General features: G+C 64.5%; 54 protein-coding genes (2 of these 54 cut by a window edge). 38 read left to right on the plus strand and 16 right to left on the minus strand.

The genetic code is table 11. The annotated features are described in order from the left end of the window. Positions 1-236, minus strand: the beginning of a protein-coding gene (locus tag AC1DCF_RS12455) for a hypothetical protein (RefSeq protein WP_477211281.1). It extends 556 nt beyond the left edge of the window; the window shows 236 of its 792 coding nt (coding positions 1-236); its start codon is at positions 234-236; the stop codon falls past the left edge of the window. 147 nt (positions 237-383) lie between these two features. Beyond that, positions 384-1,322, minus strand: a complete 939-nt coding sequence (locus tag AC1DCF_RS12460) for a LysR family transcriptional regulator (RefSeq protein WP_477211282.1) — start codon at positions 1,320-1,322, stop codon at positions 384-386. Between the two features lie 63 nt (positions 1,323-1,385). Here AC1DCF_RS12460 and AC1DCF_RS12465 point away from each other — a divergent pair, with 63 nt between their 5' ends. Then, entirely contained in the window at positions 1,386-2,345 is a 960-nt protein-coding gene (locus AC1DCF_RS12465; protein ID WP_477211283.1) for a DMT family transporter, read from the plus strand. A gap of 84 nt (positions 2,346-2,429) precedes the next feature. Here AC1DCF_RS12465 and AC1DCF_RS12470 read toward each other — a convergent pair whose 3' ends face one another. The 4 genes from AC1DCF_RS12470 to AC1DCF_RS12485 form a co-directional block, all read right to left on the minus strand. Further along, entirely contained in the window at positions 2,430-3,266 is an 837-nt protein-coding gene (locus tag AC1DCF_RS12470; protein ID WP_477211284.1) for a carbohydrate ABC transporter permease, read from the minus strand. Next, positions 3,263-4,240, minus strand: coding sequence for a carbohydrate ABC transporter permease (locus AC1DCF_RS12475; RefSeq protein ID WP_441791248.1), 978 nt, complete (start codon positions 4,238-4,240; stop codon positions 3,263-3,265). The genes AC1DCF_RS12470 and AC1DCF_RS12475 overlap by 4 nt, the downstream gene beginning before the upstream one ends. 12 nt (positions 4,241-4,252) lie before the next feature. Beyond that, the gene (locus AC1DCF_RS12480; protein WP_441791247.1) at positions 4,253-5,551 is read right to left on the minus strand and encodes an ABC transporter substrate-binding protein; all 1,299 of its coding nucleotides are present in this window, start codon (positions 5,549-5,551) and stop codon (positions 4,253-4,255) included. Between the two features lie 75 nt (positions 5,552-5,626). Next, positions 5,627-6,853 (minus strand): aminotransferase class V-fold PLP-dependent enzyme, encoded by a 1,227-nt coding sequence (locus AC1DCF_RS12485; RefSeq protein WP_477211285.1) that lies wholly within the window; start codon positions 6,851-6,853, stop codon positions 5,627-5,629. Positions 6,854-7,134: 281 nt separating this feature from the next. Between AC1DCF_RS12485 and AC1DCF_RS12490 the strand changes: the two genes are divergently transcribed. The 4 genes from AC1DCF_RS12490 to AC1DCF_RS12505 all read left to right on the plus strand — a co-directional run bounded on the left by AC1DCF_RS12490 (position 7,135) and on the right by AC1DCF_RS12505 (position 9,968). Continuing rightward, positions 7,135-7,845, plus strand: a complete 711-nt coding sequence (locus tag AC1DCF_RS12490; protein WP_477211286.1) for a FadR/GntR family transcriptional regulator — start codon at positions 7,135-7,137, stop codon at positions 7,843-7,845. A 109-nt stretch (positions 7,846-7,954) separates the two neighbouring features. Continuing rightward, positions 7,955-8,371: a YciI family protein gene (locus tag AC1DCF_RS12495; protein WP_477211287.1), complete on the plus strand. Its 417-nt coding sequence runs from the start codon at positions 7,955-7,957 to the stop codon at positions 8,369-8,371. Positions 8,372-8,406: 35 nt separating this feature from the next. Next, positions 8,407-9,648, plus strand: a complete 1,242-nt coding sequence (locus tag AC1DCF_RS12500) for an RNA polymerase sigma factor (protein ID WP_477211332.1) — start codon at positions 8,407-8,409, stop codon at positions 9,646-9,648. A gap of 11 nt (positions 9,649-9,659) precedes the next feature. Beyond that, the gene (locus tag AC1DCF_RS12505; protein WP_477211288.1) at positions 9,660-9,968 is read left to right on the plus strand and encodes a CHY zinc finger protein; all 309 of its coding nucleotides are present in this window, start codon (positions 9,660-9,662) and stop codon (positions 9,966-9,968) included. A gap of 34 nt (positions 9,969-10,002) precedes the next feature. Here AC1DCF_RS12505 and AC1DCF_RS12510 read toward each other — a convergent pair whose 3' ends face one another. Together AC1DCF_RS12510 and AC1DCF_RS12515 are read right to left on the minus strand one after the other, a co-directional pair. Next, positions 10,003-10,278 (minus strand): hypothetical protein, encoded by a 276-nt coding sequence (locus AC1DCF_RS12510; protein ID WP_441791241.1) that lies wholly within the window; start codon positions 10,276-10,278, stop codon positions 10,003-10,005. 195 nt (positions 10,279-10,473) lie between these two features. Next, a complete protein-coding gene (locus tag AC1DCF_RS12515; protein ID WP_477211289.1) occupies positions 10,474-11,364 on the minus strand; it encodes an SDR family NAD(P)-dependent oxidoreductase in 891 nt (296 codons plus the stop codon). A gap of 294 nt (positions 11,365-11,658) precedes the next feature. On the opposite strand from AC1DCF_RS12515, the gene lysA reads away from it, so the two are divergent. From lysA to prfA, 6 genes are all read left to right on the plus strand, one after another. After that, positions 11,659-13,197, plus strand: a complete 1,539-nt coding sequence (lysA, locus tag AC1DCF_RS12520; protein WP_477211290.1) for a diaminopimelate decarboxylase — start codon at positions 11,659-11,661, stop codon at positions 13,195-13,197. Then, the gene (locus AC1DCF_RS12525; RefSeq protein ID WP_477211291.1) at positions 13,194-14,531 is read left to right on the plus strand and encodes a homoserine dehydrogenase; all 1,338 of its coding nucleotides are present in this window, start codon (positions 13,194-13,196) and stop codon (positions 14,529-14,531) included. The genes lysA and AC1DCF_RS12525 overlap by 4 nt, the downstream gene beginning before the upstream one ends. Further along, a complete protein-coding gene (gene thrC, locus AC1DCF_RS12530) occupies positions 14,531-15,637 on the plus strand; it encodes a threonine synthase (RefSeq protein ID WP_441791237.1) in 1,107 nt (368 codons plus the stop codon). The genes AC1DCF_RS12525 and thrC overlap by 1 nt, the downstream gene beginning before the upstream one ends. After that, complete coding sequence (thrB, locus tag AC1DCF_RS12535) at positions 15,634-16,581, plus strand: homoserine kinase (protein WP_477211292.1); 948 nt, start codon at positions 15,634-15,636, stop codon at positions 16,579-16,581. Before thrC ends, thrB begins: the two co-directional genes overlap by 4 nt. A 481-nt stretch (positions 16,582-17,062) precedes the next feature. After that, positions 17,063-19,540: a transcription termination factor Rho gene (gene rho, locus AC1DCF_RS12540; RefSeq protein WP_477211293.1), complete on the plus strand. Its 2,478-nt coding sequence runs from the start codon at positions 17,063-17,065 to the stop codon at positions 19,538-19,540. Beyond that, a complete protein-coding gene (prfA, locus tag AC1DCF_RS12545; protein ID WP_441791234.1) occupies positions 19,540-20,622 on the plus strand; it encodes a peptide chain release factor 1 in 1,083 nt (360 codons plus the stop codon). Before rho ends, prfA begins: the two co-directional genes overlap by 1 nt. A gap of 391 nt (positions 20,623-21,013) precedes the next feature. Here the strand turns inward: prfA and epsC are convergent, their stop codons facing one another. Both epsC and cysK read right to left on the minus strand, forming a co-directional pair. Beyond that, positions 21,014-21,589, minus strand: coding sequence for a serine O-acetyltransferase EpsC (epsC, locus tag AC1DCF_RS12550; RefSeq protein WP_441791233.1), 576 nt, complete (start codon positions 21,587-21,589; stop codon positions 21,014-21,016). Between the two features lie 77 nt (positions 21,590-21,666). Then, a complete protein-coding gene (gene cysK, locus AC1DCF_RS12555) occupies positions 21,667-22,605 on the minus strand; it encodes a cysteine synthase A (RefSeq protein WP_477211294.1) in 939 nt (312 codons plus the stop codon). A 97-nt stretch (positions 22,606-22,702) separates the two neighbouring features. Between cysK and prmC the strand changes: the two genes are divergently transcribed. From prmC to AC1DCF_RS12625, 14 genes are all read left to right on the plus strand, one after another. Further along, a complete protein-coding gene (prmC, locus tag AC1DCF_RS12560; protein WP_477211295.1) occupies positions 22,703-23,617 on the plus strand; it encodes a peptide chain release factor N(5)-glutamine methyltransferase in 915 nt (304 codons plus the stop codon). Positions 23,618-23,817: 200 nt separating this feature from the next. Continuing rightward, entirely contained in the window at positions 23,818-24,123 is a 306-nt protein-coding gene (locus tag AC1DCF_RS12565; protein ID WP_477211296.1) for a GIY-YIG nuclease family protein, read from the plus strand. Between the two features lie 350 nt (positions 24,124-24,473). Continuing rightward, complete coding sequence (locus tag AC1DCF_RS12570) at positions 24,474-25,349, plus strand: L-threonylcarbamoyladenylate synthase (protein WP_477211297.1); 876 nt, start codon at positions 24,474-24,476, stop codon at positions 25,347-25,349. A gap of 2 nt (positions 25,350-25,351) precedes the next feature. Next, entirely contained in the window at positions 25,352-26,575 is a 1,224-nt protein-coding gene (locus AC1DCF_RS12575) for an MraY family glycosyltransferase (protein ID WP_477211298.1), read from the plus strand. Continuing rightward, positions 26,572-27,048: a hypothetical protein gene (locus AC1DCF_RS12580; RefSeq protein WP_477211299.1), complete on the plus strand. Its 477-nt coding sequence runs from the start codon at positions 26,572-26,574 to the stop codon at positions 27,046-27,048. Before AC1DCF_RS12575 ends, AC1DCF_RS12580 begins: the two co-directional genes overlap by 4 nt. Before the next feature lie 118 nt (positions 27,049-27,166). Continuing rightward, positions 27,167-28,009, plus strand: coding sequence for a F0F1 ATP synthase subunit A (gene atpB, locus AC1DCF_RS12585; protein ID WP_441791227.1), 843 nt, complete (start codon positions 27,167-27,169; stop codon positions 28,007-28,009). A 51-nt stretch (positions 28,010-28,060) separates the two neighbouring features. Continuing rightward, a complete protein-coding gene (gene atpE, locus AC1DCF_RS12590) occupies positions 28,061-28,303 on the plus strand; it encodes an ATP synthase F0 subunit C (protein WP_345069561.1) in 243 nt (80 codons plus the stop codon). Positions 28,304-28,332: 29 nt separating this feature from the next. Continuing rightward, positions 28,333-28,899 carry a F0F1 ATP synthase subunit B gene (locus AC1DCF_RS12595; protein ID WP_441791226.1) on the plus strand — a complete coding sequence of 189 codons (567 nt, stop codon included), beginning with the start codon at positions 28,333-28,335 and terminating at the stop codon, positions 28,897-28,899. Between the two features lie 4 nt (positions 28,900-28,903). After that, positions 28,904-29,701 carry a F0F1 ATP synthase subunit delta gene (locus tag AC1DCF_RS12600; RefSeq protein ID WP_441791225.1) on the plus strand — a complete coding sequence of 266 codons (798 nt, stop codon included), beginning with the start codon at positions 28,904-28,906 and terminating at the stop codon, positions 29,699-29,701. An 86-nt stretch (positions 29,702-29,787) separates the two neighbouring features. After that, on the plus strand, positions 29,788-31,425 hold the full coding sequence (atpA, locus tag AC1DCF_RS12605) for a F0F1 ATP synthase subunit alpha (protein WP_441791455.1): 1,638 nt from the start codon (positions 29,788-29,790) through the stop codon (positions 31,423-31,425). Positions 31,426-31,532: 107 nt separating this feature from the next. Beyond that, entirely contained in the window at positions 31,533-32,435 is a 903-nt protein-coding gene (locus tag AC1DCF_RS12610) for a F0F1 ATP synthase subunit gamma (protein ID WP_441791224.1), read from the plus strand. A 20-nt stretch (positions 32,436-32,455) separates the two neighbouring features. Further along, positions 32,456-33,919: a F0F1 ATP synthase subunit beta gene (gene atpD / locus AC1DCF_RS12615; RefSeq protein WP_441791223.1), complete on the plus strand. Its 1,464-nt coding sequence runs from the start codon at positions 32,456-32,458 to the stop codon at positions 33,917-33,919. Between the two features lie 2 nt (positions 33,920-33,921). Next, positions 33,922-34,188, plus strand: coding sequence for a F0F1 ATP synthase subunit epsilon (locus tag AC1DCF_RS12620; RefSeq protein ID WP_477211300.1), 267 nt, complete (start codon positions 33,922-33,924; stop codon positions 34,186-34,188). Between the two features lie 3 nt (positions 34,189-34,191). Beyond that, positions 34,192-34,962 (plus strand): YaaA family protein, encoded by a 771-nt coding sequence (locus AC1DCF_RS12625; protein ID WP_477211301.1) that lies wholly within the window; start codon positions 34,192-34,194, stop codon positions 34,960-34,962. A 76-nt stretch (positions 34,963-35,038) separates the two neighbouring features. On the opposite strand, the gene AC1DCF_RS12630 is transcribed toward AC1DCF_RS12625, so the two are convergent. Continuing rightward, positions 35,039-35,590, minus strand: coding sequence for a methylated-DNA--[protein]-cysteine S-methyltransferase (locus AC1DCF_RS12630; protein ID WP_477211302.1), 552 nt, complete (start codon positions 35,588-35,590; stop codon positions 35,039-35,041). A gap of 132 nt (positions 35,591-35,722) precedes the next feature. On the opposite strand from AC1DCF_RS12630, the gene AC1DCF_RS12635 reads away from it, so the two are divergent. From AC1DCF_RS12635 to AC1DCF_RS12655, 5 genes are all read left to right on the plus strand, one after another. Next, the gene (locus AC1DCF_RS12635; protein WP_477211303.1) at positions 35,723-36,691 is read left to right on the plus strand and encodes an aldo/keto reductase; all 969 of its coding nucleotides are present in this window, start codon (positions 35,723-35,725) and stop codon (positions 36,689-36,691) included. A gap of 57 nt (positions 36,692-36,748) precedes the next feature. Beyond that, positions 36,749-37,369: a TetR/AcrR family transcriptional regulator gene (locus AC1DCF_RS12640; protein WP_441791214.1), complete on the plus strand. Its 621-nt coding sequence runs from the start codon at positions 36,749-36,751 to the stop codon at positions 37,367-37,369. A 9-nt stretch (positions 37,370-37,378) separates the two neighbouring features. Then, complete coding sequence (locus AC1DCF_RS12645) at positions 37,379-39,112, plus strand: ABC transporter ATP-binding protein (RefSeq protein ID WP_477211304.1); 1,734 nt, start codon at positions 37,379-37,381, stop codon at positions 39,110-39,112. Then, the gene (locus tag AC1DCF_RS12650) at positions 39,109-41,088 is read left to right on the plus strand and encodes an ABC transporter ATP-binding protein (protein WP_477211305.1); all 1,980 of its coding nucleotides are present in this window, start codon (positions 39,109-39,111) and stop codon (positions 41,086-41,088) included. The genes AC1DCF_RS12645 and AC1DCF_RS12650 overlap by 4 nt, the downstream gene beginning before the upstream one ends. Positions 41,089-41,184: 96 nt before the next feature. After that, entirely contained in the window at positions 41,185-42,462 is a 1,278-nt protein-coding gene (locus tag AC1DCF_RS12655) for a DUF4192 family protein (protein WP_477211306.1), read from the plus strand. 119 nt (positions 42,463-42,581) lie between these two features. Here the strand turns inward: AC1DCF_RS12655 and AC1DCF_RS12660 are convergent, their stop codons facing one another. After that, complete coding sequence (locus tag AC1DCF_RS12660; RefSeq protein ID WP_441791210.1) at positions 42,582-44,000, minus strand: aspartate aminotransferase family protein; 1,419 nt, start codon at positions 43,998-44,000, stop codon at positions 42,582-42,584. Between the two features lie 2 nt (positions 44,001-44,002). After that, positions 44,003-44,485 carry an Lrp/AsnC family transcriptional regulator gene (locus tag AC1DCF_RS12665; RefSeq protein ID WP_441791209.1) on the minus strand — a complete coding sequence of 161 codons (483 nt, stop codon included), beginning with the start codon at positions 44,483-44,485 and terminating at the stop codon, positions 44,003-44,005. A gap of 297 nt (positions 44,486-44,782) precedes the next feature. On the opposite strand from AC1DCF_RS12665, the gene AC1DCF_RS12670 reads away from it, so the two are divergent. The 4 genes from AC1DCF_RS12670 to AC1DCF_RS12685 all read left to right on the plus strand — a co-directional run bounded on the left by AC1DCF_RS12670 (position 44,783) and on the right by AC1DCF_RS12685 (position 50,420). Next, complete coding sequence (locus AC1DCF_RS12670; RefSeq protein WP_477211307.1) at positions 44,783-45,688, plus strand: FHA domain-containing protein; 906 nt, start codon at positions 44,783-44,785, stop codon at positions 45,686-45,688. A 40-nt stretch (positions 45,689-45,728) separates the two neighbouring features. Further along, positions 45,729-46,532 (plus strand): PP2C family protein-serine/threonine phosphatase, encoded by an 804-nt coding sequence (locus AC1DCF_RS12675; protein ID WP_477211308.1) that lies wholly within the window; start codon positions 45,729-45,731, stop codon positions 46,530-46,532. 91 nt (positions 46,533-46,623) lie between these two features. Further along, positions 46,624-47,319 carry an FHA domain-containing protein gene (locus AC1DCF_RS12680; protein WP_477211309.1) on the plus strand — a complete coding sequence of 232 codons (696 nt, stop codon included), beginning with the start codon at positions 46,624-46,626 and terminating at the stop codon, positions 47,317-47,319. 110 nt (positions 47,320-47,429) lie between these two features. After that, positions 47,430-50,420 carry an FtsK/SpoIIIE domain-containing protein gene (locus tag AC1DCF_RS12685; protein ID WP_477211310.1) on the plus strand — a complete coding sequence of 997 codons (2,991 nt, stop codon included), beginning with the start codon at positions 47,430-47,432 and terminating at the stop codon, positions 50,418-50,420. 33 nt (positions 50,421-50,453) lie between these two features. On the opposite strand, the gene ald is transcribed toward AC1DCF_RS12685, so the two are convergent. After that, positions 50,454-51,569, minus strand: a complete 1,116-nt coding sequence (ald, locus tag AC1DCF_RS12690; protein ID WP_477211311.1) for an alanine dehydrogenase — start codon at positions 51,567-51,569, stop codon at positions 50,454-50,456. A 249-nt stretch (positions 51,570-51,818) separates the two neighbouring features. On the opposite strand from ald, the gene AC1DCF_RS12695 reads away from it, so the two are divergent. The 4 genes from AC1DCF_RS12695 to AC1DCF_RS12710 are packed head-to-tail and all read left to right on the plus strand — an operon-like array spanning position 51,819 to position 55,956. Then, positions 51,819-53,033, plus strand: a complete 1,215-nt coding sequence (locus AC1DCF_RS12695; protein ID WP_477211312.1) for an ABC transporter substrate-binding protein — start codon at positions 51,819-51,821, stop codon at positions 53,031-53,033. 3 nt (positions 53,034-53,036) lie between these two features. Beyond that, positions 53,037-54,236: an ABC transporter ATP-binding protein gene (locus AC1DCF_RS12700; protein ID WP_477211313.1), complete on the plus strand. Its 1,200-nt coding sequence runs from the start codon at positions 53,037-53,039 to the stop codon at positions 54,234-54,236. 2 nt (positions 54,237-54,238) lie between these two features. Then, positions 54,239-55,153 carry an ABC transporter permease gene (locus AC1DCF_RS12705; protein WP_441791201.1) on the plus strand — a complete coding sequence of 305 codons (915 nt, stop codon included), beginning with the start codon at positions 54,239-54,241 and terminating at the stop codon, positions 55,151-55,153. Next, positions 55,150-55,956 carry an ABC transporter permease gene (locus tag AC1DCF_RS12710; RefSeq protein WP_477211314.1) on the plus strand — a complete coding sequence of 269 codons (807 nt, stop codon included), beginning with the start codon at positions 55,150-55,152 and terminating at the stop codon, positions 55,954-55,956. The genes AC1DCF_RS12705 and AC1DCF_RS12710 overlap by 4 nt, the downstream gene beginning before the upstream one ends. Positions 55,957-55,984: 28 nt before the next feature. Here the strand turns inward: AC1DCF_RS12710 and AC1DCF_RS12715 are convergent, their stop codons facing one another. Beyond that, positions 55,985-57,325: a hypothetical protein gene (locus AC1DCF_RS12715; protein ID WP_477211315.1), complete on the minus strand. Its 1,341-nt coding sequence runs from the start codon at positions 57,323-57,325 to the stop codon at positions 55,985-55,987. A 1-nt stretch (position 57,326) separates the two neighbouring features. Continuing rightward, positions 57,327-57,671: the final stretch of a CDP-glycerol glycerophosphotransferase family protein gene (locus tag AC1DCF_RS12720; RefSeq protein WP_477211316.1), read on the minus strand. The gene runs 2,235 nt beyond the window's last position; 345 of the gene's 2,580 nt are visible here — the last part of the coding sequence; its start codon lies off the right edge, out of view; its stop codon occupies positions 57,327-57,329.

Raw genomic sequence — 57,671 nt, forward strand, 5'->3', positions numbered from 1 at the left:
ATGCCCGCGGGCTCGTCCGCGCTCACTGAGTCTGATCTGCCAGCATCCGTGGCGGCGCCTTCAGCGGCGTGGGATTCAGCATCCTTGGCATCGGAAGCAGCACGGATGGCTGCCGCTTCCGCCGCCTGTAGCTGCCGCAGCGCCTCGTCGGCGCGTGCTTTCTCGGCGGGGGAGTCGGCGCGCCCGAACGCGAGCCGTTGCAGGTCTACGCGGTGCGCCTTGTCGTCGGCCGTCATGTCGTGAGCGTACCGGGTCGATCCGCGGCCGCTCTGGCGCGAGATCGAGATGTGTATTTTCGCTTCTGAACTACAGGGTCATATGAGCCTGAAGTTCAGAAGCGAAAAAGGGTCATCCCCGTGCAAGGTGGAGGCGGCGTTCCCTGATCAGCGGCCATCGCCGGAGCCGATTGGAGCCGGCACCAGACGTGCAGCCGAGTCGGCCAGAAGCGCGAGAATGCGTTGCGCGCCTAGGTCAGCGGCTGTCGCTTGCCGCGTCACGACCGTGTCGTACCGAACCACGGGAACAGTCAGCGAGCGCAGCGTCACCCCAGCCGGCAGATGCCCGACGGCGAGGTGCGGCACCAGTGCGACCCCGGCGCCCGCCGCCACGAGCGCGAGAATGACCGAGAAGTCGGTGGCCTCGGCGACGATCCGCGGGGTGAATCCGGCCAGGCCGCACGCGCGCTGCACCATCTCATAGCACGACCAGTTGCGGTGCGGAACAACCCAGTCGGCCGTCGCATACCCGGCCAGCTCGACGCCGGAAGGATCGGAAGGATCGGCGCGTGAGGCCAGCCACACCGTCTCGGATGCGAGGGGAACGGCCACGAGATTGGGCGAAAGCGTCGCCGGCAGATTCGAATAGGAGTGGCTCAGCGCGATGTCGACCTCCCCAGCGGCGAGAGCCGGAAGCGAGTCTTCGGGTTCCATCTCGATGAGTTCGATCCTCACGCCCAACTCCGGGTTCTCGCGCAGACGGGCCCAGGTGTCGGCGACAATCGAGCGCGCAATCGACGGGAACGCGGCCACACGGTAGGTGCCAGCCGAACCTTCTTGCAGCGCACCTACTTCCATTTCAGCCAGCGAGAGCATCTCCACCAGGGAACGTCCGTGTGAAGCGAGCAACCGCCCGGCCGGCGTGAGAGTGAGCCGCCGACCGTTGCGTTCGGTGAGCGACAGGCCCACTTCCCGTTCGAGAGCGGCGAGCTGCATCGACACCCCGGGGGCGGTCAAATGCAGCGTTTGGGCGACGGCGGCGATCGTGCCGAGCCGCTCGAGCTCGGCGAGCATGCGTAGTTTTCGGATGTCCAACACATCAACCATACTTACGCCTCTGAACAGAAGAAGTAAATAGATATGTTGACGGATGTCGGCAAAGCTGAAGTTATGCGATCCCCTCGAGCCCTTCTCTCCGGCCTGGCCGTCGTCGTGCTCTGGGCGAGCGCTTTCCCGGCGATCCGGGTTGCGGCCCCCGAGCTCGGCGTGGCCGGCCTCTCCCTCGCCCGGTTGGCGATCGCTGCCCTGCTGCTCCTGGTGCTGGCCCCGATCCTCAAGGTCCGCATTCCGGCCCGGCGCGACCTCCCGCTGATTCTTGCCTGCGCGTTCTTCGGGATGGCCGCCTACCAAGTGCTGCTGAACTGGGGCGAACTCGACGTTCCGGCCGGCACCGCCAGCATCATCGTGGCGGCCGCTCCGCTCGTGAGCGTCGCTCTCGCGGCGGGACTGCTGGGCGAGCGACTCACCGGCCTGAAAATCATCGGGAGCGCCGTGGCTCTCGCGGGTGTGGCCCTGGTCTCCCTGACCCGCTCGGGCTTCACCGTGTCATCCGCCCTCTGGATTGTGATCGCGGCGATGGTCGTGCAGGGCATCTATCACCCGCTCACCAAGCCGCTGCTCAAGAAGTACTCGGGCCTGGAGGTGGCGACGTATTGCATGGTGGGCGGCGCAGTCATGCTGCTACCGACCGTGCCATTCGCCTGGGACGATCTCGGCCAGGCCAGTCCGGCGGCGTGGTGGGCGGCCGTCTACCTCGCGGTGCTCCCGTCGGCACTCGGCTTCGTGCTCTGGGGCTACGCCGTCGCGCGGATGTCGATGGCGACGTCGACCTCGCTGCTGTACCTGGTTCCGCCGGTCGCCGTGCTGATCTCATTCATCTGGCTGGGGGAGGTGCCCTACCCGGGCGAGCTCGTCGGCGGAGCCGTGGTGATTGTGGGGGTTGTGACGGTGGTGCTTGGCGACCGTCTGCGCGCGCGGTGGTCGAGCAAAACGCCGGTGGTCGAGCAAAACCCGGTGGTCGAGCTTGTCGAGACCGGCCAGCGAGATCTCGACAAGCTCGATCACCGGTAGCTTGTCGAGACCCCGTCACGAGATCTCGACAAGCTCGATCACCGGGAGCGCTCGATCACCGGGAGCGCTCGATCAACGATCGACCTAGCCCTTGACCGCTCCGGCGGTCAGACCCTGCACGATGTAGCGGCTCGCGAACGCAAAGAGCAGCATCGTCGGGAGGATCGTCAGCACCGCGGCAGCCGACATCGAACCCCAGTCGATGTTGAAGCTCGAGATGAAGCCGTTCAGGGCGGTCGGGATTGTCTTGTTGGAGTCCCGGTTCATCAACGTGACCGACAGGAACAGCTCGTTCCAGCAGTTCACGAAGTTGAAGATGAACGCCGCGACGATTCCCGGTTTCATCACCGGCACGATCACCTTGAACAGCGCGCCGAGCCGGGACAAGCCGTCGATCATCGCCGCTTCCTCGAGCGCGTCGGGCACGTTGGCGAAGAAGCCGCGCAACATGATCGTCGAGAACGGGATACAGACGGCGATGTAGATGAGCATCAGGCCCATCTTGTTGTCGACCAGGCCCAGGTTCACCATCATCAGGTAGAGCGGGCCGAGGGCGATGAAGGCGGGAATCATCTGGGTGACCAGAAACGCCATCAGCAGCAGACCCTTGCTCCGAAACTCGAACCGGGCCAGCACATAGGCCGAGAGCATCGAGATCAGGGTCGCCAGGGTTGCCGCCACGGTGGCGACGAGCAGGCTATTGCCGATGTAGGTGCCGAACTGGGCCTTCTCGAACAGGCCGATGTAGTTGTCAAACGAGAACACCTCTGGCCAGTAGGTGAGCGGGTAGCTGAAGATCGCCCCGGGCGTCTTGAACGAGGTGATGATGATCCAGTAGAGCGGGAAGATCGTTATGACCAACCACAGCCCGAGGAACAAGACCCGAACGACACGGGCCGGAATCGTTTCTCTGTCGATCACGACTGAACCGCCTTCTTCTCACGAATGGCCATCAGATAGAAGGCAGAGAACACAATCAGGATCGCCACGATGATCAGGCCGATCGCCGAAGCCATGCCGTAGTCGCCGCGCTGCGTGGTCTGGATCATCCAGGTGGTCACGATGTGCGTCTGGTTGGCCGGCCCACCGCCGGTCATGGCCCAGATGATGTCGGGAAAGTTGAAGATCCAGATCACGCGCAGCAGGATCGTCAGAGCCAGGGTCATCCGGATGTACGGAATCGTGATCTGGAACAGGGTACGCACCTTGCCCGCGCCGTCGAGTGCGGCGGCTTCGAAGAGTTCGTCGGGCACCGACTGCAGCGCGGCGAGAATCATGATTGCGAAGAACGTCACGCCGTACCAGACGTTGGCGATCGTGACGGCGATCATCGCCGTCGTCGGGTCAGCCAGCCAGGGGATGGGGGTGTCGATCAGGCCGGCTTTCTGCAGCAGGTCGTTGATCACGCCAAACTCGCTGTTGAACATCCAGCGGAACAGGATGCCGATCAGAAAGCCGGAGATCGCCCACGGAAAGAAGATGAGGGCCTGGTACAGGCCACGGAACCGAAATTTGCGGCGCAGCCACAGGGCAATCGCGAAGCCGATCACGAGCTGCGGAATGATCGAGCCGATCACCCAGACCGCGGTGTTGCGCAGCACCGTGTAGAAGACGGGGTCGGCAAAAATCGTCTGAAAGTTCTTGAGCCCGACAAACGAGGTGTCCGAGAGGTTGGAGAGGTTCCAATTGCGAAACGCCATCTGGCTGCCCGAGAGCATCGGGTAATAGATGAACACCGCGACGAACAGGATGGCCGGAGCCATGAATCCCAAGATCGTCAGGCCCTTGCGCATGGTGAACGAGCGTTTCCGCGAGTAGCGGATGCGGGCCGGCGGCCCCGCCGGAGCGCCCGCGGTCTGCGGGCGCTCCAGGGTCTCAGTGAGTGTTTGAGTCATGGGGAGTGTGGCCTAGGAATTCTTCCACTTGTCGGTCCAATAGCTGTCCCAGCTCGCGAGCAGCTCCTCCTGCGTCATCTGACCGATCAACACCTGCTGCAGCTCGGAGTCAGACTTCTGAATCCATTCGGTCCACCAGGCGGAGTCCCGAGGCTGCACCGCGGTGATGTAGGTGTCGGGGTTCTCGTTCATCGTGACGTAGCTGGCCCAGGCGCCGGTCTTGTAGAACTCGCTGTCGGCGGCATCCTTCAGAATCGGCACGAGGCTGTTCTTCTGTGCGAACGTCGTCGCCGCGTCGCCCTCGGAGAGGAACGAGATCAGCTTGGCTGCTTCTGCCTTGTGCTCGCTCTTCGCTGCGGTGCCCCAGCCCGCCGTGGCCATGGGCTGGATTGCCTTGCCGGTCGGGCCGGTGAGCAGGGGAGCGGTGTTCCACTGGTCGGCGGTGACGGAGGTCGATTCAGAGATCGTCGCGATGACCTCGGGGTCCTGCAGCAGGAAGGCCGTGGAACCGTTCGAGAACGCCTCGACCATTTCGGGGTAGCCCCAGGCCACCGACGAGGGCGGGGATGCCTGCTCGAAGATGTTGAAGTAGGTCTTCAGCGCGTCGCGCGCTTCGGGGGCCGAGAAGATCGTTTTGCCGTTGGTCAGCTTGAACGCGTTGTCCTGGTCGATCTGATCGGCCACGAACGCCTCAATCGCGACAACGACGTTCGAGTTTCCGTTTGTGCCGCCACGGAACGCGTAGCCGAACTTGTTCTTGTCGGGATCCTGGATGGCAGTCGCCTGCTCGAGCAGGTCATCCCAGCTGGTCGGCGGGGCGCTGAAACCGGCTTCCTTCACCAGGTCGGAGCGGTAGAAGAGGCTGAGCCCATAGAAGCCGTACGGCACGTAGTAGGTCTTGCCATCGGCGGTCTTGGCGTACTTCGCGGCGTTGTCGGTGAGGTTGTCCCAGCCCTTCCAATCGGCCAGCTCGGTCGACATGTCAGACAGCCAGCCGTTTGCAACGAATGAGCCAACGGTGATGTCGCGCACCTCAAGTACGTCGACTCCGCTGCCGGCCTGCAGCATCTGCTGAATCTTCTGGTCGGCCTGATCGGTGGGAGGGGAGATCAGTTCGACATTGATGCCTGGATTCTCCGCCTCGAATTCTGAGATGAGGCCCTTGATGACCTCGGTGCGTGCCGGGTTGGTCAGGCTTTCGACCATCTGCAGCGTGACGGTACCGTCGCTCGGAGTGGCGGAGCATCCGCTGAAGGCGAGCGCTGCGACGAGACCGAGACCGAGACCGACGAATGACTTCTTGAGAGTCACAGTTTTCCTCTTTTCATGGTGATGGTGGGGTGGAGCGATGATGGTGCAGGTTCGTGATGCGTGAAACGGGTGAAGCTAGGCGCGCGTTGCCGCGCGCGCCCACTCGCCCAGCACGGGAACACAGTGCAGGGCGAAGTAGTCGAAGTCGGCCGACGTGTTGTACACGTGGGTCGACAGTCGGTAGTAGCCGATGCCTTCGAAGCTCGTGAAGGCGCCCTCGACGCCGAGTTCGGCGATCACCCGGTCGCGTAGGGCGTTGGCATCGTCATGGGTTTCGGCCAGGCCGGCGGGCAGTCGCACCAGGCGCAACCCGTTAACGGGCATCCCGACGTCGACACGGTGGTCTTCCCCGGTGAGTGCGCCGAATGCATTGGCGATGGTGTGTTCGGCATAGTCGGCCAACTCGGTCAGGTAGTTGCGCGCGGCATCCCAACCCCAGGTGTCCTCGATGAAGTCGAGTGCGGTGGGGGCGGCGAGGTAGCTCGTCTGATCGAGGGTGCCCTGGCTGTCGAATCGGTCGGGGAAGGGATACGGGGCGCCCCAGGAATCGATCAACGGGTAGAGCTCCTCGGCGAGCGGGCCCTGCGCGACGAGCGCGGCCGTGCCGCGGGGCGCGCAGCCGAACTTGTGCAGGTTGCCGAGCCAGAAGTCGCAGTCGAGGCCGTCGAGCGGGCGGTCATAGAGGCCGGGAACGTGAGCGCCGTCGACCAGGGTGGGAATTCCGCGGAGGCGTGCCTCGGCGGCGATCGACTGCACCGGAAGCAACCGGGCGGTCGGGGAGGTGATCTGGTCGATGACGATCAAGCCGGTCGCATCGGTGACTTCGGCCATGATCGCGTCGTGAGCCTCGGCGGCGGTGGCATTCAGCGGAACGTGGGCCGTGCGCACCGTTCCATTCCAGCGCCGGGCCAGCCGCTCAGCGCCCATGGTGACCGCACCGTAGCCGTGGTCGGTGACGACAATTTCGACGCCTTCCCGCACCGGCAGGGAGGTGAAGACAACACTGGCCCCGCCGCTCGCGTTCGGAACGAGTGCGGTGATGCCGGGGTCGACGCCGAGAAAATCGGCAATCGCCAGGCGGGCTTCCTTCACGCGGTCGGGCAGGGCCGGAAACCACGCGACCGGAGCGGCATCCATCTCGGCGCGCAGCGCATTCTGGTGCAACTGCGCCACCAGTGGAACCGCGCCGAACGAGCCGTGGTTGATGTGGATCGAGTCGGTGTCCAATGTCCAGGCCGCGGCGGCGGGCCGGCCGTCAGGCAGTGAGAGGGCGAGGGGAGCGGTGGCTCGGATGGTGCTCATATGCCGGCGGGTTTCCTGTCTGTTCACGAGGGGGAGGTGCGTACGACTCTAGTGAGAGATCAGATGACTTCGATTACATCTTTGTTTCAAGGCCGTGAACAGTGAGCTTAGGGGTCAAATGCCAAAAAGTCATCTAACAACTTTGTTGCAGGGGGTGTGAGCGATGATTATGCTTGAAACCAAGAGAAAATGCCGCGTCGGTGGGTGCTGCCCCGCTACCATGTGGCATGCGGACGCGGCGAGACCGGCGTCTGCGACGTGAGACCAACGAGGGGAACCGGATGTCTGCTGTCGACGACGCATTTCACGGCCTGCGGCAGATGATTTCCTCTGGACGCCTAGTCGCAGAGCAAAAATTTCCGCCGGAGTCCGAACTCTGCGACGAACTCGGCGTCTCCCGCGGGTCGCTGCGTGAAGCGGTGCGGATGCTGTCAGCGCTCGGCGTGATCGAGTCGCGGCATGGTTCGGGAACGTATGTCTCGCAGCTGCGCGCCGAGGAGATCATTGGGTCGCTCGCGCTGACCGTCGACCTGCTTCCACTCTCGGGGTTGCTCGACATGTACGAGCTGCGTCGCGTTTTGGAAGCCCACGCGGCGGCGCAAGCGGCGGCGCGCGTCACAGACGAAACGGAGGCTGAGCTGCTCAGCCTGATCGCGCAAATGGAGGCCACCGACGACACCGAGCTGGCCGCAGCATACGACTCCCGTTTCCATGCAGCAATCGCGGGCTCGGGCGGTAACCCCACTTTGATGGCGCTGCTCGGCGTGTTCCGCTCCCGGTCGCGTGCCTATCAAGTTTTCGAGCTGCCGAACGGGGCTGAGCTCAAACGAATCAGCGACCTCGGCCACCGGGCGATTGCCGACGCGATTGTAGCGCGCGACCCGGCTGCAGCATCCGTGGCGGCTGCGGCCCACGTTGCGCAGACCGATGCCTGGTTGCGTCTGTACCAGCCACCCGTTACCGAGATCGCAGGCCTGCACCAGAAAACGTAAAAACTCCGTCAGCATGTCGATTGCACGCCGTCCCGTTCGACGTCAGAGTATGAGGTAAAACCGCCTCATCTCGAAAAGACCCACAACGAACGAAGGAACGTGATCCGCCATGAAGTTCATGCTGCTGCTCAAGGCCGATGAGAACACCGAGTCGGCCGCGACTCCGACAGACGAAGACTTGAACGCAATGGGGCGCTACAACGAAGAACTCATCGCCGACGGCGTGATGCTGGCCGGCGAGGGACTGCACGGCAGCGCCTCTGGCGCCCGGGTCGAGTTCTCCGACGACGACCGCACGGTCATCGACGGCCCGTTCACCGAGACCAAGGAACTCATCGCCGGCTTCTGGATCATCCAGGCCGCCTCCCGCGAGGAGGCCATCGAGCGAGCCAAGCGCGTGCCCCTCAAGACGGGTGAGATCGAGGTGCGCCAGGTCTTCGACGTGTCGGAGTTCGATCAGGACAACGAGTTCGTGAAGAAAGAGATCCAGTGGCGCGAGGAGCACGGGGAGTCCCGCACCGCGTGATCGAAACGAACCGCGCGATTGAGGCAGTCTGGCGAATGGAGTCGGGCCGCCTCATCGCCACGCTCGTGCGGTTTGTCGGCGACATCGGCCTCGCCGAAGAACTGGCGCAGGATGCCCTCGTCGAGGCGCTGGAACAGTGGCCGCAGTCCGGCATCCCGCGCAACGCCGGTGCCTGGCTCACGGCCACCGCCAAACGCCGGGCCATCGACAACTGGCGCCGTCAAGAAACCCTCGGCAAGAAGTACGGCATGCTCGCCGCCGACCTGCGCACCGACGAGCGCACGTCGCTGCATCCCGGCGACGCGGATGTTGAGGCGCTCGACGACCCGGTCGGCGACGATCTGCTGCGGCTCGTCTTCATCGCCTGCCACCCGGTCATCTCGCGTCAGGCGCGGGTCGCCCTCACCCTCCGGTTGCTCGGCGGGCTGTCAACCGAGGAGATCGCCCGCGCCTTCCTCACTCCACCGGCCACTCTCGCGCAACGGATTGTGCGCGCCAAACGCACGATCTCCGAGGCGCACGTTCCATTCGAGGTGCCCTCCCGCGCCGAGTTCGGCGCTCGCCTGAGCTCGGTGCTCGAAGTGATCTACCTCATTTTCAATGAGGGGTACTCGGCCACAGCAGGCGACGACTGGATGCGCCCGGCACTCTGCGAAGAGGCGCTTCGGCTGGGCCGGGTGCTCGCGGGGCTCATCCCTGGCCAATCGGAGGTGCACGGTCTCGTTGCCCTGATGGAGATCCAAGCCTCCCGGATGGGTGCCCGCACGAATCGCAGCGGAGAGCCGGTGCTGTTGCTCGACCAGGACAGGTCGCGCTGGGATCAGATGTTGATCCGCCGCGGGCTGACCGCGCTGGCGAGATCCCAAGCCGAGGCGCGCGGTGCCGCGCCGGGGCCGTACCTGCTGCAGGCATCCATCGCCGCCTGCCATGCCCGCGCCCGCCGGGCCGACGAGACCGACTGGGCTCGCATCGCCGCGCTCTACGACCAACTGGCCCGGCTCACACCGTCGCCGGTTGTCGAATTGAACCGGGCCGTCGCGGTCTCGATGGCGGCCGGGCCTGCCGAAGGGCTTCGAATCGTTGACGCGATCGTGGCCACCGGTGCCCTCACCCGCTACCACCTGTTGCCGGCCGTGCGGGGTGATCTGCTGGTGAAACTGGGTCGTTCCACGGAGGCCCGCGGTGAGTTCGAGCGCGCGGCGGATCTCACGCAGAACGAGCGCGAGCGGGCGCTGTTGCGCGAACGCGCGAACGCACCGCACAACTCTCAACTGTGAGACCGTGGAGTGTGGAGATTTACGGCAAGCCGATCGACGACCAGACCCGGTGCGTTCACTACGCAACCGCACAGGATGTCGTCGCGATCAAGTTCGTCTGCTGCGAACGGTTCTACCCGTGCCATCTCTGCCACGAGCAGACCGCAGACCACGAGGCGCGCCAGTGGCCTGTCGAGCGACAGGGCGAACACGCGATTCTCTGCGGGGTCTGCCAACAGACGCTGTCCATTACGACCTACTTTGAGGTCAGCGAATGCCCGCACTGCGCTGCCGAGTTCAACGAGGGCTGCCGGCTGCACAAGCACCTCTACTTCGAGTAGCTACTCGACGGTCAGGCGCGCCATCCGCAGAGGGTCAGGCTGAGGGCGTGCCCATACCGGGCTGAACCGGCACGTAGTCGATGCTGCTCTTGGACTGCACAGTCTTGGCCGGCCGGCGAGAGAACCCCTTGGCGTCGAGGTGATTCTCGGCGCGGAACTCGGCCTGAGCCGCGTCGTAAAACTCATTGAGCTGGCTCCCCGAGAACTGCTCGACCGAGCCATCGGTGAAGGCGATCGCAATCGCGACGGTCTGCGGAAAGTGCTTGTTCATGCGGATGTAGCCATCGGCATCCTGCTTGAGCGTGATCATCGTGATTCCTGACTTCGTGAGTGTGACCCTTTAGTCTCGCGCATTCGGCAGTCTCGGTGATCGAGGAGCAGCCGACGAAGGAGGCCGCGTCTCGAGATCTCGTGAGCCAATCCTTGAACGTGGTGGCGTCCGAAGGCCGGCTCGCGAGGTCTCGAGACGCTCGCTGGCGCTCGCTCCTCGACCAACGGGGCTCAATCAGCAAACCGCCGCGACCCCCGTGAGCTTCTCGGCCGCAGCCCAGAGATCGCCGGCGAGCGCCAGATCGCGCGCCTGCTTGCTCGACGCTCCGTTGGGTTGTACCCCGTCGAAGTAGGTTCCGCTCGGCGACGGAATCGACTCGGCTGTGGCCAGATGCACCAGGGGAGCGGCCCCGGCCTGTGGGGTGATGCTCAGGCCTCCGTTGCCGAAGAGCGCGCCGACCTTCATGAGTCGTGAATCGGCGCCAAAGCGTGTGGTCACGAAACCCGGGTGGAATGAGTACGCGGCGATTCCGCTGTCCCGGGTTCGACGCGCGAGTTCACGTGTGAACAGAATGGTCGCGATCTTCGCGGTGCCGTAAGCGCGCCAGCCTCCGTTCCAGCGCCGCTTCTCCCAATCGAGGTCGTCGAGGCGAAGCTGGCCGAACCGGTTGGCCACGCTCGCGGTCGAGATCACCCTGACGGCGTGACCAGCAGCATCCGTCACCGGGTCGATGCCCGCAGCGGATGCCGTCGCCTCGAGACGCGGAAGCAGCAGTCGCGTCAGCAGAAACGGCGAGAGAAAGTTCGACTGAATCGTCAGTTCGTGGCCGTCTTCGGTCATCGTGCGCTTGGAAACGAGGCCGCCCGCGTTGTTGGCCAACACTGTGATTGATGGATAGCGCTCGAGGAGAGCGTCGGCCAGTGCACGCACCTCGCCGAATGAGGCGAAATCGGCGAGAAAAGCCTGCCCGCCGACGTCCGCGGCGACGGCCCGAGTGCGCTCGGGATTGCGCCCGACGACGGCCACCTCGGCCCCGCGCTCGGCGAGCGTCTTCACCGCTTCCCGGCCGAGGCCAGAGCTGGAGCCGGTGACAACAATGGTCATGCCCTGCAGAGTGCGATCCATGGGCTCAGCGTAACGACCGAAGCTTGGCTAGCCCGGGATGGCTTGGTCGCAGAGGAGTCATATTCCGTTCCGGGCACGTGGCACCCAATAAACTGGCAAAACGCATCCTCGCAGCAGCCTGTATCCCCGGGCCTACGCACACGGTTGATTCGGCACCCTCACCAGGCGTTCGCTAGAATTCCCGTATTCGCTCGTTGACACGGCGATCATTCATTCACTGGCTTCAGGGACCAACCCGGGTTCGCTCGCCACTCAGTGAGACACCCACTCGATCATTCCGTGAGGTTTTCACCCGTGGCCACTAATCCCCTTGCCCCCAGCTGGCTGACCGTGCCCGCCGACGCCAACGACTTGAGCCCCGCGCTCTGGCCGAAGACGACCACACGCTCTGCCGACGGCGAGCTCACGATCGGCGGCCTGACGGCATCCGCTCTGGCGGCCGAATTCGGCACTCCTCTTTATGTGATCGACGAGACGGATGCCCGCGCTCGCGCTCGCGAAATCCGTACCGCCTTCGAGACCGAGTTCGCCCGCATCGGCACCGCCGTGCGCGTCTACTACGCCGGCAAGGCGTTCCTCTCAACCGAGATCGTGCGCTGGATGCTCGCCGAAGGCCTCAACATCGACGTGTGCACCGGCGGAGAACTCGCCGTCGCGCTCGCCGGGGGAGCACCGGCCAGCCGTCTCGGATTCCACGGCAACAACAAGTCCCTCGCCGAAATCGACGAGGCGACCCGCATCGGCATCGGCACGATCATCATCGACAGCCCGATCGAGATCGAGCGCGTCGCCGCGGCTGCTGCCCGCCACGGAAAAGTGCAATCGGTGCGCCTGCGCGTGAACAGCGGCGTGCATGCCCACACCCACAGCTTCTTGGCCACGGCCCACGAAGACCAGAAGTTCGGGGTCGTTCTTGAGGATGCGCCGCGCCTCGTCGCAGCTATCCGTTCACATGCGAGCCTCGACTTCCGCGGACTGCACTGTCACATTGGCTCGCAGATCTTCGGTGCCGACGGTTTCGCCGAGTCGGCGGCCCGCCTGCTCGCGGTGCACGCCGCCCTGCTCGCCGACGGCCCGGTTCCCGAGCTCAACCTCGGCGGCGGCTTCGGCATCGCCTACACGACCGTCGACACCCCGACCCCGATCGAGGAACTGGCCGCACGCATTGCCGACATCGTGGCCGCCGAGTGCGCGAAGCGGGAGATCCCGATTCCGGCGATCGCCTTCGAGCCAGGCCGCGCCATCATCGGCTCGGCCGGAATCACCCTCTACGAGGTCGGCACGATCAAGCCGGTGCAGGTCGCACAGGCCGACACGCAGGCCACCCGCCTCTATGTGAGCGTGAACGGCGGCATGAGCGACAACGCCCGCACCGCTCTCTACGAAGCCGACTACTCGGTGCGCATCGCCAACCGCCTCTCCGACGCCGACCCGGCGCTCGTGCGCATCGCCGGCAAGCACTGCGAGAGCGGTGACATCGTCGTCGACGCCGATTACCTGCCCGGCGACGTGACCCCCGGCGACCTCGTCGCGGTTCCCGCCACCGGCGCCTACTGCTGGTCGTTGTCGAACAACTACAACCACCTCGGCCGTCCGCCGGTTGTCGCCGTCGTCGACGGCACCGCACGCATCCTGATTCGCGGTGAGACGATCGACGATCTGCTCGCCCGCGACACCGGGGCCACGGCAGGCCCAACGGTCTCGACAAGCTCGACCACCGGTACTGGCTCGACCACCGGTACTGGCTCGACCACCGGTACTGGCTCGACCACCGGGACAAGCTCGACCACTGCGACATCCGAAACCAACGAACTGAAAGACAGCTCACGATGATCGAATACCGCAATTTGCGTGTCGCCCTGCTCGGTGGCGGCTCGGTAGGCGCTCAGGTCGCCCGCCTGCTGCTCGAGCAGCAGGAAGAACTCGCCAACCGCGTCGGCGCCGGCCTCGAACTGATCGGCATCGCCGTGCGCGACGTCAACGCCGAGCGCACCGTCGACCTGCCGCGCGAACTCTTCACCACCGACGCCGAATCCCTCATCCTGGGCGCCGACGTCGTCGTCGAGCTCATGGGCGGAATCGAGCCGGCCCGCAGCTACATCCTGTTGGCGATCAACTCGGGGGCGGATGTCGTCACCGCCAACAAGGCGCTGCTCGCGGCCCACGGCCCCGAACTGTTCGAAGCCGCCGACAAGGTGGGCGCACAGCTCAACTACGAGGCGGCCGTCGCCGGTGCGATCCCGATCGTGCGCCCGCTGCGCGACAGCCTGGCCGGTGACACCGTCAAGCGCATCCTCGGCATCGTCAACGGAACGACGAACTTCATCCTCGACCGCATGGACACCGAGGGCGACACTCTCGAAGAAGCGCTCGCCACCGCGACGGCGCTCGGCTATGCCGAAGCCGACCCGACCGCCGACATCGGCGGTTATGACGCGGCGCAGAAGGCCGCGCTGCTCGCGAGCCTCGCCTTCCACACCACGGTTCCCCTCGAAGACGTTTACCGTGAAGGCATCACCAGCGTCACCCCGCAGGAGATCGAATCGGCCCGCAAGGCCGGCTACGTCATCAAGCTCCTCGCCATCTGCGAGCGTCTCACCCACCCGACCACGGGCGTCGAGGGTGTCTCGGCGCGGGTCTACCCGGCGTTCGTGCACCGCAGCCACCCGCTGGCGGCCGTGCACGGTGCCAACAACGCGGTCTTCGTCGAAGCCGAAGCCGCCGGTAGCCTGATGTTCTACGGTGCCGGAGCCGGGGGAGTCGAAACTGCGTCAGCCGTGCTCGGAGACCTCGTCTCGCTCGCCCGTCGTCACGTTCTGGGCGGACCAGGCGTCGCGGCGTCCAGCCACGCCAACCTGCCGGTCTTCGACATCGGCCATGTCACGACGCGCTACGCGATCACCCTGGAGGTCAGCGATGAGCCCGGCGTGCTCGCCACCATCGCCAGTGTTTTCAGCGATCACGGCGTCTCGCTGGCGCAGGTCGAGCAGTCGATGAACCCTGCCCTGCCCTCCATCGGCAGTCAGGAAGCAGTCTCGGCGACGGCTACCCTGGTTATCACGACCCACGAGGCAACGGAAGCCGCGCTTGCGGCCACCGTCACAGCCCTTGCCGCCAACAGCGTCGTCACCAACGTCGCATCCGTTTTGAGAGTTGAAGGAGCCTGATGTCCAGCGAACGAGAGTCCAGCCGGCCCGTTTCACGCCAGTGGCGCGGCGTGCTGCGTGAATACGCCGATCGCCTCGACATTTCGGATGCCACGCCCATCATCACGCTCGGCGAGGGCGGCACCCCGCTGCTTCCCGCTCCGGCGCTCTCCGCCCGCACGGGTGCGAAGGTCTGGATCAAGTACGAAGGAATGAACCCGACCGGTTCGTTCAAGGACCGCGGCATGACCATGGCCGTCTCGAAGGCAATGGAAGACGGCGCGAAAGCCATCATCTGCGCCTCGACCGGCAACACGAGCGCCTCGGCCGCCGCCTACGCCGCGCACGCCGGCATCACCGCCGCCGTGCTCGTGCCGGAGGGCAAGATCGCCATGGGCAAGCTCAGCCAGGCCATCGCCCACAACGCCCAGTTGCTCCAGGTGCAGGGAAACTTCGACGACTGCCTCGACATCGCTCGCGACCTCGCCGCCAACTACCCGGTGCACCTGGTCAACTCGGTCAACAACGACCGCATTGAGGGCCAGAAGACGGCGGCCTTCGAGGTCGTCGAGGTGCTCGAAGACGCACCAGACTTCCACCTGCTCCCGGTCGGCAACGCCGGAAACTACACCGCCTACTTCCGCGGCTACAGCGAAGAGCTGGCCCGTGGCGCCACCACGAAGCTTCCGCGCATGTTCGGCTTCCAGGCTGCCGGCAGCGCACCGATCGTTCTCGGCAAGCGTGTTGAGCACCCAGAAACCATCGCCAGCGCCATCCGCATCGGCAACCCGGCCTCCTGGGAGCCCGCGCTGGTCGCCCGTGAGACCAGCAACGGTTACTTCGGCGCGATCAGCGACGAGAAGATCCTCGAGGCCTACCGCATCCTCTCGGCCGAGGTCGGAATCTTCGTTGAGCCGGCATCCGCCATCAGCGTTGCCGGTTTGCTCGAACGTGCCGAAGCCGGCCAGATCCCGGCCGGCGCAACCGTCGTGCTCACTGTCACCGGTCACGGCCTGAAGGACCCGCAGTGGGCGCTTCGCACCGCTGACGGTTCCGACGTCACGCCGACCATCGTGGCCGTTGACACGGCCGAGGTCGCCAGCGTGCTGGGGCTGGCCAAGGCATGAGCCTGAACCCTCTGCTCGCCGGCCGATCCGTCACCGTGCAGGTTCCCGCGACCAGCGCGAACCTCGGCCCCGGCTTCGACACCCTCGGACTCGCGCTCGCGCTCTACGACCAGCTTGAGGTCAGCGTTCGGGATGCCCCGGGTGCGAGCGTCGAGGTGCATGGTGTCGGCGAAGGCGAGGTGCCCACCGATGAGTCCAACCTCGTCGTGCGTGCCGTCGCGCACACCTTCGCTCACTACAACGTCGAGCTCCCCGGGCTCAACCTGGTCGCGAACAATGTCATCCCGCACGGCCGCGGCATGGGCTCGTCCGGTGCCGCAATCGTGTCGGGCATCATGGCCGCCAAGGGTCTGCTCGAGGGAATCGTCGAGATCGATTCCGAGGCGCTGCTCGCCCTCGCCACCGAGATGGAGGGGCACCCCGACAACGTCGCGCCCGCCCTCTTCGGCGGATTGACCATCGCCTGGACCACGCCGGAAGGCCCCCGCCACAAGCGTCTCAACGTGCACCGCGGCGTCTCACCGCTGGTGTTCGTTCCCGAGCACGCCATGTCGACGGCGTTGGCTCGCAGCCTGCAGCCGGAATCGGTGCCGCACGAAGACGCCGTCTTCAACGTGTCGCGCTCTGCCCTGCTCATCGCCGCGCTCATCCAGAGCCCAGAGCTCTTGCTTGCGGCCACCGAAGACAAGCTGCACCAGAGCTACCGCGCCGCGGCCATGCCCGAGACCAACCGTCTGATCACCATGCTGCGCGAGCAGGGCTTCGCCGCTGTCGTTTCCGGCGCCGGTCCGTCGGTGCTGGTTCTGGCCAACGACCCCGGTCAGCGTCTCGTCGCTGCCGAGCTCGTTGCCGCGCAGTCGGAGACCCCGTGGCAGGCGCTCATGCTCGCCGTGGACTTCTCCGGTGCGACGGTCGCGCCGACGCCGGTGCGCGTCGACGCGTAACCGGTCTCTTCGCTTCACGGAACTCCTCGTCTGCCGTCTCTCGGTGGGCGGGGAGTTCTGCGTTTCGCCGCCCTAGCGCCGCGCGGGGAGTTCTGCGTTTCGCCGTCCCAGCGCCGCGCGGGTTGAAAACCGCCGCGCGCGTTGAGTTCAGCTAGCGTCACGGTTTTCAACCCGCGCGGTGCGCAATACGGCGAGCGGATGCCGCCACCGCACCGCGACACACCGCGACACACCCCCGTTGGGGGTGTCACGATCACCCAGACTGCAGTGCTACGCTTGCTACGCACCCCGTTAGAAGTCGCCCCTCGCGAATCTCTGCCTTCGGTGCATTCCCTGTAACTCACTGCTATCGCGTTCCGTGCGTAGCTGTGTGTGTTCATTCCAATCCACCTTAAACGGGTTGGATCACCCGCAGCGCCTCAGTCGCTGCAACAGCTCTCCTGGCACAGCATTCAGACACCAGGGGAAAGGAACCCTCTTCGTGACAAACGTCAACCTCCGTGCCTCAGGTGCGGACTCGTCAAGCCTGAACGCCCTCCGCGTCGCCGAGCTCCAGTCTCTGGCCGCCGACCTGGGCATTTCTGGCGCCTCCAAACTTCGTAAAGGAGAGCTCGTGGAAGCAATTTCCGAGATCCAGAACAAGAACGCCGACGCTGCTGCTCCCGTGAGCGCCCCTGTCGCCGACTCAGCCCCCGCCGCCTCAGTCGAAGCAGCACCCGCTGCAACCGAGACCGCAGCTCCGGCCGCCGCCGAAGCATCCGCCGACGCCGCACCGCGCAAGCGTGCCTCGCGTCGTGCCACCACTGCGACCGCAGCCCCCGCCGCCACTCACGTCAATGCTGACGGCGGCACCGGCCTCGGCATCATGGTGGTCGAAGCAACTCCTGCTTCAACCGAAACCCCCGCAGCGACCACTGGTCGCTCACGCAGCCGTTCCACCGCTGCCACCGAGGCGCCCGAGGCTGCAACCGCAGTCGTCGAGGCTCCCACCACGGATGCCGCCGCTGAGAAGCCGGCCCGTCAGACCCGCAAGCGTGCCAGCAAGCCGGCCGGTGCCCCCGATGTGACCAGCGCTCCCGTCGCTGACGTCGCCGCGACCACCGCTGCCGCCACCGAGGCGCCCGCCGCCGCCGCCACCGAAGCAGCCGACGTTGCCGAGGCCACCGACGCCGCATCCGCAACCGGAGGCCGTCGTGAAGGCGGCCGTGAAGGTCGCCGTGGTTCACGCCGCGGAGGCGCACAGCGCGACGAGGCCCAGGCCGAGAAGCCGGCCGAGACCGCTGTCGAAGCGTCCGCCGAGACCGCTCCTGCGGCCGAGGCCACCGACGAGACCGGCACCGAGGCAGCAGCCGACGCGTCAGAGCAGCCCCGCCAGGGACGCAACCGCAACCGCAACCGTGCTGAGCGCGGCGAGCGTGCCGAGCGCAACCAAGGCGACCGCGCCCAGGGTGACCGCACCCAGGGCGGCGCCGAGCGCGCACCTCAGGGTGAGCCGCGTGCCGAGCGCGCAGCCCAGGGCGAGCGCACCGAGCGCAGCCAGGGTGGTGCCGAGCGCTCCGAAGACGGCAACCGTCAGCAGAACCAGCGCCAGGCCCGCAACCAGAACGAGCGCGGCGACCGCCAGCAGGGCGACCGCACCCAGGGCGATCGTCAGCAGGGCGACCGCAACGCGGGCGAGCGCACTCAGGAGCGCAACCTCCTCGAAGAGGAGCTGGGCGGCCGCAACAACCGCAACCGTTTCCGCGACCGCAAGCGTCGCGGCCCGGGCGTCGGCGATGACTTCGAACCCGAGTTGAACGACGACGACGTGCTGATCCCCGTTGCCGGCATCCTCGACGTTCTCGACAACTACGCGTTCGTGCGCACCTCGGGCTACCTGCCCGGTGCCAGCGACGTCTACGTCTCGCTCGGCCAGGTCAAGAAGTACAACCTGCGCAAGGGTGACGCGGTCGTCGGCTCGATCCGTCAGCCGCACGAAGGCGACCAGGCCGGACGCCAGAAGTACAACGCCATCGTCAAGGTCGACTCGATCAACGGTCTGACCGTTGAAGAGGCCGCCACCCGCGTCGAGTTCCAGAAGCTCACCCCGCTCTACCCGCAGGAGCGTCTGCGCCTCGAGACCGAGCCGGGCAAGCTGACCCAGCGCATCATCGACCTCGTCGCCCCGATCGGCAAGGGCCAGCGCGGCCTGATCGTCGCGCCGCCGAAGGCCGGCAAGACCATCGTGATGCAGCAGATCGCGAACGCCATCGCCACCAACAACCCCGAGGTTCACCTCATGGTCGTTCTGGTTGACGAGCGTCCCGAAGAAGTCACCGACATGCAGCGCACCGTCAAGGGTGAGGTCATCGCCTCCACCTTCGACCGTCCCGCTGAAGACCACACCACGGTCGCCGAGCTCGCCATCGAGCGTGCCAAGCGTCTGGTCGAGCTGGGCCATGACGTCGTCGTGCTGCTCGACTCGATCACCCGACTCGGCCGTGCGTACAACCTGGCCACCCCGGCTTCCGGTCGCATCCTCTCCGGTGGCGTCGACGCTGCGGCGCTGTACCCGCCGAAGCGCTTCTTCGGTGCTGCCCGCAACATCGAAAACGGTGGCTCGCTCACCATCCTCGCGTCGGCTCTCGTGGAGACCGGCTCGAAGATGGACGAGGTCATCTTCGAAGAGTTCAAGGGCACCGGCAACATGGAGCTGCGTCTGTCACGCCACCTGGCCGACAAGCGCATCTTCCCGGCCGTCGATGTGAACGCATCCGGCACCCGCCGCGAAGAAATGCTGATGAGCGCCGATGAGGTCAAGATCACCTGGAAGCTGCGTCGGGCCCTCGCCGGTCTCGAGCAGCAGCAGGCGCTCGAGGTCATCCTCGGCCGTCTCAAGGAGACCTCGTCCAACGTCGAATTCCTGATGCAGGTTCAGAAGTCGATGCCGACTCCGAACGGTTCAGACAAGGACCACTGATGTTTGAGTCTGTATCCACCCTGCTGACCGAACACGACGAGCTGCAGGCGCAGTTGGCCGACCCCGAGTTGCACTCGAACCCGGCCCGCTCGAAGAAGGTCAACCGTCGCTACGCCGAGCTCAGCCGCATCATCGCGGCCTACAACGAGTGGCGCGAGGTTGTTGACAACCTCGACGCCGCTCGGGAGCTCGCCGACGAAGACGAGGCGTTTGCCGAGGAGATCCCGGGGCTCGAAGAGCAGCTGGAGGCGACGGCTGAGAAGCTGCGCCGCCTGCTGATCCCACGTGACCCCAACGACAGCCGCGACGTGATCATGGAGATCAAGATGGGGGAGGGCGGTGCCGAGTCGGCACTGTTCGCCGCCGACCTCCTGCGCATGTACCTGCACTACGCGGAGTCGAAGAAGTGGAAGACCGAGATCATCGAGCAGACCTCGAGCGACCTCGGTGGCATCAAGGATGTCCAGCTCGCGATCAAGGGCAACTCCACCGACCCGGCAGAAGGCGTCTGGGCGCACCTCAAGTACGAAGGTGGTGTGCACCGCGTTCAGCGTGTGCCGGCCACCGAGTCGCAGGGACGCATCCACACCTCCGCCGCCGGCGTGCTCGTCTTCCCCGAAGTCGATGAGCCCGAAGAGGTCGAGATCCACCCGAACGACCTCAAGATCGACGTCTACCGCTCGAGTGGCCCCGGTGGCCAGTCGGTCAACACCACCGACTCCGCCGTGCGCATCACCCACTTGCCGACCGGCATCGTGGTGGCCATGCAGAACGAGAAGAGCCAGCTTCAGAACCGTGAAGCCGGCATGCGCGTGCTTCGTGCCCGCGTTCTCGCTCGTCAGCAGGAAGAGATCGACGCCGCGGCATCGCTCGTCCGCAAGGGCCAGATCCGCACCATGGACCGCTCCGAGCGCATCCGCACGTACAACTTCCCGGAGAACCGCATCGCGGATCACCGCACGGGATACAAGGCGTACAACCTGGATGCCGTCATGAACGGCGCCCTGGGGCCGGTCGTCGAGTCGTGCATCATCGCCGACGAGGAAACCCGTCTGGCTGAGATCGGCGACACCGAGGCGTAACCCGCAGGCAATTCAGTGAGGACCCCCGCGAACCGAAGTACTTTCGGTTCGCGGGGGTCCTCGCGTATGTGCCGCCTCCTCGCCGAGCTTGACAATTCCGGTCCACTTTCCCCGGTGTGCCGGGGAAACTCGACCGCAACGGTCAAACTCGGCGCACTGGCCCGACACGGATGCCCCGCGCCAGTCACCGAGGCACCCGCCGCTAGGCTGAGCCACACCATGAACCCCGACTCGAGCCTCGACGAACCTGCAAAGCCGGCCGGCTAGTCGCATCCGTCTCACTTCGCCGAGCTTGCCACTTGCGGTCGACTTTCCCTGGTGCGCCGGTCAAACTCGACCGGAACGCGCAAACTCGGCGCAGCAGACTACTCGGCAGCGAGTGGGTCCGCATCTACTCCGAGTGAGTGAGCCCGCGCGCTGCCTCGATCGTCTCGGGCTTCGCCGGCCGAATCACCGCGGGCACGCCGACGAGAAGTGAGTGGTCCGGCGCATCCTTGGTCACGACGGCATTCGCGCCGACCGTGCTCCAGGCCCCGATCACAATCGGTCCAAGCACCTTGGCGCCGGCGCCGACCGTGACGCCGTTCTGTAGGGTCGGGTGACGTTTCGCACCGCGCGGAATCCCGTGGGCGCTTTTTCCGCCCAGGGTGACGCCGTGATAGAGCATCACGTCGTCGCCGAGCTCGGCGGTCTCGCCGATGACGACGCCCATGCCGTGGTCGATGAAGAGCCGTCGGCCGATCGTCGCGCCGGGGTGGATCTCGACGCCGGTCAGAAACCGGGTGAACTGCGAGATCAGGCGTGCCGGAAGGCGCACGCCGGCTCGCCAGAGACGATTCGCGACCCGATACGACCAGACGGCGTGCAGCCCGCTGTAGGCGAGAAACACCTCAGCCTTGCTGCGCGCGGCCGGATCGTGAGCGCGTGCCGTGGCGATGTCCTCACGGATACGCGAAAAAACTCCCATGCGCCTATTGGAACACAGAACGGTGGCCAGGCGTCTCCGCCTGGCCACCGTTCTTTTGTGTTCAGAACAATGAAGCTCTAGTCGAGCAGGTCTTCGTAGAGCATCGTCGAAATGTAACGCTCGCCGAAGTCCGGAACGACGACGACGATCGTCTTGCCGTCGTTCTCGGGGAGTTTCGCCTGCTCGAGGGCAGCCCACACGGCGGCGCCGCCGGAGATTCCGGCGAGGATGCCTTCGTCAGTCGCCAGGCGACGTGCGGTGGCGAGCGAGTCGGCCAGTGTGACATCCGTCACCGAGTCGTAGATTTCACGGTCGAGGATGTCGGGAACGAAGTTCGCGCCGAGGCCCTGGATCTTGTGCGGGCCAGGGGTGCCGCCCGAGAGAATGGGGGAGTCGATCGGCTCGACGGCGACGATACGGATGTCGGCGTTCTGTGATTTCAGGTACTGGCCGGCACCGGTGATGGTGCCGCCCGTGCCCACGCCCGCCACGAAGATGTCGACGGCGCCGGCGGTGTCTTCCCAGATCTCCGGACCCGTGGTCGCCTTGTGGATGGCCGGGTTCGCCGGGTTCGCGAACTGGCTGGCCAGAACTGCTCCTTCTGTGGCAGCCACGATCTCGCGTGCCTTCTCGACCGCGCCGCGCATACCGTCAGCGCCGGGCGTCAACACGATCTCTGCGCCATAGGCACGCAGCAGCACGCGGCGCTCCTTGCTCATGGTCTCCGGCATGGTCAGGATGACCTTGTAGCCACGAGCCGCGCCGACGAGTGCGAGGGCGATTCCGGTGTTTCCACTGGTGCCTTCGACCACGGTTCCGCCGGGCTGCAATGCGCCAGACTTCTCGGCAGCGTCGAAGATTGCGACGCCGATGCGGTCCTTGACACTCCCGGCCGGGTTGTAGAACTCAAGCTTGGCGAGCACGGTTGCCCCGGAGTCGCCGACGACCCGGTTGAGTCGAACCAGGGGAGTTCTCCCGACGGCTTCAGTGATGTCGGAAAAAATCTGTGCGGGCATGTTGGACGCCTTTCAGTGAGGGTCATCGGTGGGGTTCACAGCCGAGTTCAGCCTAGGCCCAGCTTCTGCCACCGGCGAGTGCGTTACGTTTCTAACTGTGAACCCGACACCCGACGCTTCTGCTCAGCCGGCCCAGCCTCCGCTCCAGCCGCCCACCACCGTCGACGCCCTGCGCGCCGAGGTGAGCGCGACCCTTCGCGCGGCCGGTGTGGTCGATCCCGAGGTCGACGCCGATCTGCTGATCGGCCATGTGCTCGGCCAGAGCCGCGGGCAGATCCAGGCCGCCGGCATCCTGGGCACCGCGCTCTCTGAAACGGATGCCGCCACCGTGCTCGAACTCGCCGCGCGCCGCGCAACCCGCGAGCCGTTGCAGCACATCACCGGCAAGGCTCCGTTCCGTCAGCTCGAGCTGTCGGTCGGCCCGGGCGTTTTCGTGCCGCGCCCCGAAACCGAGCAGGTCGTGCAGTTCGCGATCGATGCGCTCATGTCGATGCCCGACGCCGAGCCGATCGGCATCGACCTCGGCACCGGAAGCGGCGCGATCGCCCTGGCGATGGCCACCGAGGTTCCGCACGCACGCATTTTCGCCGCCGAGAACTCGCCAGAGGCCTTCCCCTGGACGACCAAGAACTTCGCCGACTCCGGCGCGACCAACGCGACTCTCGTTTTCGGCGACCTCGCCGACGCGTTCCCCGAACTGAACGGCACGGTCGCCGTCGTCATCTCCAACCCGCCCTACATTCCGGCTGCCGCGATTCCGCGCGACCCAGAGGTGCGTCTGTTCGACCCGGCCCATGCGCTGTATGGCGGAGAAGACGGTTTGGATGTCGTACGTGACGTCTCGCAGACCGCGCTGCGACTGCTGCGTCCCGGCGGAGTTCTCGTGCTCGAGCACGGGGAGCTGCAGGGCGCCGAGATCCGCGGCATCCTTGACGCCGACGGCTGGCGTGCCACGGCGACGCACCGCGACTACACGACGCGCGACCGGGCGACGACGGCGATTCGCCCGTAACGGTGGTCGAGCTTGTCGAGACCTGGTGATCCCTCTCGTTGATCGAGGAGCAGCCGACGGAGTCGGCCGCGTCTCGAGATCTCGCGAGCCGATCTCTGAACCTCAGCCGCGTCTGAACGTCCGCTTGCTCGTACCTCGTCCACGAGGTGTCCTGTGGAGAACTCCGGTAGCGCTTGGTGGAATCAGTCACACTCGCGGGCATGCCTTACATGTACATCGTGCGGTGCGCCGATTCCACGTACTACGTGGGAAGCACCTGGAACGTCGAGCGTCGTGTCGCCCAACACGCCAGTGGAGCCGGGGCCGTCTACACGCGGAGACGTCGCCCCGTGGAGTTGGTCTACGCCGAGTGGTACGACCGCATTGAGGATGCCTTCGCACGTGAGAAGCAGGTGCAAGGGTGGTCTCGTCGCGAGCGGGAGGCGCTGATCGCAGGTGATTTCGATGCGCTTCCCGGTCTGAGCGTGCGGGGTCCGGCAAAGCCGGGCGGCGACCCATCTCGTTGATCGAGGAGCAGCCGACGGAGTCGGCTGCGTCTCGAGATCTCGTGAGCCAACCCTTGAACGCGGTTGCGTCTGAGGAACGGCTCACGGGGTCTCGAGACACGGGCTCGCTGCGCTCGCTCGCCCTCGACCCACGAGATTGCTGCGCTCGCCCCAGCATTCGCGGCGGCCTCGAACCCGCCCTGCCACCAGGTTTTCGCCAGCTGATACTCACTGGCCCGGTCAAACGCGCCAAGGCGGGCAGTCGCTGACGAAAATCGTAGGCGTAGGTCGTCTCGTCACAGTCGAAGAACTACACGTCCGGAGCCATGTCCCCAGTATCCCCCAAGGCATCTGCATTAGAATCGGTGCAAATGACACGCATCTACAACTGCTCGGTCGCATCGGAATTCACGGCTGGCATGAGATTGGCACGCTCGGCGATCGGTCGCGGTGCTCTCGTCGTCATCCCCACAGACACCGTCTACGGCATCGCCGCTGACGCATTCAGCCCCGAGGCTGTGCAGAAGCTGCTGGATGCCAAGGGTCGCGACCGCCAGTCCCCGCCGCCCGTTCTCATCCCCGGCCTTCCGGCGCTCGACGGCCTCGCCGCCGACATTCCGCAGCCGGCCCGCGATCTCGCCGCGGCTTTTTGGCCCGGCGGACTCACCCTCATCCTCAAGGCGCAGCCGTCGCTCGCCTGGGACCTGGGGGAGACCAAGGGAACGGTCGCACTGCGCGTTCCGAGCAACCAGGTCGCGCTCGATCTGTTGTCCGAGACCGGGCCGCTCGCCGTCTCATCCGCCAACCGCACCGGAATGCCGTCGGCCATCGACGCGGTGGGCGCCGAAGAGATGCTCGGCAACAGCGTCTCCGTCTATCTCGACGGGGGAGTGGCCGGGCTTGAGTATGACGCCATCGGCGACCGCCCCGGCGACACCTCGTCGACCATCATCGACGCCAGCCGGTTCGACACCAACGGCGGCAAACTTCATATCGTGCGAAACGGCGTCATCTCGCGTGAAGAGGTCGAGGCCGTGATCGGCGATGCACTCGCTGCGCTCATCGAGCCGACGGATGCAGTGGATGCAGTGGATGCGACGGACGTAACTGACGCAGCGGATGCAGCAGTCGCAGCGGACGCGACTGATGCCACTGACGCCGCAGCCACGGCAGACGCAGCAGCGTCGACGGATGCGACCGACCCGGCCGACGGCTCCGTCGCCGCCGACTCCTCTGCGCGCGGCTGACCATGACCCTATTTTTTCTTCTCGCACTCGTCTCAGCGGTCGTCACCTTCGGTGCGTCCATCGTCGTCTACAAGGTGAGCCACAAGTACCGGCTCTATCCGAAGATCCGTGAGCGCGACGTGCACACCCGGCCGACGCCGCGGCTTGGCGGCATCGCCATGTTCCTCGGCATCATGGTGGCGTTCGGTGTCTCCTATCTCATTGCTGCCCAGTTCGCGCCACTGCGCCTGGTCTTCTCGAACCCCACCCAGATCCTGGCGATTCTCGGCGCTGCCCTGCTGATCGTGCTGCTCGGCGTCGCCGATGACCTGTGGGACCTCGACTGGATGACGAAGCTGGCCGGCCAGTTCATCGCCGCGGGTATCGTCGCCTGGCAGGTGCAGATTCTCTCGCTGCCGATCGGCGGACTCACCGTCGGCTCCGGCTGGATGTCCATCGTGATCACCGTGATGGTGATTGTGATCGTAATGAACATGATCAATTTCATCGACGGACTCGACGGACTCGTCGCCGGCGTCGCGCTGATCGCCAACGGCACCTTCTTCATCTACAGCTACCTGCTGGTGAGGGACACCTCGCCCACCAACTACTTCAACCTCGCCTCCCTGATCGCGGCGATCCTGGTCGGCGCCTGCGCCGGGTTCCTTCCGATGAACTGGCGCCCCGCGAAGTTGTTCATGGGCGACGCCGGAGCCCTGTTGGTCGGTTTGCTCATGGCCACCTCCGCCATCGCCATCACCGGACAGATCGACCCGACCGCGCTCAACCGCTCGCAGCTGTTCCCCGCTTTCATCCCGATTCTGCTGCCGGTGGCGATTCTGATCATTCCGCTGCTCGACTTCGGGCTTGCCGTGTTCCGCCGGGTGCGCGCCGGAAAGTCGCCGTTCAGCGCCGATCGCAAGCACCTCCATCACCGCCTGCTCGACATGGGGCACTCCCACTTGCACGCCGTGCTGATCTTCTACGGCTGGACTGCCGCCGCATCCATCGGCTGCCTTCTCTACTTCGTTTTGCCCGTCTACCTCGGGCTGCCCAGCTGGTACGCGAGCATCTTCTTGGTTCTCGCCCTGCTCGCCTGCACCATCGTGACGCTGGCTCCGCTCAGCCGTCGCAAGGCAGCTGAAGCGGCGAGCCAGCTTGCACCGACCCAGAACGACTCGAGTGAAGCAAGCGCGGGGTTCGACCCCCTGGATGCGGCTTCCACACTGACCAAGGACAATTCATGACCTCCGCCACACCCTCCTCGACGCCTGAACCGACTTCGGTGCCGATCTTCCGCAAGATCCTGATCTACGGTTCGATCCTGTCGCTCGGCATCGCGATCGTCGGCGCCATCATCGGCGGAATCGTCGCCGGCCCTACCGGAGTCGTCAGTGCGCTGGTCGGGGCCCTCATGGCCGCCGTGTTCATGGGCATCACGGCAGGCAGCCTGCTGATCGCCAACAAGTACGCCGGACGCGAGTCGGCAATCGGTGCGTTCTTCGGCATCGTGATGGGCGGCTGGCTGCTCAAGTTCGTGCTTTTCCTGGTGCTGGTCGTCGTGCTCAAGGGGCAGTCGTGGGTTGAGCCGGGCGTGCTCTTCCTGAGCATCATCGCGGGCGTCGTGGGCTCTCTCGTGGTCGACGTTGTCGTCTTGATGAAGAGCCGGATGCCGTACACCAGCGACGTCGTGTTGCCGCCGGCACCGCACGACGACTAATCTCGCTCTCGATTCGGCCTCAGCACTGTTTTATTGCTACAGTGTGTAGAGATCCCCCCCGGTTGACTGCTACTTCACTGCGGTCAAAACCGGCCCCACATTCGTCGTCGCGAGAGCCTTGTGCTCCGCCCCGAAACAGGAGATAGCGCTGCTAGAGAACGCTGTAAACCTGCTGGTCCCGCTCGCCAACGACGACGGTGGCTTTCATGGTCCTTCCATCAACGAATTCTTCCCCGAAGCTATTTTCTTCGCTGACACCCCCTTCGAGATCAATCGCGTCATCCTGATCCGCTTCATCGCGGTCGCAGTGTTGATTCTGATCTTCTGGATCGGTACTCGTCGCATGAAGATCATTCCGACCCGTCTGCAGAGTCTCTGCGAAATGGGCCTCGACCTGGTGCGCGTCAACATTGCCGAGGATGTTCTCGGCAAGGTCGACGGCAAGCGGTTCCTTCCGCTGCTCACCACGATCTTCTTCATGGTTCTGTTTATGAACGCGACGGGCATCATCCCGTTCCTGAACATGGCAGGAACCGCCGTGATCGGCGTTCCGCTCGTGCTGGCCACTGTTGCCTACTTCGCATTCCTTTATGCCGGAGTCAAGAAGCACCCGGGAACGTTCTTCCGCAACTCGCTCTTCCCGCCCGGAGTTCCGCCGGCGCTGTACATCATCGTGACGCCGATCGAGTTCGTCTCGACCTTCATCATCCGCCCCGTCACTCTGACGCTGCGACTCATGATGAACATGGTTGTCGGTCACTTGCTGTTGGTGCTCTTCTTCGCAGCAACCCAGTTCTTCTTCTTCACTGCAGATGGCGGTCTCAAATTCTTCGGAGTGGGAACCCTCGCATTCGGCTTCGTCTTCACCCTCTTCGAGGTGTTGGTCGCCGTACTTCAGGCTTACGTTTTCGCCTTGCTCACCGCTGTCTACATCCAGCTCGCGCTGGTTGAGGAACACTAAATAACGAATCCGGCACTCGCCGAAATTCGCTCATCACGGAAGGAAACACACGTGGACGCAACAACCGTTCTCGCGGCACTCTCAGGAAACATCGCGACCGTTGGCTACGGCCTCGCCGCAATCGGCCCGGCAATCGGTGTTGGTATCGTCGTTGGCAAGACCATCGAGGGTGTTGCTCGTCAGCCCGAACTCGCCGGTCGCCTGCAGGTTCTGATGTACATCGGTATCGCCTTCACCGAGGCGCTGGCCTTCATCGGTATCGCAACGTACTTCATCTTCACCACCGGCCAGTAATCCTCTTTTCTCTCTAGTTAGGAGGCATGATGCTTCACGCTGTAATAGCAGCACAGGCCACCGGTGAGCAGACCAACCCGCTCATCCCGGCGGTCTACGACATCATCTGGTCGGCAGTCTGCTTTGTCGTGATTTTGTTCTTCTTCTGGAAGCTCGTGCTTCCGAAGATGCAGAAGCTTCTCGATGACCGTGCAGAGGCCATCGAAGGCAACATCGCCAAGGCTGATGACGCCCAGCGCAAGGCCGAAGCTGCTCTCGAGCAGTACACGGCCCAGCTCGCTGACGCGCGTGCCGAAGCCGGAGCGATCCGCGACCAGGCACGCACCGACGGCGCCAAGATTGTCGCTGAGCACAAGGAACAGGCACTGACTGAGGCCGCACGCGTTACCGCGACGGCCAAAGCTCAGATCGAAGCTGAGCGTCAGGCGGCCGTTGTGTCGCTGCGCAGCGAGGTCGGAACCCTGGCCATCGATCTTGCCTCCGGTGTTATCGGCGAGAGCCTGACCGACGACGCGAAGGCTAGCGCCATCGTTGACCGGTTCCTGGCTGATCTCGAAGCCTCGGAGTCCTCGGCTTCAGTAGCCGGAAAGAAGTAACAACATGGGAAGCGCCACCAGAGAAGCTGTGGCTTCGTCGCGGGCAGCACTTGCTGCCCTCGGCGGGACCATTGATCTGGCGACGGGCGAGAGCCTCCTTGACGCCGGCCGTGTGATTGGCAGCTCTTCGCAGCTGCTTTCCGCACTGGCCGACCCGTCAGCGGATGTCGCAGCCAAGCAAGCACTCGTCTCGCGCGTGTTCGGCACTGCCGTGACGCCCGCCGCCTTGGAGCTGCTCAAAGCTGTCTCCGGGGAGCGTTGGTCCAACCAGGGCGACTTGCTCGCCGGGATCGAAGAACTCGGCCTGCGGGCAACTGCCCGCTCCGGTGCCGGCGACGGTTCGATCGAAGGCGAGCTCTTCGCCTTCGGTGCGACCGTCTCCTCCGATTCCGAGCTGGAACTGGCCTTGGCCAGCAAGCTCGGTCTCCCCGAGGCGAAGGCCGGACTTGTGTCGGCCCTTCTGACCGGCAAGGTCTCGCCGCAGACGCTCGTCATCGTGCGTCACCTCGTGCAGCAGCCGCGTGGCCGTCGGATCGGTGAGCTGCTTCGGCACGCCGCCACCGTCGTCGCCGACCAGGCTGGAACCACGATTGCAACTGTCATCTCGGCGAATGCACTCGCACCCGCCCAGCTTGACCGGTTGAAGAAAAGCTTGGCCGACCGTTATGGCCGTGCCTTGACGCTCAATCAGATCGTCGACACGAGTGTCGTCGGCGGCCTGCGGGTGCAGATCGGGGATGACGTCATTGATGGCAGCATCGCAACCCGAATTGCCGACCTGCGACTCCAGCTTGCTGGCTGACCCACACCAGCCAGAACTCACGAACCTCGAAACGGCAGCGTTTCGAAAAGACAGAACTGTACACCCAGTACAGAAAAGGGAAGATGATGGCAGAACTCACGATCAGCCCGGATGAGATCCGCGGCGCTCTCCAGGACTTCGTCAAGTCCTATGAGCCAAACAAGACCGCGACCACCGAGGTCGGTTACGTCACCACCGCGGGTGACGGAATCGCACACGTCGAGGGTCTCCCCGGCGTTATGGCCAACGAACTGATCAAGTTCTCCGACGGAACCCTGGGCCTCGCCCAGAACCTCGACGAAGACGAGATCGGTGTTGTTGTGCTCGGTGAGTTCACCGGCATCGTCGAAGGCATGGAAGTTCACCGTACCGGTGAAGTTCTGTCCGTTCCCGTCGGCGACGGCTACCTCGGCCGCGTCGTTGACCCGCTGGGTGCTCCGATTGACGGTCTCGGCGAGATCGCAACCGAAGGCCGCCGCGCACTCGAGCTGCAGGCGCCTGGCGTCATGCAGCGTAAGAGTGTTCACGAGCCCATGCAGACCGGTATCAAGGCCATCGACGCCATGATCCCGATCGGCCGTGGCCAGCGTCAGCTGATCATCGGTGACCGCCAGACCGGTAAGACGGCCATCGCGATCGACACGATCATCAACCAGAAGGCCAACTGGGAGTCCGGCGACACCAACAAGCAGGTTCGCTGCATCTACGTCGCCATCGGCCAGAAGGGCTCCACCATCGCTTCGGTGAAGGGTGCCCTCGAAGACGCCGGAGCGATGGAGTACACCACCATCGTCGCCGCCCCCGCTTCAGACCCGGCCGGCTTCAAGTACCTCGCTCCGTACACCGGCTCGGCCATCGGCCAGCACTGGATGTACGCCGGCAAGCACGTTCTCATCGTCTTTGATGACCTGTCGAAGCAGGCAGAGGCCTACCGTGCCGTTTCGCTGCTCCTGCGTCGTCCGCCGGGACGCGAGGCATACCCCGGTGACGTGTTCTACCTGCACTCCCGTCTGCTCGAGCGTTGTGCCAAGCTCTCCGACGAGCTGGGCGCCGGCTCGATGACCGGTCTGCCGATCATCGAGACCAAGGCGAACGACGTTTCCGCCTACATCCCGACCAACGTGATCTCTATCACCGACGGCCAGATCTTCCTGCAGTCCGACCTGTTCAACGCCAACCAGCGCCCCGCTGTTGACGTGGGTATCTCGGTCTCGCGTGTTGGTGGCGACGCTCAGGTGAAGTCCATCAAGAAGGTTTCCGGAACGCTGAAGCTCGAGCTGGCTCAGTACCGCTCGCTCGAAGCATTCGCCATGTTCGCTTCGGACCTCGACGCGGCCAGCCGCCGTCAGCTGGCCCGTGGCGCACGCCTCACCGAGCTGCTCAAGCAGCCGCAGTACTCGCCGTTTCCGGTCGAGGACCAGGTCGTTTCGATCTGGGCCGGCACCAACGGCAAGCTCGACGAGGTTCCGGTTGAAGACATCCTGCGCTTCGAGCGCGAGCTGCTCGACCACCTGGCCCGCAACACCAGCGTTCTGACCACGCTGCGCGAGACCAACGTTCTCTCCGATGAGACCGTTGCCACGCTCTCCGCAGAGGTCGACAAGTTCAAGCTCGAGTTCCAGACGGGCGAGGGCAAGCCGCTCGCTTCGGTGGGCAAAGAGCAGTTTGACGCCATCGCAGCCGAAGACGTCAACCAGGAAAAGATCGTCAAGCAGAAGCGCTAGCTGATTCGATCGGTTCGGCTTCCACCGGGAGCCGAACCGATCGGAACAAGTAACCGATCTCGGTTATTTCGCTTGTAAGACACAACCAACACCAGAGAAAGAGACACATGGGAGCGCAACTTCGGGTCTACCGGCAGAAGATCAAATCTGCCCAGACGACCAAGAAGATCACTCGGGCCATGGAGCTGATCTCCGCCTCGCGCATTCAGAAGGCGCAGGCGCGAGTCGCGGCGTCCACCCCGTATTCGCGTGCGATCACTCGTGCAGTGTCCGCGGTTGCCACCTACTCGAACGTTGAGCACGTGCTGACGACCGAACCAGAGAAGATCCAGCGCGCAGCCGTCGTGATCTTCGCCTCCGACCGCGGTCTGGCCGGAGCGTTCAGCTCCCAGGTCCTGCGCGAGGCTGAAGAGCTCAGCGAACTGCTGCGCAGCCAGGGCAAGGATGTCGTGTACTTCCTCGTCGGCCGCAAGTCGGTGGCGTACTTCAGCTTCCGTCACCGTGCTTCAGAGCGTATCTGGACCGGCGGAACAGACCAGCCGCAGTTCGAGACGGCGAAGGAAATCGGCGACGCACTGCTCGAGACCTTCCTCCGCGACTACGAAGACGGTGGCGTCGACGAGATTCACATCGTCTACAACCGCTTCGTCAGCATGGTCACTCAGGTGCCAGAAGTTGTGCGTCTGTTGCCACTCGAAGTTGTCGAAGGAATCGAAGAGCCCGCGGAGAGCGTTGTTCTCCCGCTCTACGAGTTCGAACCCGATGTTGAGACCGTTCTTGACGGCCTCCTCCCGGTCTACATCGAGAGCCGCTTGTTCAACGCCATGCTGCAGTCGGCTGCTTCCGAGCACGCCAGCCGCCAGAAGGCAATGAAGTCGGCGAGCGACAACGCAGACAAGCTCATCACTGACTTCACGCGCTTGGCCAACAACGCGCGTCAGTCTGAGATCACGCAGCAGATTTCCGAGATCGTGGGTGGAGCCGACGCGCTCTCATCCGCCAAGAACTAAACCCCAGAGAAGAGAGAGCAATGACTGACACCGCAACAGCGCCAGTCCAGGCCGTGGCGCCGGCTGGTGCCGTGGGCCGTATCGCACGCGTGACTGGCCCCGTCGTCGACATCGAATTCCCCCACGACTCGATCCCGGGCATCTACAACGCACTGAAGACGACCATCGTCATCGGCGAGGCCTCGACCGTGATCACGCTTGAGGTTGCACAGCACCTCGGTGATGACCTCGTTCGTGCGATCGCGCTGAACCCGACCGATGGTCTGGTCCGTGGCCAGGAAGTTCAGGACACCGGCTCACCGATCACGGTTCCCGTTGGAAACGTCACCAAGGGCAAGGTCTTCAACGTCATCGGCGAGGTGCTCAACGCCGAGCCCGGCGAGAAGATTGAGATCACCGAGCGCTGGCCGATCCACCGCAAGCCCCCGGCATTCGACCAGCTTGAGTCGAAGACCGAGCTCTTCGAAACCGGTATCAAGGTCATCGACCTTCTCACCCCGTACGTTCAGGGTGGAAAGATCGGCCTCTTCGGTGGTGCAGGTGTTGGTAAGACCGTTCTGATCCAGGAAATGATCCAGCGCGTTGCGCAGGACCACGGTGGAGTTTCGGTGTTCGCCGGTGTCGGTGAGCGTACCCGTGAAGGTAACGACCTCATCCACGAAATGGAAGAAGCAGGCGTCTTCGACAAGACCGCCCTTGTCTTCGGCCAGATGGACGAGCCGCCGGGAACGCGTCTCCGCGTCGCCCTCTCCGCCCTCACCATGGCTGAGTACTTCCGCGACGTGCAGAAGCAGGACGTTCTGCTCTTCATCGACAACATCTTCCGCTTCACCCAGGCCGGTTCCGAGGTGTCGACCCTTCTCGGTCGTATGCCTTCCGCCGTGGGTTACCAGCCGAACCTCGCCGACGAGATGGGTGTTCTTCAGGAGCGCATCACCTCGACGCGTGGTCACTCGATCACCTCGCTGCAGGCGATCTACGTGCCGGCCGATGACTACACCGACCCGGCTCCGGCGACCACCTTCGCCCACCTCGACGCCACCACCGAGCTGTCGCGTGCGATCGCCTCGAAGGGTCTCTACCCGGCCGTCGACCCGCTGACCTCAACCAGCCGTATCCTCGACCCCCGCTACTTGGGTGCCGATCACTACAACACGGCTGTGCGCGTCAAGGCGATCCTCCAGAAGAACAAGGAACTCCAGGAGATCATCGCGATCCTCGGTGTTGACGAGCTCTCTGAAGAAGACAAGGTCACCGTTTCGCGTGCCCGTCGCATCGAGCAGTTCCTCTCGCAGAACACCTACATGGCGAAGAAGTTCACCGGTGTTGAGGGTTCGACTGTTCCGCTGAAGGACACCATCGAGTCGTTCACGGCTATCGCCAACGGTGACTTCGACCACGTCGCCGAGCAGGCCTTCTTCAACGTCGGTGGCATCAACGACGTCGAAGAGAAGTGGGCTCAGATCCAGAAGGAGAACCGCTAACCATGGCTTCAGCCCCGCTGAATGTCAGCGTTGTCTCGGCGGACCACCAGGTGTGGTCCGGCGAGGCGACCATGGTCGTCGCTCGCACCGTCGAAGGCGAGATCGGCATCCTGTCCGGTCACGAACCGATGCTGGCGATCCTGGCCAGCGGTGAGGTTCGTGTAACCCTCGCCGACGGAACCAAGGTCACGGCCGCGGCCGATGACGGGTTCCTCTCTGTTGAGAACAACACGGTCACCATCGTGGCCCGCAAGGCAGAGCTCGTCTAATACGTGCTGGTACTGCTTCCGCCTTCTGAAACGAAGCGCGACGGCGGAAGCGGCGGCCCCCTTCGGGTCGCCGCTTTCGCTTATCCGGCGCTGAACGACAAACGCAGCGCCCTCGTGCGCGCCCTTGTCGATCTCGCCCACGACACGGATGCCTCGGTGAAGGCTCTCAAGCTCGGCCGCACGCAGCTGGCCGAGATCGACCGCAACAAGGCCGTGGCCACCTCGCCGACGATGCCCGCGATCGACCGGTACACCGGAGTTCTCTACGATGCGCTCGACGCGGGGAGCCTCGACGCGGCAGACCGTGAATTCGCCGGTCGCCACCTGCTTGTGCACTCGGCTCTGTTCGGGCCGATCCGGGCGCTCGACCTCGTTCCCGCCTATCGTTTTTCCCACGACTCGCGTCTTCCCGCCGTCGCACTGAAGAAGCACTGGAGTGCAGCGGTCGCTTCGGCCCTCGCCGAGACGCCTGGTCTGGTGCTCGACCTGCGCTCCGAGGCCTACGTGGCTCTCGGCCCAGTGCCGAAGCGCGCGGAATCCTACTTTCTGCGCGTCGTCACCGAAGCCGCCGACGGTCAGAAGCGTGCGCTCAACCATTTCAACAAGAAGTCCAAGGGCGAGTTCACCCGGGCGCTTCTGAAGAGCCGACGCGATTTCGCAACGGTTGACGAACTGCTGCTCTGGGCGCCGTCGGCCGGGTTCCAACTGCAGGCGGGGGCTCCGGGCGAGCTCGAGCTCGTGGTCGAGCAGATCGTGGCGGCGAAACGCGCCTGATTCGGGCTCCCGTTTCGGTCTGAGTCGCATCGACCCGACCGGGCGGCGGCTCGTGAATCTATTCAAGCCGACCGTGTCAGACCACGTCGAAGATGACTCCGACCGGGTCGGGTTCGATTCGTGGCGGGGCAACTAAAAACGGGATCTTCTCGTGTGTCAGGAGCCACGCCTTGGTCACCACGCCGGCGCCCTGGCTGTAGCCCGTGATCTCGCCGGAGACGGAGAGAACCCGGTGGCAGCCGACGAACAGGGGGAGTGGGTTCGCCGCGATGGCCCCACCGACCGAACGCCCGGCACCCGGCTGGCCGACCGCCTGAGCAATCGCACCGTAGCTGGTCGCCGAGCCGAACGGCACGTCCCTCAGTGCCGCCCAGACTCGTTTCTGAAACTCAGTTCCGCCGCCCAGTTGCAGCGGAATGTCAAACGTCATGCGGGTTCCGGCGAAGTACTCGCTGAGCTGCTGCACGGCAGTCTCGAGCAGCGGGGAAGGGCGCTCAGGAAAAGCGTCGAGAGGGAGTTGGTCGGCATAGCCGATCTTCACGGTCAGAAGCTGCCCGTCATCTGCGGTGAGTTCGATTCTTCCGAGGGGACTTGTCATGCGCTGAAGCGCGGGGTGTGGTGTCGTCATGTCGCCGACGGTACGCAGCGGCCGACGCACTCCGCCTGCCGCGCAGCCGTTCGGTGGACAACATCCGTCACCTCGGTGTGGTGGAGAACGCGCCTCGGTCGGCGGGGGAGCAGGCGGCGTTAGGGTTGAGGCATGGCTGAAATCGACTATCGCAGGCTCGGCAACTCTGGACTGATCGTCTCGACGATCGGACTGGGCTGCAACAACTTCGGGCGCACCGGAACGGCGTCCGAGGGACAGATCGGCACCAGCGCGGTCATCGATGCGGCCATCGATACCGGAGTCACATTCTTCGACACCGCTGACATCTACGGTGCGGAGCGCGGTCTGAGCGAGACTCTGATGGGTCATTCGTTGAAGGGCAAACGCGACAAGATCGTGCTTGCGTCGAAGTTCGGCATGGACATGGGCGGCCTGAACGGTCCCGACTGGAACGCGCGTGGCTCACGCCGCTACATCCGTCTCGCCGTCGAGGCGTCGCTCCGTCGTCTGCAGACTGACTGGATCGACCTGTACCAGCTGCATGTTCCCGACCCCAACACTCCGATCGAAGAGACGCTGTCGACCCTCGACGATCTGATTACTGAGGGCAAGATCCGTTACATCGGTCATTCGAATCTGGCCGGCTGGCAGATCGCCGAGGCTGAGTTCACCGCTGAGCTCAACGGGCACCCCAAGTTCATCTCTTCACAGAACGAGTACAGCCTTCTGGTGCGCGGTGCTGAGGCAGAGGTGCTTCCAGCAATAAATGCCTACGGGCTCGGCTTCTTGCCGTTCTTCCCGCTCTACAACGGTCTCTTCACCGGCAAGTTCAGCCGCAACGGCGGGCCGGCCGACAGTCGGATCATGCGCATCCGTCCGCACCTGGCCGAGCAGGCGCCCTGGGACCTGATCGAAAAGTATGAGGCATTCTGCGCCGAGCGCGGAGTGAGCATGCTCGCCGCAACGCTCGCCTGGCTTCTTGCGCAGCCCGGCCTCACCAGTGTGATCGCCGGAGCAACCAGGCCGGAGCAGATCGTGCAGAATGCGGAGGCCGCAACGGCGTGGAAGCCCAGTGCCGACGACATCGCCTGGATCTCGAACTTGTTCGCCTCAGCCTGACCTGAGTGTCCATACAGAATCCTTGTGAGTGAGCGCTCACTCAATTACGCTCGCCCCATGGTTGAGAAGCTGGCAACAGAGACTGTTGCGGCAGAGAAGAGTGCACGGGCCCCCGCCCTGTCGGTTGAAGACCGTCAGGCGATGCTCATCGAGGTTGTCACTCCGCTCCTGCTGCTGCACGGCCGCGCGGTGACAACCAAGCAGATCGCCGAGTGCGCCGGCATCGCCGAGGGCACTATTTTTCGCGCCTTCGGGAGCAAAGAAGAACTCATTCAGGCGGCCATCGATCGTCACCTCGATCCAGAGCCGTTCCGGGCTCGGCTGCGACTCGTCGACCTCGAACTCCCGCTCGACGAGCGCATCACCGCGATCGTCACGCTCATGCGCGAGCGATTCACGACGGTGTTCACCCTCATGAGCGCCCTCGGCTCGACCGGGCCGCCCCCGCACCGCGACGATGGGCGGCGTGAATTTGCCGAGATCATCACTCGATCCTTGGCACAGGATGCGCCGCGGTTGAACGTTGACCCGGAGCGAGTGGCCCAGATCGTGCGCATGATCGCTCTGGCCGCGTCGATTCCGCAGATTCGCAACGGTCAACCGTTCGACGACGCCGAAATCGCCGCGCTCATCCTGTACGGCATCACGGGCCGACCGGCCGACCACGTCTCGAACTAGGAGATTCACGTGCTTTGGAAATTGCTTGTGCACCACCTGCGGCCGTACTGGCCGCTACTCGTCGCTGTGATCGTCTTTCAGACCGCTCAGTCGATCGCCTCGCTCTACCTGCCCACGCTGAACGCCGACATCATCGACAACGGCGTGTCCAAGGGTGACACCGAATACATCATGAGCACGGGCGCGTTGATGCTCGGCATCACCCTGGTGCAGATCGCCTGCGCGATCGCCGCCGTCTATTTCGGGGCGAAGGCGGCGATGGCGCTCGGACGCGACCTGCGCCGAGAGGTGTTCACGCGGGTGGGGGAGTTCTCCGAGCAGGAGGTGACCCGTTTCGGGGCGCCGTCGCTGATCACCCGTTCGACGAATGATGTTCAGCAAGTGCAGATGCTGGTTCTGGTGACGGCCACCCTGATGGTCGCCGCGCCGATCCTCTGCATCGGCGGAATCATCATGGCCATGCGACAAGACATTCAGCTGTCCTGGCTGATTGCGGTGAGCGTTCCGATCCTGCTGATCGCGGTCAGCCTGATCGTGACCCGCATGGTTCCGCAGTTTCGCAAGATGCAGGTGCGCATCGACACCGTCAACCGCGTGCTGCGCGAACAGCTCACCGGCATCCGTGTGGTGCGTGCCTTCGTACGCGAAGACGTCGAGACCGAGCGCTTCTCGAAGGCGAACGCGGATGTCACGGAGGTCGCTCTGAAGGCCGGCCGCCTGATGGCCTTGATGTTCCCGACGGTGATGCTCGTGCTGAACGTGTCGAGTGTCGCGGTGATCTGGTTCGGAGCGTTCCGGATCGAAGACGGCTCAATGCAGGTCGGCACGTTGATCGCCTTCCTCAGCTACCTGATGCAGATTCTGATGGCGGTGATGATGGCCACCTTCATGTTCGTCATGATTCCTCGCGCGGCGGTCTGCGCCGACCGCATCGGCGAAGTGCTCGGCACCTCGACCAGTGTCGTTCCGGCGACGAACCCGGTCACGGAGACGAGCGGAGAGGGCGAGCTTGAAATGCTCGACGTCGGCTTCTCCTACCCGGGCGCCGAACAGCCGGTGCTGAGCAACATCAGCTTCATTGCACGAGCCGGGCAGACCACCGCCATCATCGGCAGCACGGGGTCGGGCAAGACGACGTTGGTGAACCTGATGCCGCGCCTGTTCGACGTGACAACCGGGGCCGTACTGATCGACGGCGTCGACATCAGGGAGATGAGTCAAGACCTGCTCTGGAGCTACATCGGCCTGATTCCGCAAAAGCCCTACCTGTTCTCGGGAACGGTGCGCAGCAATCTGCAGTACGGCCGACCCGATGCCACCGAGGACGAACTCTGGCAATCGCTCGCGACGGCACAGGCGATTGATTTCGTCAGCGAGATGGACGGCGAACTCGATGCACCGATCTCACAGGGCGGCACCAACGTGTCGGGCGGCCAACGGCAGAGACTCGCGATCGCCCGGGCGCTCGTGAAGAAACCGCCGATCTATATCTTCGACGACTCGTTCTCCGCGCTTGACCTGGCGACGGATGCGAAGCTCCGCTTGGCGCTCAAGGCCAACGTGGCAGGGGCGACGATGATCATCATCGCGCAGCGGGTGTCGAGCATCATCGACGCCGATCAAATCCTGGTTCTCGAAGACGGCCGAATCGTCGGGCACGGCACTCACACCGAGCTGCTCGAAACCTCGGAGACCTACCAAGAGATCGTGGCATCCCAGCTGACCGCGGAGGAAGCAGCATGAGCGAGTCAAACGAAGACCGCGAGCCCGCTCGCCCCCCGGTGCGGCGTGGACCAGGAGGCGGCGGTCCCTTCGGCGGAGGGATGAGCCTTCCCGCCGAGAAGTCAATGAACTTCGGACCCAGCGCAAAACGGTTGCTCGGCACGCTTCGGCCGGAACGGCTCTGGCTCTGGCTGGTTCTGCTTCTCGCCGTCGTCAGCGTCACCTTCGCGGTGCTGGGGCCGAAGCTTCTCGGCGAGGGAACCAACCTCATTTTCTCCGGCGTGGTCTCGAAGTCACTGCCCGCCGGCGCTACGCAAGAACAGGTGATCGCCGGATTGCAGGCGGCCGGCAAGACTTCTCAGGCCGACATGCTGAGCGGGATGACGTTGACCCCTGGGATGGGTATCGACTTCGCTGCGCTCTCCAATGTGCTGATGTGGGTGCTGGTGCTGTACATCCTCTCCTCCGTCTTCGCCTGGTTGCAGGCCTACGTGCTGAACGGCGTCGTGCAGCGCACGATGTTCACCTTGCGTGAAGACGTCGAGTCGAAGATCAACCGGCTCCCGCTGCGCTACTTCGATGGCATGCAGCGCGGCGAGTTGCTCAGCCGGGTCACCAACGACGTCGACAATATCTCCCAGACGATGCAGCAGACGCTGAGCCAGGCGGTGACGTCACTTCTGACCGTTGTCGGCGTTCTGGTGATGATGTTGATCATCTCGCCGCTGCTCTCGCTCATCGCGATCGTGACGATCCCGCTCACCCTGGTGGTCACGATGCTGATCGCCAAGCGTTCCCAGAAGCTGTTCGTCGCGCAGTGGACTCACACGGGTACTCTGAACGGCCAGATCGAAGAGACCTTCACCGGGCACGCCCTGGTCAAGGTGTTCGGGCGTCAGCACGAGGTGGAGGAGCGCTTTCACCAGAAGAACGACGAACTGTACGAAGCCAGCTTCGGCGCGCAGTTCGTCAGCGGCATGATCATGCCGTCGATGACCTTCATCGGAAACCTCGTCTATGTGGCGATCGCGGTGGTCGGTGGCTTGCAGGTCGCCTCAGGGGCGCTGCAACTGGGCGATATCCAGGCGTTCATCCAGTACTCCCGCCAGTTCACCCAGCCGCTGGCACAGCTCGGGTCGATGGCCAACCTGCTGCAGTCGGGTGTCGCATCCTCCGAGCGTGTGTTCGAACTTCTGGACGCCGACGAGCAGAGCCCCGATCCCGACGAGCCCGAGTCTCCGACGGCGGTGGAGGGGCGCCTCGTCTTCGAGGATGTCTCGTTCAGCTACTCGGAGGACAAGCCCTTGATCGCCGACCTCAGTTTGGTCGCCGAACCCGGGCAGACGGTGGCGATCGTCGGTCCGACCGGCGCGGGCAAGACCACACTGGTCAACCTGATGATGCGGTTCTACGAGATCGATTCCGGACGAATCACTCTCGACGGCGTCGACGTCTCCCGGATGACGCGCGACGACTTGCGCGGTCGGATGGGCATGGTGTTGCAAGACACGTGGCTCTTCGGCGGCACCATCCGCGACAACATCGCCTACGGCCGGCCGGATGCGACGGAGGAGGAGATCCTCGATGCGGCACGCGCCACCTACGTCGACCGGTTCGTGCACTCCCTGCCGAACGGTTATGACACGGTGCTCGACGATGAGGGTGGAAATGTCAGCGCCGGCGAAAAGCAGTTGCTCACGATCGCCCGGGCGTTCCTCGCCCGGCCGAGCGTGCTCATCCTCGATGAGGCGACGAGCTCGGTCGACACCCGGACCGAGGTGCTTGTGCAGAAGGCGATGAGTGCGCTGCGCGCCGACCGCACGAGCTTCGTGATCGCGCACCGCCTGTCGACCATTCGCGACGCCGATCTCATTCTGGTGATGGAGGCGGGACGCATCGTCGAGCAGGGCAACCATGCGGAACTCCTCGCCGCCGAAGGCGCCTACTTCGACCTCTACAACGCTCAGTTCGCCGCGCCGGTCGCCGACGAGGTGTAGTCGGAGCGCGGTTGTGCACAGCCGCTGAGAGCCCGAGTTATTCACACATGCAGGGGCTGCCCCGATCGGGGCGGCCCCTCTCGGCACAGTGGGGGCATGTCAGAAAACTCAGCGCGTTCCCTTCCCTCCTCCGCGACGATTGTCAAGGCGCACGCAGCCTGTGACTTCCTCGCGCTTGTGCCCCAGCTGGTCGGGTTCTTGCCCGAGCAGAGCATGGTTCTCGTCGCGTTCCGCGGCAATCGAACCTGCGGGGCGATGCGGTTCAACCTTCCCGCCCCCGACGAGTCCACGGCCGTGCACAAACGCATTGCGACAACGCTCATCGGCATGGTCTGCAAGATTCGTGGGGCCGACGCAGTGGTTCCGGTCGTCTACACGGACGAAAAGATCGCCGCGGCCAACCCTCTTCCCCACACCTCGTTTGTCGGCAGGGTGCTCGACCGGGCCGAGGCATCGGGATTTCTGGTGCGTGATGCGCTCTGCGTCGGTGAGGATGCATTCGCCTCGTTTCTGGAGCCCGAAGCCGGCGGGCATCCGCTCTCGGAGATCACAGGCTCGAGCATCCATTCCGAGATGCCCGAACACGCCACGCGGCCGCTCGCGGTGCTGCGGAGCGGCGCCGAACTGCCACGGGTCGACAAGCCGACAAAAGAGCGCTGCGCCCGATTGCTGCGGCGCTATCGTCGCGCCCTCGATGGCGAGGAGGCCGCTCTCGACCTGATGATGCTCTACAAAGGCGTGCTCGACCCGGTGGAGATCGTCGAGGAGGCCCTGGGCTGGGACGCCGCTGCGTTGGATGCGCAGAACGCCGCAGCGTTGCTCTTTCTGGCCCACGGTCCGGCCCAGCGCGACCAGATGATGCTGCAGTTCGCCTTCGGACGTGACGTCGGCGTGCTCCTGAACGAAACGAACCTCCGGTACGCCTGGCTCCAGCGCACGACGGGGCTGAGCCTCGACGAGATCGTGCGTGCCGAGGATGACGCGCGTCAAGCCAGACGGGCGACCGCGCCGACCGGTGCGTTCGGCAACACCCTCGACGGGATGCCGGGTGATCTGCTCCGTGACGCCGCCGGCGGTGACGGCGGGAGCGACCTCATCCTCGGTCTCAGCTCCGAACGTCCGGATCCGGACCGGGTGGAACGCGCGATCGAACTATTGAAGACCGCGGTCGCGCTGGCCCCACGGGCCATGCGACCGGCGCCGCTGTGCATGCTCGCCTGGTTATCCTGGGCTCTCGGCGGGGGATCCGTCGCGGGAATGTTCCTCGACGAGGCGCTCACCATCGACCGCGAGTACGGCATGGCGCTGCTTCTGAACACGCTGATCGGCTCCGGCCATCTGCCCGAATGGGCGTACGCCGTGCCGAACTCCTGATGCCGCCCGCCCACGAAAAAAGCCGAGGATCGCCGTTTCGGCCGAGAATCCACGTTGAAACGGGAATTCTCGGAAGAAACGGCGATCCTCGGCGAATCGGCGACCGGGAGGTGACTGGTCTAGAGGTGGTTGGACGCCTCGGTCAGCACCTCGTTGAGGATCTGACCGATCTCGCGGATCTCCGACGGACCAATGGTCAGCGGGGGAGCGAGCTGAACGACGGGGTCGCCCCGGTCGTCGGCACGGCAGTACAGGCCGGCGTCGAAGAGCGCCTTCGACAGGAAGCCACGCAGCAGGCGCTCCGACTCTTCGTCGTTGAACGTCTCCTTGGTCGCCTTGTCCTTGACCAGCTCGATGCCGAAGAAGTAGCCCTCACCGCGCACGTCGCCGACGATCGGAAGATCGAGCAGCTTTTCGAGCTCGGCACGGAAGATCGGCGAGTTCTCGCGCACGTTCTCGTTGAGCTTCTCTTCCTCGAAAATGTCGAGGTTGGCGAGCGCCACAGCCGACGACACCGGGTGTCCGGCGAAGGTGTAGCCGTGGTAGAACGCGGTGTCGCCGTGCTTGAACGGTTCGTAGATCTTCTCGCTGACGATGGTGGCACCGATCGGCGAGTAGCCGCTCGTCATACCCTTCGCGCAGGTGATCATGTCGGGCTCGATGCCGAACGTGGTCGAGGCGAACATGTTTCCGATACGGCCGAAGGCGGTGATGACCTCGTCGGCGACCAGCAGCACGTCGTACTTGTCGCAGATCTCGCGCACGCGCTTGAAGTATCCGGGGGGAGGCGGGAAGCAGCCACCCGAGTTCTGCACCGGCTCCAGGAAGACGGCGGCGACGGTCTCCGGACCTTCGAACTGAATCATCTCTTCGATGCGGTTCGCGGCCCACAGACCGAACGTCTCGAGGTCGTCGCCGAGGCCGAGGCCAGGGGCCATCTCGTCGGCACGGTAGAAGTTGGTGTTCGGAACGCGGAAGCCACCGGGGGTGACCGGCTCGAACATTTCCTTCATCGCGGGGATGCCGGTGATCGCCAGAGCGCCCTGCGGGGTGCCGTGGTAGGCGACGTTGCGGGAAATGACCTTGTGCTTGGTCGGACGACCCTGCAGCTTCCAGTAATACTTCGCCAGCTTGAATGCGGTCTCGACAGCCTCGCCGCCGCCGGTCGAGAAGAACACTCGGTTGAGGTCGCCGGGTGCGTAGTCGGCCAGGCGGTCAGCCAGGTCGATCGCGCTCGGGTGGGCGTACGACCAGATCGGGAAGAACGCGAGCTCCTCCGCCTGCTTGCGGGCGACTTCGGCGAGGCGCTTGCGGCCGTGGCCGGCGTTCACCACGAAGAGGCCGCTGAGCCCGTCGATGTACTTCTTGCCCCGCGAGTCCCAGATGTGGTGACCCTCACCCTTGGTGATGATCGGCACACCGGCGCCGGATTCCATCACCGACTGGCGTGCAAAGTGCATCCAGAGGTGATCCTTGGCCTTCTGCTGCATCGCTGCATTTTCGGCTTCGCTGTAAATGGTTGGTTCTGAATTACTCATTTTTATCGTGTTCCCCAGTTGTAGAGCTGTTTGTGGAGTTTGAGATAGACGAAAGTCTCGGTGGAGGAGACGCCCTCCAGATTGCGAATCTTCAGGTTGAGCAGTGTCAGCAGCTCATCATCGTCTTCGCAGACGACCTCGGCGAGGATGTCGAATGATCCGGCGGTGAGAACCACGTAGTCGACTGCCGGAATGGCAGCCAGCTTGTCGGCGAGAACGCGGGTATCGCCGGTCGCACGGATTCCGATCATTGCCTGGCGGTAGAAGCCCAGTTGCATCGGGTCCGTGACGGCGACGACCTGCATGACGCCGGCATCCGTCAACTTCTGAACTCGCTGCCTCACCGCGGCCTCGCTAAGGCCAACGGCTTTTCCGATTTCTGCATAGGAGCGGCGACCGTCAGCTTGCAACTGCTCGATGATCTTCTTCGAGACATCGTCAAGCTGCACCGGCTTGCCTGCCGGGCCACGGCCTTGTGAGTTCATGCATCGATTGTGTCAGCGAGAGTGTCCTTCAGCAAGCGATTCCGTGGTTGAAGCGCAAAAATGCTGCGAATTCCTTAGAAATGCCCGTCCTGCGGTCTCGGAGGCCACCCCGTTACAATGATCAGGACGGCGCGGTCAACTCTGCGCCACTATGTCCGGTACGCCCTGGTTTGCACAGAGAGCATTGAAATCATGAGCACGCGAGACCTGCGCCACTTCGACGGAGAATATGTCGTACGTCATGTCCTCCAGCGTCGAGGGCGATAACCGCGAATGGTTCACGGAACTCTTCGGTGCGTGCACGCCCCCGGCCAACCTGCTGACTGGACGTTTGTCATCGGTCAGGGTTTTTTTGTCGCCCTCCCGGCCTCTACCTCGGCTGCTGTTCTCGAGAAGCTGAGCGACCAGACTGACCGGCCGGTGGTGCAGCTGGAGACTCTGGTCGCCTTGCTGCCACTTGCCGGTGAGCACAAAATTGAGAGCTTCATCGTTGTTGTTCCGGGGACACCCGTTGACGATGACGGCGTTCCCGTCTCGATCGTCGTGAAAGGCGAGATCGCCGCCGAGGTCTTCTCAGTGGGCGGATCCCGTCGATTCAGCGACCAAGACATCCGGCCGTGGCTTCTGGCTGAGTTTCAAGCTGTCGTCGGTATCGACATCGTTCCCCTGAGCGCGGGAGCGTCGACAACCGTCGCCGACCGACGACAGAGCGTACCCATCGGCATCGGAACCATCTCCGGCACCTCGCTCATCTGGTCGCTGACGGATGTCCGGACCGACGATATCTCGACCCGTCGGGCCGGCGCATCCGGCGTGGAGCCGGCGGCGGCCGGCACCTGGTTCGGCCTCCGTCTTCCGGCCGGTGACGAGCGTCGCATCGATTCAGTTTTTCTCCTCGGGCGGCGCCCGCGTCAGCAGCACACCGACTCTGCGACGCGCACCGACGCTCACACCGAAAGGATCACGCTCATTCCACTCGCCTCGCCCACGTCAGCCGTATCGGCGACGCACCTTGAAATTCGTCTCGACGGTGAGAGGGTTGTCGTGACAGACCTCAACTCCACCAACGGTTCGACCCTCACTCACCCCGACGGCCGCAGAGACAAGATGCGCCCCGGAACGGCCGTGGTGGCGGTGCCCGGTACGACGGTGGACGTTGGGGACGGTAATATCATCGAGATCCTCCCCGCGAGCGAACGGTAGCGCGATGTGGCGTATGAGGCGAAGTCGGAAGGCACCACCCGTGACCCAGATCGGTCAAGGCTCACTCAGCCACACAATTGTCTTGCCCTCAGTCGAGACGACTCTCACCCTGGCCTGGGCATCGCGCACCGATACCGGGCACCGTCGCGAGGCCAACGAAGACAGCTATGTTGCGCTTCCGCCGATCTTCGCCGTCGCTGACGGAATGGGCGGGCACTCCGCCGGCGAGGTGGCAAGTGCGGCCGTCGTCACCCGGCTCGCCGAGCACGGCGGCGAAAGCATCGTCACGGCCGAAGGCATCACCGGTTCGCTGAGCCTGGCTGTCGAAGACATGGCCAAGGGGGTCGGCGTCACCGACCAGGGCACCGGCACCACCGCAACCGGCGTCGGACTCGGCATCGTGGCCGATGCTGCGGCCTGGATTGTTTTCAACATCGGTGACTCCCGGGTCTACCAACTCGTCTCCGGCGTGCTCGAACAGGTCACCGTCGACCACTCGGTGGTGCAGGAACTCGTTGATTCGGGACGCATCACCCGCGAAGAAGCTGATGTGCACCCGCAGGGCAATGTCATCACCCGTGCCGTGGGATTCCACGAGCCTCCGATCCCCGACTACCGCATCCTGCCGGTTCAGGCCGGCATGCGCCTGCTGGTCTGCTCGGACGGGCTGACGAAGGAACTCACCGCCTACGGCATCCGTCATTTTCTTCTCAGCAACCCAAACGCTGAAGACGCCGTCGAGGCGCTTGTGGCCGCAGCACTCGAGAACGGCGGTCGGGACAACGTGACTGTCGTCGTCGTCGACGTGCTCGACGTCAGCTCGGCTGCCGCGAACCCCGAGTAGCCCGACACAGTTTCGACCGGACGCCGCGCCGGGCGGTTTCGCTCACCAGTGTCGGTACGCTAGGAAGACTGCGAACCGGAGAGGAACCGCCATGACCTGTCAGATCTGTGGGGCGTCTCTGCCCGATCGTGCAATGTTCTGTGGTGAATGCGGCAGTTCGACCACCGCCACACCGCTCAGCCGCAAGCGTTCCGACCCTTCCGCGGGTGACACCACCATCATCCAGCCCTTGCCGCCGCAATCGGCAGTCTTCTCCATTCCGTATCGGATGCCGATTGATCCGGTCTCCGGACTGTCTGACGAATCAACCCGGCATCCCGAATCAGTGCCGGCGCCGCACTCGGAGCCGCTCGCTCAGCCGCTGGCCCAGCCTCTCGTTGAGACGGTGCGAGTGCCGGAAGCTGCTTCGCCGCCGCCGCAGCAGCCGGTTCCGGAGCCAGAGCCGACGCCGGCCGGGCCCGCCGCGCACTTCGTGCTGCAGTTCAGCACCGGCGAGCAGGTCGTTGTCGCGGGAACCGGTCTGCTCGGACGGCGCCCCAGCGCGCAGCCCGACGAGACGTTCGATCACTTCGTGCAGATTCACGATGTGAGCATGTCCGTCTCAAAGTCGCACCTGGAGTTCGGTCAGCACAACGGCGAATTCTGGATCAACGACCGGATGTCCGGCAACGGCACGGTGATCAGGCGCCACGACGACTCGGTGTTGCGATGCGAACCCGGACGGCGCTACCTCGTCGCACGCGGCTCCCGCGTGGAGATCGGCGACCAGTTCTTCGTCCTGGGCTGAGCTTCGCGGGCAGCCGATTCGGCTTCCTCCCCATCATCGCCGTAGACACGTTCTTCCACCGAGCGGCCCACCGGCCGGCGCGGCATCCGAGCACCTGATGTTCTGGTCGGGTGACCCGCTCCCTTCCTCCACTGCGACTGCCGGCTGTTCCGGCTGAGCCGCCACCCGCCGGATTTCCACTGATCGCCAGCGTCGCCCCGCTCTTCGCTGCAGCGGTGATCTGGGGCCTCACCGGCTCGGTGTTCGCTCTCGTCTTCGCCGGGCTGAGCCCCGTGATGGCGGTGGCAAGTCTGTGTGACGGGCGTCGCACCCGTCGGCGTGCCCGGCGTCGGGGAGCTGTCGAATACGACGCGGCCGTCACAAACCTCCGGGCTCTTGCCGATGAACAGCAGAAGCTGCTCCGCAGCGACCGCTGGGAGCACACGCCGTCGGCGGCCCGCGTCCTCGCGACACACGACCACGCGGCGTATTGGCCGTCGGACGGCGTGACGGAAGTCAGTCTTGGAAGCGGCTCGATTGACGGTGGCCCCCACCTTGACGGCGTGGAGTCCACGCCGGCGCATCAGGCGCTCTCGCTCGAAATCGCCACCCTCACCGAGGCGCCGATCGTCGTCGACGCGATGCACGGAATCGGAGTTGTCGGCTCCCTCCCTCTCGCGCGGGCTCTGGCCCGCGCGCTTGTCATCCAATTGAGCGCTGTGCTGCCGCCGACACGCTGCGGCCTGACTGTCCCCGCCGAAGGCTGGGACTGGGCGACCGAGTTGCCCCACGCTGAATCGCCCCGCGCCGAGCGCGAGTTGGTTATCTGGGAGCAGGGCGAACCGCTCGGCGAACCGACGGTCCGCGCCTCCGGCGAGCGGATGCTACTCGCCGTGGCGACCGGCATCACCGCGCTCCCGCCCGGGTGCGAAACCATCGTGCACGTGCACGGGCCCGACCGCGCAGAAATCATGCGCTCGGCCGCACAGCCGCGCGGACTGCTCTTTCGGCCTGAACTCGTCGCCACGACCGAGGCCGGCCGGTTCGCGGCGGGGCTTCAGCAGCGCGCGCGGGCGTCGGGTCTCCTCCCCGCCCGCAGCACTCTGCCGGGCAGAGTCGAGTTCGGACTGCTCGATCAGCAATCGGGGGCAGCACAGCCGCACGGACTGGCGTGCACAATCGGCCACAGCGCGCAGGGGGCGACCTCGCTCGATCTCGTACGGAATGGACCGCATGCCGTCGTCGGCGGCACGACCGGGAGCGGCAAAAGTGAACTCTTGGTGACCTGGGTCCTGGCCATGGCGGCCACCCGCACCGTGAGCGAAGTGAACTTCCTTCTCGTGGATTTCAAAGGAGGCGCCGCGTTCAGCCCCTTGGCCGCCCTGCCGCACTGCGTCGGATTGGTCACCGATCTCGAGGCGGGGGAGGCGGCGCGGGCACTGGCGAGCCTGACCGCCGAGCTCCGCCAGCGGGAACGCATTCTGCGTGACGCCGAGGCCCGCGACATCGACGACGTTCGGGCGCCGACGATGCCCCGGCTCGTGATCGTGGTCGACGAGTTCGCCACCATGCTCGATGCCTTTCCCGCGCTTCACGCACTCTTCGTCGACATCGCTGCCCGGGGGCGCTCCCTCGGCGTGCATCTGATCCTCTGCACCCAGCGGCCGGCGGGTGTGGTGCGCGACGCGCTGCTCGCCAACTGCAGCCTGCGCATCTCGCTGAGAGTAAACAATCCGGCCGACAGCCTGGCCCTTCTCGGCACGGATGCGGCGGCCGGGTTGTCGCCGGTTTCTCCCGGACGCGCGTATGTCGACACGGGCGACGGGGCCGCGGTGCTCCTACAGGTTGCCGCTGCGAGTCAGAGCGACATCGCTGCAATTGTTGTTTCCCAGAGCGTCGGCATTCCGAGCAGGCGACCATGGCTCGAACCGCTTCCGACGCAGCTGACGCCGGAGTTGTTGACTGAGCTGATCGGAACCGAATCCGACATCGCGGCGACGTCGGTCGCGGCAATCTCCGCCGCACCGACTTCAGCCGCTCCGTCCGTCATCCTTGGACTGCTGGACGAGCCCGACCGCCAGCGCTATCGGGTCGCGCGGTACAGCCCCGCCGTCGACGGACATGTACTGGTGGTGGGCGCGTCAGGCTCCGGGAAGACCACGGCCCTCGCGTTGATCGAGCGCGAGGCCGTGGCCGCCGGGCTCGCCGTCGAGCGCGCCGGCGCCGACGTTGAGCGTGCCTGGGATCTTCTCGAACGCGCGCATCAGCGGTCCAGCGCCGGTCTCGGCGACCAGGCGGCGCACGGCGACATTGAGGGAACTGCACCCGGGCGCACGCGGTTGGTGCTCCTGCTCCTCGACGATTTTGACTCGGTTCTGGCGCGCTGGGAGCCCGAACATCGGCTCGCCGCACTCGACATGCTGGCCGCAGTGCTGCGGGATGGCGCCGCGGCCGGCATCACCTGCGTTGTGTCGGTCCAACGGGTGGCCAACGGGCTCCAACTCATGCCGACACTGTGCCAGAACCGGTTGCTTCTCCGAGCGACAAGCCGCGAGGACTATCTGTCGGTCGGCGGCCCCGCCGAGCGGTTTGACCCGAACCTGCCTCCGGGTGGCGGAGTCTGGGACCAGAGGCGGATCCAACTCCTCACCGCGACAGAATGTGACGAGCGACAGTCGGAGGCAGTGCCGCACTCCGATGCCCTCCCACTCGTTCCCACCACAACACTGCAGCTCACCACAGCACTGCCGCGCAACCTCATCGTGGTGGCCGGTGCACCCGCCCGGTCTGCCGAACGATTTCGCCGGTCGGCGCTCGCCGATGTCGTCGTCGAGCTCGGCGGAAGCGGCGCTGCATCCGACCATCTCGAGATCAGCCGGTCGGCGACGAGCACGGTGTTCGTCGGCGATGCCGACGCCTGGCAGGGGGAGTGGGCGCTGCTCCAATCGCTCCGGCCCCGGTCGACAATGGTGTTCGACGGCTGCGGACTGACCGATTTTCGACAGATCAGTCGGCGTCGTCAACTTCCGCCGCCGCTCGCCCCCGCGCGGGAGCGTGTCTGGGTGGTGGGCCCCGACGGACACGTGCGACGGGCATCGCTCACTGCGCTGATCGGCCGGTAGCACCCAGCCGTCACCGCCTTGCTCGACGGCGGACTAGGCGAGAATCACCGAAAGTTCGGTGTTCGCGACGCCGTTCGCCACAGCGACAGCGGCATTCGTCACCAATCCACCGAAGGTGTTGAGGCCCAACGCCAAAGCCGCATCGGCCCGCAGCGCGTCTTTCCAGCCCCGGTTTGCCAGCGCTCTGACATAGGGCAGCGTCGCATTCGTCAACGCGTAGGTCGAGGTGTGAGGCACCGCCCCCGGCATATTCGCGACGCAATAGAACAGCGATTGGTGCACCGTGAAGGTGGGGTCGGCGTGAGTGGTGGGATGCGAGTCGGCGAAGCATCCGCCCTGATCAACGGCGATGTCGACCAGAACGCTGCCGGGCCGCATCCGTGAGACGAGTTCGTTGCTGACCAGTTTGGGCGCCTTCGCGCCGGGAATCAGCACGGAGCCGATGACCATGTCCGATTCGACGACGGCCTTGTCGATCTCGAAACTGTTCGACGCGATTGTCTTGACCCGGCCGAAGTTCAGGGCGTCGAGCTCGCGGAGCCGGAACAGATTGGTGTCGAGTACTGTCACCTCGGCGCCGAGCCCGAGGGCAACCTGCATCGCCGCGGTTCCGGCGACGCCGCCCCCGAGCACGGTGATCTTGGCCGGATGGGTGCCGGGAACCCCCGGAACCAACAGGCCGGGACCCCCATTCGGCTTGAGCATCACGTTCGCGCCGACAATCGGCGCAAGCCGGCCGGCGACCTCGCTCATCGGAGCGAGCAAGGGGAGGGCCCGCGAGGGAAGCTGCACGGTTTCATAGGCGATCGCCGTGACTCCGCTGGCGAGCAGAGCCGCCGTGAGCTCGGGTTCTGCAGCGAGATGCAGGTAGGTGAAGAGCACCAGATCGGGGCGAAAATAGCCGTACTCGGCGGCGACGGGCTCTTTGACTTTGAGGAGCAGGTCGGCTGCCGCCCAGGTAGCTTCCGCGTCGGGCAGGATCGTGGCACCGGCCGCCTCGTAGCTTGCATCGGTGATAGAGGAGCCGAGGCCGGCCCCGGTCTCAATGACGACTTCGTGTCCGTTGGAAACAAGTTCGTGCACCCCCGCCGGGGTGATCGCAACACGAAACTCGTTGTTCTTGATTTCGGACGGGATCGCGATCTTCATTTCAATCCTTCGGCTCTGGAACGACACTGTTCAGTACTCTGCCTGGTGATGAAAGCAGCCTACGCCGGGCTTCGCGTGATTTCGAATGTAATTTTCTGTCCGGATGCCGATTTCGCGATTTCTGGCGGCGGAAGTTAACGATTTGGTCGTTTTTCTGTGATCTGAAGCCTTCACTGTGCCAGGATCAGTCCACTCGCAAAGAAGCGAGAGAGTCGTTCGTCCGCGTCGTCATCCCGAGGAGAGCAGTCCATGAGCCCGAAACCGTTGCCCGCGGATCCGATGATCGCCCAGCTTGTGCGCATGGCGCAGAGCTCACAGATGGGGCGACGCACGCTTCTCGCCGGGGCCGGCGCAGGCGCGGCAGCACTGGCGCTCGCCGCCTGTTCGACCGGAACTCCCTCGGCCAAGCCCACCGCTGCAGTCGACAAGTCCGCATCTGACAAGACACTGCGTTGGGACAACTGGGCGCTTTACATCGACATCGACGATGCAGGCAACTACCCGACGCTCGACGCCTTCGCCAAAGAAACCGGCATCAAGGTCGCCTACACCGAAGCCGTCGATGACAACAACACCTACTACGGCAAGGTCAAGGATCAGCTCGCGCTCGGCCAGGACATCGGTGCAGACGCCGTGTGTCTGACCGACTGGATGGTCGGCCGGATGATCCGGATGGGTTACACGCAGGAGCTGGACCACGCAAACATCCCCAACCTCGCCAATCTCACGCCGGCACTCGTCGACGTCGGCTTTGACCCTGGCCGCAAGATGTCGGTGCCGTGGCAGGGCGGGTTCGCCGGGATCTGCTGGAACAAAGAGAAGCTTCCGGACGGCGTGCACTCGGTCGAAGAACTGTGGGCCCCCGATCTCAAGGGGCGTGTCGGCACTCTCTCCGAGATGCGCGACACGATGGGCGTGCTCATGCAGTCCAACGGAGTCGACATTGCGGGCAAATGGGGCGACGACGAGTACAACACCGCGATCGATCTTCTGCAGAAGCAGGTCACCGACGGTCAGATTCGTAACATCAAGGGCAACTCCTACAAAGAAGACCTCGTCAACGGCGACACCCTGGCCGCAATTGTCTGGTCGGGCGACATCACCCAGTTGAACGCCGAGAACGGTGACAAGTGGGAGTTCATCATTCCCGATACCGGCGGCACGCTCTGGAACGACAACTTCCTGGTTCCAATCGGATCCCCGCGCAAGGCAAACGTCGAGGCCCTGATCAACTACTACTACGAGCCAGAGGTGGCGGCCGAGGTTGCGGCGTACGTGAACTACATCACGCCGGTCGTCGGAGCCAAGGAAGCAGCAATGGCCATCGACCCCGAGTTGGCGAACAACCAGCTCATCTTCCCCGACGAGGCCACGCTGTCCAACGCGCACGTCTTCCGCAACCTCAGTCCGGCCGAGGAGCAGAAGTATGACGCTGCGTTCCAGCAGATCCTGCTTGGGGCCTGAGCGGTGGCCAGTGGCACATTTGCCGAAAGCGGCGCGGACCTCGAACTCGTCGGAATCCAGAAGCGGTTCCCCGGTTTCACCGCCATCGAGCACCTTGACCTGACGATTCCGGCCGGATCGTTCTTCGCGCTGCTCGGCCCCTCCGGCTGCGGCAAGACGACGACGCTGCGCTTGGTCGCCGGTCTCGAAGACCCCAGCAATGGGCGCATCCTGATCGGTGGCAAGGATGTCACGGGACAGAAGCCATACCAGCGCCCGGTGAACACGGTGTTCCAAAGCTACGCACTCTTCCCGCACATGACCGTGCTCGAGAACGTGGCGTTCGGGTTGCGTCGACGCAAGATCGGTGACCCGATCGCCAAGGCTCACGAGGCGTTGCGTCTGGTCGAGCTCGACCATCTCGCCAGTCGCAAGCCCATTCAGCTGTCCGGTGGGCAACAGCAGCGGGTGGCGCTCGCCCGCGCGCTGGTCAACCGTCCGGCGCTGTTGCTGCTCGACGAGCCGCTCGGCGCCCTCGACCTCAAGCTGCGTCGTCAGATGCAGCTTGAATTGAAGACCATTCAAGAAGAGGTCGGTCTCACCTTCCTGCATGTGACCCACGATCAGGAGGAGGCCATGACCATGGCCGACACCGTCGCGGTCATGAACAAGGGCAAGATCGAACAGATGGGCGCCCCCGAGCAGCTCTACGAGCTTCCGAAGACCACATTTGTGGCCAACTTCCTCGGCCAGTCGAACTTGTTCGTGGGCCCGGTTGTCGGGAACACGAGCACGTCGATCGCGGTCGATGTCGCAGGAACACGCGTCGTGGTTCCGACGAAACGGGCCCACCGTCACGCCGGGGAGATCACCGTCGGTGTGCGTCCGGAGAAGCTCAGCCTGCACACCGAGGATCCGGCCGTCGATTCGGGTCGTAACTTGCTCGGACCCGGACGGGTCGTCGACGTGTCCTTCAGCGGAGTGAGCACCCAGTACCTCGTCGAGGTGGCCGGGGTCGGCTCCGTGATCGTCTTTGCGCAGAACATGGCATTCGGCCCTGTCGCTCACGAGGGTGCCGAGGTCTGGGTCAGCTGGAACATCGACCACGGATTCGGTCTCGACGACGATCCCGTCGAGACGGTGCGGTTCGAGCCCGACACCGACACTAAGAGCATCGCGGCGGAGAGTCGTGACGCGCTGCGCACGGAGTTGGAAGAGGTCTAGGGGTGGCCTTCGCGGCATTTACCACCAACGCGGGGCCCGTTGAACCGGCGCAGCGGCGCAAGAGTCCGATCGCGCTCTTTCTGCTTCTTCCCGGCATCCTGTACCTGATCCTGTTCTTTCTCACCCCGCTCGTGTCGTTGCTGCTGACCTCGCTCCAGACGCCAACGGTCAACGGCGACGTCGGACAGTTCAGCTACGCGTTCCAGTGGGAGAACTACGTTCAGGTCATCACCGCCTACTGGCCGCACATTCTGCGTTCGTTCGGCTACGCCCTGGCTGCAACGGTGTTCGCGCTGGCGTTCAGCTACCCGTTGGCCTATTTCATCGGGGTCAAGGCGCGCAAATGGCCGCTACTGCAAAGCCTGATGCTCGTGATGGTCATCGCGCCGTTCTTCATCAGCTTTCTGCTGCGCACCCTGGCCTGGAAGCAACTGCTCTCCGATGAGTCGTTCGTGATCACCTCGCTGAAGGCGCTGTCGCTGATGGCACCGGATGCTCACTTCACCGGCACGCCCGCCGCGGTTATCTTCGGTCTCACCTACAACTTCATCCCGTTCATGACGCTGCCGCTGTACTCGACACTCGAACGCCTCGACGTGCGTTACCTCGAAGCGGGCAATGACCTCTACGCGAGCCCGTTCCAGGTCTTCCGCAAGATCACAATCCCGTTGTCGATGCCGGGAATCGTCGCCGGAACCCTGCTCACCTTCATCCCCGCTGCGGGCGACTACATCAACGCCAGCCGAGACTTCCTGGGTGGTCCCGACACGCAAATGGTCGGAAACGTGATTGAAGCCAACTTCCTGGTGCTGCTGAATTATCCGGCAGCCGCGGCGCTGTCGATCATCCTGATGAGCGTCATCCTCGTCATTGTCACGATCTATGTGAAGCGGGCCGGCACGGAGGAACTCCTGTGAAATTTTCCCTGGGCAAATGGTTGCTGCCGATCTACTCGGCGCTCGCCCTCATTTTCTTGATGGTGCCGATCGTCTACACCTTCATTTTCTCGTTCAACGATTCGCTGAAGTCGAACATCGCCTGGCGCGGGTTCACCCTCGACAAGTGGCTGAACGTGTGCGCGGTGCAGAACGGAGCTGTCTGCCAGGCGTTTGGAAACAGCCTGATCATCGGCGCGATTGCGACCGTGTTCGCCACGGTGCTGGGCACGATGATTGCGATCGCGATTGTGCGTTACCGGTTCAAGTTCCGCTCGCAGACGAGCCTGCTGCTCTTTCTGCCGATGGCTACCCCTGAGGTTGTACTCGGTGCCGGTCTTGCCGCTCAGTTCTTGGCGGTCGGAGTGCCGAAGTCGATGCTGACGATCATCCTTGCTCACACGATGTTCTGCATCAGCTTCGTCGTGGTGACGGTCAAGGCGCGCGTCTCGAGTCTCGACCCGGCCCTCGAAGAAGCCGGACGCGACCTCTACGGGTCGCCGACGCAGGTATTCATGCGGGTCACCTTCCCGCTGCTGCTGCCCGGCATCCTCTCCGCGGCCCTGCTGGCGTTCGCGTTGAGCTTCGACGACTTCATCATCACGAACTTCAACTCCGGTTCGGTGACGACGTTCCCGAAGTACATCTACATCTCGGCGGCTCGAGGAATCCCGGCCGAGGCCAATGTGATCGCATCCGCGGTGTTCATTTTCGCCCTGGTGATTGTGATTACGACGCAGGTGTCGGCCTCCGCACGTGCAAAGCGGCTGGCGCGGCAGAGCTAGAGGGTTGGGCCCCCGGTACCACAGCTGATCAGCGTTCCCGCGGGGAGTCGAGACGGCTGCAGGGCAGGTCGACTTTCCACTCGGATGCGGGGGCGCCCGCGAGGGCGATGACGTGCGTCGGCCGCTCTGTCCGGCAGGTTTCCCGCGCCGCAGCCACCTGCGGCTGCCAGAGTGGCCCGTGGTCGCGCCGAGTCGAGCTGGGGCTGAACTGCACGAGCATCAGCGCGAGCAGTGTGACCAGGACCGCCCAGGAGACGGTCCGGCGCAATCGCCGTCGTGTCGTGGGCGTGTCGTTCCGGCGGCGGTGTCGGCCGGCGGCAACGGCGACCGGAACCAGGGCGAGCAGAAACATCGATGGAACGACACCGTACCGGGCCAACCAGGGGTCGGCGCGGTCGAGCAGCGCGAGAGAGGCGTAGTCGTAGAACGTGCCGGGGCTCACTTCGACGGCCGTGGCGTACAGCACGACGCTGCCCACAAGCAGTGTGGCGATGGTCATTCGCTGTACGGCGGTTCCTCTCCACCAGCCCCAGGCCGCCGCGGCGAGAAAAGGCAGAAGGAGCGCGACCCCGGCGAGCGAACCGAAGCCGGCGAGCATCCGGCCGATCGCCGGCGCAGTCGAGATCCAGAGTGTCATGACCGAATTGATCAGATACCCGTCCACAAGTGAGGCGAGCCCGACGGGACTGCCTTGAGATGGTCCGCGAGGCGAAATCAGCGTCGTGACAATCTGGGTTGCGAGTCCGAGCAGATAGAGGCCGCGCACGGGAAGCCGGACTGGGTCACGCCACTTCCAGAGCACGAGCGGCAGAAACAGCACCATCTGTATCTCGGTGAGGGTGGCAAGAATCAGGACGAATCCGAGCAGCCATGCGCCGAGGCGGCTGCGTGGACGATGGAGGAGCGCCCACGGGGTGAGCCACAGAAAATACCAGTGAAGGTTCGCGGTGTTACCGAGTACCTCGTGCGGCGCCAACGGCACGAGCACCGTAATCGAGGCCAGCGCGACCCGTGCCGGCAGCCACGGAACGCTGTCTCTGGCGCAAAAGAAGATCAGGGCGGCCACGCAACCGACGACGAGACACGACGCGCCAGCCATGACCATAGCCCAGGCGTTGACGGGCGCGAAATACTCAGTGAGCCCGGCAATGATTCGGGGAACGGTGTGCAGATAGCCGGCATAGGGCTTGAACAAGGCTTGAATGGGGCCATCGCGCACGGCATCGCCGAGAAAGTCGCGCGCGTCTTCAGCCCACAGGGTGTCGTGGGTCGCAGCGGGCAGCCGCAGCCAGGCAGCGAGCGACCCGGCAATCAGGATTGCGACAGCGGCGACGCCCGACCACACTCCGGTTCGGGTCGCCGGCCGCACATCAACTGCTTCGGGTCATCTCGCCGGTGGCCAGGCGGGTTGCCCGTAGAAAAGCGGCAAGTGCGGCGGCGTTGTAGTTGCGGGTGTCCAGGGAGCTTGCCACGACAGAACCCGACATGAAGTCGAGCATTCCCTGAGCCAGAGCGTCATCGTCCTGCGCAACGATGTGCAGATCGTTGTTCGGCAGGGCGTCGTGCACCGAGTGGAAGTCGACGGTGACGATCGGCAGTCCGAGCGTTGCCGCCTCAAGGATGACCATCGGTTGCCCTTCATAGTCGCTGGAGAGCACGAAACAGTCGCTTGCCGCCAGGATCGGGAACGGATTTGCGAAGGGGCCAACGACGAA

Source organism: Leifsonia sp. 10L418 (assembly GCF_056395445.1).

What these genes read in the sequence shown, in the direction of transcription:
- AC1DCF_RS12610 (WP_441791224.1), top strand. Translation starts at nt 31,533, where the DNA reads ATGGGAGCGCAACTTCGGGTCTACCGGCAGAAGATCAAATCTGCCCAG.
- AC1DCF_RS12640 (WP_441791214.1), top strand. Translation starts at nt 36,749, where the DNA reads ATGGTTGAGAAGCTGGCAACAGAGACTGTTGCGGCAGAGAAGAGTGCA.
- AC1DCF_RS12570 (WP_477211297.1), top strand. Translation starts at nt 24,474, where the DNA reads ATGACACGCATCTACAACTGCTCGGTCGCATCGGAATTCACGGCTGGC.
- AC1DCF_RS12620 (WP_477211300.1), top strand. Translation starts at nt 33,922, where the DNA reads ATGGCTTCAGCCCCGCTGAATGTCAGCGTTGTCTCGGCGGACCACCAG.
- thrC (WP_441791237.1), top strand. Translation starts at nt 14,531, where the DNA reads ATGTCCAGCGAACGAGAGTCCAGCCGGCCCGTTTCACGCCAGTGGCGC.
- AC1DCF_RS12490 (WP_477211286.1), top strand. Translation starts at nt 7,135, where the DNA reads ATGTCTGCTGTCGACGACGCATTTCACGGCCTGCGGCAGATGATTTCC.
- AC1DCF_RS12655 (WP_477211306.1), top strand. Translation starts at nt 41,185, where the DNA reads ATGTCAGAAAACTCAGCGCGTTCCCTTCCCTCCTCCGCGACGATTGTC.
- epsC (WP_441791233.1), bottom strand. Translation starts at nt 21,589, where the DNA reads ATGGGAGTTTTTTCGCGTATCCGTGAGGACATCGCCACGGCACGCGCT.
- AC1DCF_RS12500 (WP_477211332.1), top strand. Translation starts at nt 8,407, where the DNA reads ATGGAGTCGGGCCGCCTCATCGCCACGCTCGTGCGGTTTGTCGGCGAC.
- atpA (WP_441791455.1), top strand. Translation starts at nt 29,788, where the DNA reads ATGGCAGAACTCACGATCAGCCCGGATGAGATCCGCGGCGCTCTCCAG.
- AC1DCF_RS12575 (WP_477211298.1), top strand. Translation starts at nt 25,352, where the DNA reads ATGACCCTATTTTTTCTTCTCGCACTCGTCTCAGCGGTCGTCACCTTC.
- AC1DCF_RS12695 (WP_477211312.1), top strand. Translation starts at nt 51,819, where the DNA reads ATGAGCCCGAAACCGTTGCCCGCGGATCCGATGATCGCCCAGCTTGTG.
- AC1DCF_RS12515 (WP_477211289.1), bottom strand. Translation starts at nt 11,364, where the DNA reads ATGGATCGCACTCTGCAGGGCATGACCATTGTTGTCACCGGCTCCAGC.
- AC1DCF_RS12565 (WP_477211296.1), top strand. Translation starts at nt 23,818, where the DNA reads ATGCCTTACATGTACATCGTGCGGTGCGCCGATTCCACGTACTACGTG.
- AC1DCF_RS12460 (WP_477211282.1), bottom strand. Translation starts at nt 1,322, where the DNA reads ATGGTTGATGTGTTGGACATCCGAAAACTACGCATGCTCGCCGAGCTC.
- prfA (WP_441791234.1), top strand. Translation starts at nt 19,540, where the DNA reads ATGTTTGAGTCTGTATCCACCCTGCTGACCGAACACGACGAGCTGCAG.
- AC1DCF_RS12465 (WP_477211283.1), top strand. Translation starts at nt 1,386, where the DNA reads ATGCGATCCCCTCGAGCCCTTCTCTCCGGCCTGGCCGTCGTCGTGCTC.
- AC1DCF_RS12650 (WP_477211305.1), top strand. Translation starts at nt 39,109, where the DNA reads ATGAGCGAGTCAAACGAAGACCGCGAGCCCGCTCGCCCCCCGGTGCGG.
- AC1DCF_RS12600 (WP_441791225.1), top strand. Translation starts at nt 28,904, where the DNA reads ATGGGAAGCGCCACCAGAGAAGCTGTGGCTTCGTCGCGGGCAGCACTT.
- AC1DCF_RS12495 (WP_477211287.1), top strand. Translation starts at nt 7,955, where the DNA reads ATGAAGTTCATGCTGCTGCTCAAGGCCGATGAGAACACCGAGTCGGCC.
- AC1DCF_RS12595 (WP_441791226.1), top strand. Translation starts at nt 28,333, where the DNA reads ATGCTTCACGCTGTAATAGCAGCACAGGCCACCGGTGAGCAGACCAAC.
- AC1DCF_RS12485 (WP_477211285.1), bottom strand. Translation starts at nt 6,853, where the DNA reads ATGAGCACCATCCGAGCCACCGCTCCCCTCGCCCTCTCACTGCCTGAC.
- AC1DCF_RS12680 (WP_477211309.1), top strand. Translation starts at nt 46,624, where the DNA reads ATGACCTGTCAGATCTGTGGGGCGTCTCTGCCCGATCGTGCAATGTTC.
- AC1DCF_RS12660 (WP_441791210.1), bottom strand. Translation starts at nt 44,000, where the DNA reads ATGAGTAATTCAGAACCAACCATTTACAGCGAAGCCGAAAATGCAGCG.
- AC1DCF_RS12580 (WP_477211299.1), top strand. Translation starts at nt 26,572, where the DNA reads ATGACCTCCGCCACACCCTCCTCGACGCCTGAACCGACTTCGGTGCCG.
- cysK (WP_477211294.1), bottom strand. Translation starts at nt 22,605, where the DNA reads ATGCCCGCACAGATTTTTTCCGACATCACTGAAGCCGTCGGGAGAACT.
- thrB (WP_477211292.1), top strand. Translation starts at nt 15,634, where the DNA reads ATGAGCCTGAACCCTCTGCTCGCCGGCCGATCCGTCACCGTGCAGGTT.
- AC1DCF_RS12510 (WP_441791241.1), bottom strand. Translation starts at nt 10,278, where the DNA reads ATGATCACGCTCAAGCAGGATGCCGATGGCTACATCCGCATGAACAAG.
- AC1DCF_RS12665 (WP_441791209.1), bottom strand. Translation starts at nt 44,485, where the DNA reads ATGAACTCACAAGGCCGTGGCCCGGCAGGCAAGCCGGTGCAGCTTGAC.
- AC1DCF_RS12635 (WP_477211303.1), top strand. Translation starts at nt 35,723, where the DNA reads ATGGCTGAAATCGACTATCGCAGGCTCGGCAACTCTGGACTGATCGTC.
- AC1DCF_RS12475 (WP_441791248.1), bottom strand. Translation starts at nt 4,240, where the DNA reads ATGACTCAAACACTCACTGAGACCCTGGAGCGCCCGCAGACCGCGGGC.
- AC1DCF_RS12630 (WP_477211302.1), bottom strand. Translation starts at nt 35,590, where the DNA reads ATGACGACACCACACCCCGCGCTTCAGCGCATGACAAGTCCCCTCGGA.
- AC1DCF_RS12525 (WP_477211291.1), top strand. Translation starts at nt 13,194, where the DNA reads ATGATCGAATACCGCAATTTGCGTGTCGCCCTGCTCGGTGGCGGCTCG.
- ald (WP_477211311.1), bottom strand. Translation starts at nt 51,569, where the DNA reads ATGAAGATCGCGATCCCGTCCGAAATCAAGAACAACGAGTTTCGTGTT.
- atpD (WP_441791223.1), top strand. Translation starts at nt 32,456, where the DNA reads ATGACTGACACCGCAACAGCGCCAGTCCAGGCCGTGGCGCCGGCTGGT.